The 56,703-nt window shown below is 61.3% G+C and carries 57 protein-coding genes and 1 other RNA gene (2 of these 58 only partly in view); 25 read left to right on the top strand and 33 right to left on the bottom strand.

The genetic code is table 11. The features are described from left to right. The 3 genes from M1D78_RS04680 to M1D78_RS04670 all read left to right on the top strand — a co-directional run. Positions 1-533 carry the 3' portion of a class I SAM-dependent methyltransferase gene (locus tag M1D78_RS04680; RefSeq protein ID WP_437422988.1) on the top strand. The gene continues 229 nt to the left of window position 1, outside the view, so the window shows 533 of its 762 coding nt (coding positions 230-762); its start codon lies beyond the left edge, outside the window; the stop codon is at positions 531-533. Next, positions 533-805 carry a TfoX/Sxy family protein gene (locus M1D78_RS04675; protein WP_437422987.1) on the top strand — a complete coding sequence of 91 codons (273 nt, stop codon included), beginning with the start codon at positions 533-535 and terminating at the stop codon, positions 803-805. The genes M1D78_RS04680 and M1D78_RS04675 overlap by 1 nt, the downstream gene beginning before the upstream one ends. Positions 806-912: 107 nt before the next feature. After that, entirely contained in the window at positions 913-1,710 is a 798-nt protein-coding gene (locus M1D78_RS04670) for a Crp/Fnr family transcriptional regulator (RefSeq protein WP_437422986.1), read from the top strand. Between the two features lie 219 nt (positions 1,711-1,929). Here M1D78_RS04670 and M1D78_RS04665 read toward each other — a convergent pair whose 3' ends face one another. Next, entirely contained in the window at positions 1,930-2,811 is an 882-nt protein-coding gene (locus tag M1D78_RS04665; protein WP_437422985.1) for a ChaN family lipoprotein, read from the bottom strand. A gap of 140 nt (positions 2,812-2,951) precedes the next feature. Between M1D78_RS04665 and M1D78_RS04660 the strand changes: the two genes are divergently transcribed. From M1D78_RS04660 to M1D78_RS04595, 14 genes are all read left to right on the top strand, one after another. Continuing rightward, complete coding sequence (locus M1D78_RS04660) at positions 2,952-3,275, top strand: Rieske (2Fe-2S) protein (protein ID WP_437422984.1); 324 nt, start codon at positions 2,952-2,954, stop codon at positions 3,273-3,275. Positions 3,276-3,347: 72 nt separating this feature from the next. Next, positions 3,348-5,111 (top strand): protein-disulfide reductase DsbD, encoded by a 1,764-nt coding sequence (locus M1D78_RS04655; RefSeq protein WP_437422983.1) that lies wholly within the window; start codon positions 3,348-3,350, stop codon positions 5,109-5,111. A 151-nt stretch (positions 5,112-5,262) separates the two neighbouring features. Further along, a complete protein-coding gene (aroQ, locus tag M1D78_RS04650; protein WP_437422982.1) occupies positions 5,263-5,706 on the top strand; it encodes a type II 3-dehydroquinate dehydratase in 444 nt (147 codons plus the stop codon). A 79-nt stretch (positions 5,707-5,785) separates the two neighbouring features. Next, positions 5,786-6,244, top strand: a complete 459-nt coding sequence (accB, locus tag M1D78_RS04645) for an acetyl-CoA carboxylase biotin carboxyl carrier protein (protein WP_437422981.1) — start codon at positions 5,786-5,788, stop codon at positions 6,242-6,244. 17 nt (positions 6,245-6,261) lie between these two features. Then, positions 6,262-7,611: an acetyl-CoA carboxylase biotin carboxylase subunit gene (gene accC / locus M1D78_RS04640; protein WP_437422980.1), complete on the top strand. Its 1,350-nt coding sequence runs from the start codon at positions 6,262-6,264 to the stop codon at positions 7,609-7,611. Between the two features lie 125 nt (positions 7,612-7,736). After that, the gene (gene prmA / locus M1D78_RS04635; protein WP_437422979.1) at positions 7,737-8,618 is read left to right on the top strand and encodes a 50S ribosomal protein L11 methyltransferase; all 882 of its coding nucleotides are present in this window, start codon (positions 7,737-7,739) and stop codon (positions 8,616-8,618) included. A gap of 88 nt (positions 8,619-8,706) precedes the next feature. Continuing rightward, on the top strand, positions 8,707-9,975 hold the full coding sequence (locus M1D78_RS04630) for a DUF3426 domain-containing protein (RefSeq protein ID WP_437422978.1): 1,269 nt from the start codon (positions 8,707-8,709) through the stop codon (positions 9,973-9,975). Between the two features lie 191 nt (positions 9,976-10,166). Further along, positions 10,167-11,180: a tRNA dihydrouridine synthase DusB gene (gene dusB, locus M1D78_RS04625; protein ID WP_437422977.1), complete on the top strand. Its 1,014-nt coding sequence runs from the start codon at positions 10,167-10,169 to the stop codon at positions 11,178-11,180. Further along, positions 11,177-11,497: a DNA-binding transcriptional regulator Fis gene (gene fis / locus M1D78_RS04620; RefSeq protein ID WP_181082025.1), complete on the top strand. Its 321-nt coding sequence runs from the start codon at positions 11,177-11,179 to the stop codon at positions 11,495-11,497. The genes dusB and fis overlap by 4 nt, the downstream gene beginning before the upstream one ends. Before the next feature lie 88 nt (positions 11,498-11,585). Further along, positions 11,586-13,190 carry a bifunctional phosphoribosylaminoimidazolecarboxamide formyltransferase/IMP cyclohydrolase gene (purH, locus tag M1D78_RS04615; protein WP_437422976.1) on the top strand — a complete coding sequence of 535 codons (1,605 nt, stop codon included), beginning with the start codon at positions 11,586-11,588 and terminating at the stop codon, positions 13,188-13,190. A gap of 229 nt (positions 13,191-13,419) precedes the next feature. After that, positions 13,420-14,709, top strand: a complete 1,290-nt coding sequence (purD, locus tag M1D78_RS04610) for a phosphoribosylamine--glycine ligase (RefSeq protein ID WP_437422975.1) — start codon at positions 13,420-13,422, stop codon at positions 14,707-14,709. Positions 14,710-14,819: 110 nt separating this feature from the next. Beyond that, complete coding sequence (locus tag M1D78_RS04605; protein WP_437422974.1) at positions 14,820-17,624, top strand: hybrid sensor histidine kinase/response regulator; 2,805 nt, start codon at positions 14,820-14,822, stop codon at positions 17,622-17,624. Positions 17,625-18,245: 621 nt separating this feature from the next. Then, complete coding sequence (locus tag M1D78_RS04600) at positions 18,246-19,199, top strand: lysylphosphatidylglycerol synthase transmembrane domain-containing protein (RefSeq protein WP_437422973.1); 954 nt, start codon at positions 18,246-18,248, stop codon at positions 19,197-19,199. Between the two features lie 71 nt (positions 19,200-19,270). Next, entirely contained in the window at positions 19,271-20,023 is a 753-nt protein-coding gene (locus tag M1D78_RS04595) for a VC0807 family protein (protein ID WP_437422972.1), read from the top strand. 7 nt (positions 20,024-20,030) lie between these two features. Here the strand turns inward: M1D78_RS04595 and M1D78_RS04590 are convergent, their stop codons facing one another. Further along, positions 20,031-20,930, bottom strand: coding sequence for an AEC family transporter (locus tag M1D78_RS04590; RefSeq protein WP_437422971.1), 900 nt, complete (start codon positions 20,928-20,930; stop codon positions 20,031-20,033). A 119-nt stretch (positions 20,931-21,049) separates the two neighbouring features. After that, positions 21,050-21,973 (bottom strand): dTDP-4-dehydrorhamnose reductase, encoded by a 924-nt coding sequence (gene rfbD, locus M1D78_RS04585; protein WP_437422970.1) that lies wholly within the window; start codon positions 21,971-21,973, stop codon positions 21,050-21,052. A gap of 348 nt (positions 21,974-22,321) precedes the next feature. Here rfbD and M1D78_RS04580 point away from each other — a divergent pair, with 348 nt between their 5' ends. Further along, entirely contained in the window at positions 22,322-22,720 is a 399-nt protein-coding gene (locus M1D78_RS04580) for a Rho termination factor N-terminal domain-containing protein (protein WP_437422969.1), read from the top strand. Positions 22,721-22,956: 236 nt separating this feature from the next. Next, complete coding sequence (locus tag M1D78_RS04575) at positions 22,957-23,490, top strand: ferritin-like domain-containing protein (RefSeq protein ID WP_437422968.1); 534 nt, start codon at positions 22,957-22,959, stop codon at positions 23,488-23,490. Between the two features lie 79 nt (positions 23,491-23,569). Here M1D78_RS04575 and lpxC read toward each other — a convergent pair whose 3' ends face one another. The 18 genes from lpxC to rsmI form a co-directional block, all read right to left on the bottom strand. After that, a complete protein-coding gene (lpxC, locus tag M1D78_RS04570; RefSeq protein WP_437422967.1) occupies positions 23,570-24,481 on the bottom strand; it encodes a UDP-3-O-acyl-N-acetylglucosamine deacetylase in 912 nt (303 codons plus the stop codon). Between the two features lie 111 nt (positions 24,482-24,592). Further along, complete coding sequence (gene ftsZ, locus M1D78_RS04565) at positions 24,593-25,780, bottom strand: cell division protein FtsZ (RefSeq protein WP_437422966.1); 1,188 nt, start codon at positions 25,778-25,780, stop codon at positions 24,593-24,595. 45 nt (positions 25,781-25,825) lie between these two features. Beyond that, positions 25,826-27,073, bottom strand: coding sequence for a cell division protein FtsA (ftsA, locus tag M1D78_RS04560; RefSeq protein WP_437422965.1), 1,248 nt, complete (start codon positions 27,071-27,073; stop codon positions 25,826-25,828). Positions 27,074-27,085: 12 nt separating this feature from the next. Continuing rightward, a complete protein-coding gene (locus tag M1D78_RS04555) occupies positions 27,086-27,943 on the bottom strand; it encodes a cell division protein FtsQ/DivIB (protein ID WP_437422964.1) in 858 nt (285 codons plus the stop codon). 3 nt (positions 27,944-27,946) lie between these two features. After that, the gene (locus M1D78_RS04550) at positions 27,947-28,888 is read right to left on the bottom strand and encodes a D-alanine--D-alanine ligase (protein WP_437422963.1); all 942 of its coding nucleotides are present in this window, start codon (positions 28,886-28,888) and stop codon (positions 27,947-27,949) included. Then, positions 28,885-30,345 (bottom strand): UDP-N-acetylmuramate--L-alanine ligase, encoded by a 1,461-nt coding sequence (gene murC / locus M1D78_RS04545; RefSeq protein WP_437422962.1) that lies wholly within the window; start codon positions 30,343-30,345, stop codon positions 28,885-28,887. The genes M1D78_RS04550 and murC overlap by 4 nt, the downstream gene beginning before the upstream one ends. Then, positions 30,338-31,408 (bottom strand): undecaprenyldiphospho-muramoylpentapeptide beta-N-acetylglucosaminyltransferase, encoded by a 1,071-nt coding sequence (gene murG / locus M1D78_RS04540; protein ID WP_437422961.1) that lies wholly within the window; start codon positions 31,406-31,408, stop codon positions 30,338-30,340. The genes murC and murG overlap by 8 nt, the downstream gene beginning before the upstream one ends. After that, positions 31,398-32,630, bottom strand: a complete 1,233-nt coding sequence (ftsW, locus tag M1D78_RS04535; protein WP_437422960.1) for a putative lipid II flippase FtsW — start codon at positions 32,628-32,630, stop codon at positions 31,398-31,400. Before ftsW ends, murG begins: the two co-directional genes overlap by 11 nt. Next, complete coding sequence (gene murD / locus M1D78_RS04530; RefSeq protein WP_437422959.1) at positions 32,630-33,973, bottom strand: UDP-N-acetylmuramoyl-L-alanine--D-glutamate ligase; 1,344 nt, start codon at positions 33,971-33,973, stop codon at positions 32,630-32,632. The genes ftsW and murD overlap by 1 nt, the downstream gene beginning before the upstream one ends. Positions 33,974-33,979: 6 nt before the next feature. Continuing rightward, positions 33,980-35,062 (bottom strand): phospho-N-acetylmuramoyl-pentapeptide-transferase, encoded by a 1,083-nt coding sequence (mraY, locus tag M1D78_RS04525; protein ID WP_437422958.1) that lies wholly within the window; start codon positions 35,060-35,062, stop codon positions 33,980-33,982. Beyond that, positions 35,062-36,438, bottom strand: a complete 1,377-nt coding sequence (locus M1D78_RS04520; RefSeq protein ID WP_437422957.1) for a UDP-N-acetylmuramoyl-tripeptide--D-alanyl-D-alanine ligase — start codon at positions 36,436-36,438, stop codon at positions 35,062-35,064. The genes mraY and M1D78_RS04520 overlap by 1 nt, the downstream gene beginning before the upstream one ends. Next, positions 36,431-37,894, bottom strand: a complete 1,464-nt coding sequence (locus M1D78_RS04515) for a UDP-N-acetylmuramoyl-L-alanyl-D-glutamate--2,6-diaminopimelate ligase (protein WP_437422956.1) — start codon at positions 37,892-37,894, stop codon at positions 36,431-36,433. Before M1D78_RS04515 ends, M1D78_RS04520 begins: the two co-directional genes overlap by 8 nt. Further along, positions 37,894-39,621, bottom strand: a complete 1,728-nt coding sequence (locus M1D78_RS04510) for a peptidoglycan D,D-transpeptidase FtsI family protein (RefSeq protein ID WP_437422955.1) — start codon at positions 39,619-39,621, stop codon at positions 37,894-37,896. Before M1D78_RS04510 ends, M1D78_RS04515 begins: the two co-directional genes overlap by 1 nt. Next, on the bottom strand, positions 39,618-39,905 hold the full coding sequence (gene ftsL, locus M1D78_RS04505; protein WP_437422954.1) for a cell division protein FtsL: 288 nt from the start codon (positions 39,903-39,905) through the stop codon (positions 39,618-39,620). Before ftsL ends, M1D78_RS04510 begins: the two co-directional genes overlap by 4 nt. Beyond that, the gene (rsmH, locus tag M1D78_RS04500; protein ID WP_437422953.1) at positions 39,902-40,849 is read right to left on the bottom strand and encodes a 16S rRNA (cytosine(1402)-N(4))-methyltransferase RsmH; all 948 of its coding nucleotides are present in this window, start codon (positions 40,847-40,849) and stop codon (positions 39,902-39,904) included. The genes ftsL and rsmH overlap by 4 nt, the downstream gene beginning before the upstream one ends. Continuing rightward, complete coding sequence (gene mraZ / locus M1D78_RS04495; RefSeq protein WP_437422952.1) at positions 40,846-41,301, bottom strand: division/cell wall cluster transcriptional repressor MraZ; 456 nt, start codon at positions 41,299-41,301, stop codon at positions 40,846-40,848. Before mraZ ends, rsmH begins: the two co-directional genes overlap by 4 nt. 288 nt (positions 41,302-41,589) lie before the next feature. Further along, positions 41,590-41,948, bottom strand: an RNA gene (gene rnpB, locus M1D78_RS04490) — RNase P RNA component class A. A 104-nt stretch (positions 41,949-42,052) separates the two neighbouring features. Further along, on the bottom strand, positions 42,053-42,901 hold the full coding sequence (gene rsmI / locus M1D78_RS04485; RefSeq protein WP_457933576.1) for a 16S rRNA (cytidine(1402)-2'-O)-methyltransferase: 849 nt from the start codon (positions 42,899-42,901) through the stop codon (positions 42,053-42,055). Between the two features lie 138 nt (positions 42,902-43,039). Here rsmI and M1D78_RS04480 point away from each other — a divergent pair, with 138 nt between their 5' ends. The 4 genes from M1D78_RS04480 to M1D78_RS04465 all read left to right on the top strand — a co-directional run bounded on the left by M1D78_RS04480 (position 43,040) and on the right by M1D78_RS04465 (position 46,421). Continuing rightward, positions 43,040-44,815: a penicillin-binding protein activator gene (locus M1D78_RS04480; RefSeq protein ID WP_437422950.1), complete on the top strand. Its 1,776-nt coding sequence runs from the start codon at positions 43,040-43,042 to the stop codon at positions 44,813-44,815. Then, positions 44,761-45,180: a YraN family protein gene (locus M1D78_RS04475; RefSeq protein ID WP_437422949.1), complete on the top strand. Its 420-nt coding sequence runs from the start codon at positions 44,761-44,763 to the stop codon at positions 45,178-45,180. The genes M1D78_RS04480 and M1D78_RS04475 overlap by 55 nt, the downstream gene beginning before the upstream one ends. A 72-nt stretch (positions 45,181-45,252) precedes the next feature. Then, a complete protein-coding gene (locus M1D78_RS04470; protein ID WP_437422999.1) occupies positions 45,253-45,846 on the top strand; it encodes a phosphoheptose isomerase in 594 nt (197 codons plus the stop codon). Then, entirely contained in the window at positions 45,843-46,421 is a 579-nt protein-coding gene (locus tag M1D78_RS04465; protein WP_437422948.1) for a BON domain-containing protein, read from the top strand. Before M1D78_RS04470 ends, M1D78_RS04465 begins: the two co-directional genes overlap by 4 nt. Positions 46,422-46,467: 46 nt before the next feature. Here the strand turns inward: M1D78_RS04465 and M1D78_RS04460 are convergent, their stop codons facing one another. The 7 genes from M1D78_RS04460 to rplM form a co-directional block, all read right to left on the bottom strand. Beyond that, positions 46,468-46,869 carry a ClpXP protease specificity-enhancing factor gene (locus M1D78_RS04460; protein WP_437422947.1) on the bottom strand — a complete coding sequence of 134 codons (402 nt, stop codon included), beginning with the start codon at positions 46,867-46,869 and terminating at the stop codon, positions 46,468-46,470. Positions 46,870-46,885: 16 nt separating this feature from the next. After that, the gene (locus tag M1D78_RS04455; RefSeq protein ID WP_437422946.1) at positions 46,886-47,503 is read right to left on the bottom strand and encodes a glutathione S-transferase N-terminal domain-containing protein; all 618 of its coding nucleotides are present in this window, start codon (positions 47,501-47,503) and stop codon (positions 46,886-46,888) included. A gap of 88 nt (positions 47,504-47,591) precedes the next feature. Then, positions 47,592-48,401 carry a cytochrome c1 gene (locus M1D78_RS04450; RefSeq protein ID WP_437422945.1) on the bottom strand — a complete coding sequence of 270 codons (810 nt, stop codon included), beginning with the start codon at positions 48,399-48,401 and terminating at the stop codon, positions 47,592-47,594. After that, positions 48,401-49,612 (bottom strand): cytochrome b, encoded by a 1,212-nt coding sequence (locus M1D78_RS04445; protein WP_437422944.1) that lies wholly within the window; start codon positions 49,610-49,612, stop codon positions 48,401-48,403. The genes M1D78_RS04450 and M1D78_RS04445 overlap by 1 nt, the downstream gene beginning before the upstream one ends. Beyond that, a complete protein-coding gene (gene petA, locus M1D78_RS04440; RefSeq protein WP_437422943.1) occupies positions 49,612-50,205 on the bottom strand; it encodes a ubiquinol-cytochrome c reductase iron-sulfur subunit in 594 nt (197 codons plus the stop codon). The genes M1D78_RS04445 and petA overlap by 1 nt, the downstream gene beginning before the upstream one ends. Positions 50,206-50,456: 251 nt before the next feature. Beyond that, complete coding sequence (gene rpsI, locus M1D78_RS04435) at positions 50,457-50,849, bottom strand: 30S ribosomal protein S9 (RefSeq protein ID WP_437422942.1); 393 nt, start codon at positions 50,847-50,849, stop codon at positions 50,457-50,459. Between the two features lie 14 nt (positions 50,850-50,863). Next, positions 50,864-51,292: a 50S ribosomal protein L13 gene (gene rplM, locus M1D78_RS04430; protein WP_168425219.1), complete on the bottom strand. Its 429-nt coding sequence runs from the start codon at positions 51,290-51,292 to the stop codon at positions 50,864-50,866. A gap of 339 nt (positions 51,293-51,631) precedes the next feature. Between rplM and M1D78_RS04425 the strand changes: the two genes are divergently transcribed. Both M1D78_RS04425 and M1D78_RS04420 read left to right on the top strand, forming a co-directional pair. Beyond that, complete coding sequence (locus tag M1D78_RS04425) at positions 51,632-52,669, top strand: NADP(H)-dependent aldo-keto reductase (RefSeq protein ID WP_437422941.1); 1,038 nt, start codon at positions 51,632-51,634, stop codon at positions 52,667-52,669. A gap of 97 nt (positions 52,670-52,766) precedes the next feature. Further along, positions 52,767-53,459, top strand: coding sequence for an energy-coupling factor ABC transporter permease (locus tag M1D78_RS04420; RefSeq protein ID WP_437422940.1), 693 nt, complete (start codon positions 52,767-52,769; stop codon positions 53,457-53,459). 25 nt (positions 53,460-53,484) lie between these two features. Here the strand turns inward: M1D78_RS04420 and yacG are convergent, their stop codons facing one another. The 5 genes from yacG to pilB form a co-directional block, all read right to left on the bottom strand. Beyond that, positions 53,485-53,679, bottom strand: coding sequence for a DNA gyrase inhibitor YacG (yacG, locus tag M1D78_RS04415; RefSeq protein WP_437422939.1), 195 nt, complete (start codon positions 53,677-53,679; stop codon positions 53,485-53,487). After that, entirely contained in the window at positions 53,676-54,284 is a 609-nt protein-coding gene (gene coaE / locus M1D78_RS04410) for a dephospho-CoA kinase (RefSeq protein ID WP_437422938.1), read from the bottom strand. Before coaE ends, yacG begins: the two co-directional genes overlap by 4 nt. Positions 54,285-54,407: 123 nt before the next feature. Beyond that, complete coding sequence (locus M1D78_RS04405; protein ID WP_437422937.1) at positions 54,408-55,277, bottom strand: prepilin peptidase; 870 nt, start codon at positions 55,275-55,277, stop codon at positions 54,408-54,410. Beyond that, positions 55,278-56,495 (bottom strand): type II secretion system F family protein, encoded by a 1,218-nt coding sequence (locus M1D78_RS04400; RefSeq protein ID WP_437422936.1) that lies wholly within the window; start codon positions 56,493-56,495, stop codon positions 55,278-55,280. Between the two features lies 1 nt (position 56,496). Next, positions 56,497-56,703: the 3' end of a type IV-A pilus assembly ATPase PilB gene (gene pilB, locus M1D78_RS04395; protein WP_437422935.1), read on the bottom strand. It continues 1,497 nt past the right edge of the window; the window shows 207 of its 1,704 coding nt (coding positions 1,498-1,704); its start codon lies beyond the right edge, outside the window; it ends in the stop codon at positions 56,497-56,499.

The following is a 56,703-nucleotide window of genomic DNA, read 5'->3' as shown; positions in this document are numbered from 1 at the left end:
GGGGACCAGCGAAGCGCTTTGCCGCAGACGCCGAACGGCTACCTTTAGTCAGCGGGTCGATCGACCTGATGGTCGTCGCGCAAGCCTTGCATTGGTTCGCCACGCCGGCCTTTTTCGCCGAAGCCAGGCGCGTCCTGACTCACGACGGGCTTTTTTGTGCGTGGTGTTACGGCCTGCTCAACCTTGGTCCGGATCTCGACGACATGATCAGCCAGCTTCATGGCGAGACGCTGGCTGGCTTCTGGCCGGAAGGGCGGGCCAGCGTAGACGCCGGCTATCGCGACATCCGCCCGCCCTTCCCCTTGATCAAGACCCCTGCATTCTGCATCGAAGCCCAATGGCGCCTTGAGCAGTTGCTGGGCTATCTACGCACTTGGTCCGCTGCTCGCCAGTGGCAACAGACTTACGGTGCCGATCCGATCGCGGCGATCACGCCAGCCTTGCAAGCGCGCTGGGGCGATCCCGAGCAGGCACGTCAGGTGCGCTGGCCCTTGCATTTCATCTCGGGGTATCCAGGCAAACAGGAGGCTTAATGCACGACGAACTTCTTACCCTGAAGAACCTCGGCAAGACCTCTGCCCAGTGGTTGCACGCGTCGGGCATCCACACGGCCGATGACCTGCGCCGAATCGGCTCGGTCAACGCATACCAAGCGGTGAAATCCCGTGGATTCGGTGCATCAAGGGTTCTGCTCTATGCCATCGAAGGCGCACTGCGCGACGTCAGCTGGAAGGATCTGCCGGAGGGGTTGAAGCACGAACTCAACGCGCATCTGGACGGCTGCAGCCGCAGCAACAAGAGCTAGCTCACAACCTCCACGCCCGCCAATTTACTTGCCCATGGCGACCGCTTTATTGTCGGCGCGCGCACTGCTCTCTCATTGCAGGCTTGCTCGCTCAAAGGACCGTCGTCATGTATCTACTCGGGGAACAACCGGCCTATGCCGATCGACTCATCAACAGGCTGCAGGGGATCCCCGCCCAGCTATTGGAGGGCCTTGCGCCGTCCGGCGAGCCAATCGAAATCAAAGGTTCGGACGACTTGGGCAATGAGCTGCCTGATCAACAATTGTTCATCATTGAGAGCGGCCTGCTCCATGCACTGGTCGATGAGCGCCCGCTGTTTTACCTGCAGGAAGGCGACCTGCTTGGCTTGAGGCAGGGCATCGAGCTGCCCCAATGTCGCTACCGCAGCGACGAATCCGTCCGCCTCGTGCCGTATGTACGCAACGAGGTCTTCAACCACATCCATACGGATCAGCAGCGTCAGGAGCTGTTCACCGAATACCTGATCGGCCAAACCGCCCTGCTATCCGACGCACTGGCCCGCCTCAAGCAGCCGGAGATTCACCCAACGACTGGCTTCCAGCACTTCGCCGTGGGCGAGGAGCTCATCCGCCAGGGCGACGAAGCCGACAACGTCTTCGTGATCATCGAGGGTCACGCCGAAGCGGTCGTTGATGGACAAAAGGTTGGAGACGTCCAACGTGACGAAATATTCGGCGCCATGGCCGTATTCACGCGCGAAAAACGCAGTGCCTCGGTCATCGCAACCGAACCCTGCACCGTCATGATGATTCCGAAAGACCAATTTCTGAGCCTGATGCAGAGCAATCCGAAAATCGCGCATAGCCTCATCGAAAGCATGGCCCGCCGCATCGATTTGTTGAACAAGGAGGTCACTCAACTGCGCCTGCCACTCTCGGCATGATCCGCAGCGGCCAAGGCGATGAGCGGTAGCGTAGAAAATACACTTAGCCTGTTGACTGTGAAATGAGAATTGTTATTATTATCGCAACTGGTCGCGAGATCAGTCGATAAGCTGGAAGGCCAGGCAGTCGGACTTTCAGGTTATCTCCTCATCAGGCTAATCACGGTTTTGACCCGGCTCTTGCCGGGTCTTTTTTTGCCTGCGAAAAGCTCAACCTCGCTAACCGGCGTCCTGCCGGAAGCGTGCACAGTAGTCCCGCTGTGGCATCGCGGGCGTGAACCAGACGATGTCCGCCTCTTGGGCGGCTGTCGAATCGCCTACCTCAGCGAGCAACAGCACTAGCACGTCACCGGCAGGCTCATCGACAAGATATAGCGGCACACCGAGATCACGCCGCACATGAAATCCCCCAGCGAGAAGCGCGGCGGGCGCTGGAGCTTGGGTCAATTGTTCTGCCATGCGCCGGTCACGTTGCTGTTGCACCGCGAGCATGGCGGGCAACTGGCTGGCCGGCAACATGTCGCAATGGGATACGCGAATCTGCTCCAGCAACGTGGCCCTTACCTTAGGATCGGCAGCACGCCCGTTGACTTCGGGTTGGCTTCGGTAAATCTCTTTGATCTCCCCTCGATCGAGATTCGCCTGCAGCAGGGGGTAGGCTTGCGCCAACGCGTAGCGGACCAACGGACCATATTGCGTCCAGTCCCACCCGTCCTGCCACGCCAAGGCGCCCGCCACGTCCTTCGGCGGCTGGCCTTGGGCGATAAGAGTCTGAGCCTGCCGCACCCGTTCCTGTTGGTCCGGATTGATCATCTCCATCAACAGGCTGCCCTGCTCCCGACGCTGAGCCAAAGCTTGAAGCAACCAAAGTTGCAAGGCGTGATGGTCAGGGTTGTCGTGCCGCTCGCCGATCAATAACCGGTCCGCTTTCGCCAGCCGCTCGACGAGCTGATCAACGTCGAGCGTCGTACCGTCTCTCAAATCCACGATCCGTCCGGCGTCAGGGTGATCTACCCCGTTGGGGCTCTGCCAGGCAGGAAGCGGTGGCATCATCGGGCAGCCGCTCAGCACTGCCGCTACAAAAAGGATAAGAAGACGCATCAGGACTCCGTCTAACGGGGTTAGGTATATCGATGCTAACCAAACACAGCTATGCCGAAACACACGTTACGGTGCTGCCTCATTGCCCCTGACACACCGTGTGGGCTGGTCGACAATCCATATTTCGCTCCGGAGGGACCATGATTCGCTTGTGCGCTATAGATGAGTTGCCTGAAGGCCGTAGCAAGGGCTTCGTTGCGGCCGGCCATCGCCTGTTCGCCGTACGCAAGGCCGGGGAAGTCTACCTGTACCAAAACAGGTGCCCCCATCGAGGCATTCCCCTCGAATGGCTCCCAGACCAATTTCTCGACAGTAGCGCAAGCCTCATCCAGTGCGCCACGCATGGTGCCCTGTTCCTGATCGATAGCGGCGAATGCGTTGCCGGCCCCTGCGAGGGCCAGCGTCTGAGCCCCCTGCCATGCATCGAGCAGGACGGCAGCATCTGGTTGCAAAGCGCCCCGTAGTGCGACGTCGCGCCCAAGCGGCAGGCCATTGGCTCCGGTATCATGACCGCCGTCGCTACTAGTGAGATGACCATGCGCCGTTTGCTGAGTCTGTTGTTAATCTTCGTTGCACTACCCGCCTTCGCCGGGCTGTTCGACAGTCGACCCAACCCTACCCTGGGCGGCCTCAACAACAGTGCCGACTTTCTACCGGTGCGCGAAGCGTTCCGCCTGAGCCTAGTCGATACGTCTCCCGAACGGATCACGCTTCGCTTCACGGCCGCCGAGGGCTACTACCTCTACCGCCACCGCTTCCAGTTCAACAGCCCAACAAGCGGTGTCGAAATTGGTGAACCTGCTTTACCCGCCGGCGAAGCCAAGACCGACGACTATTTCGGAGAGGTCGAGGTGTACTACGGCATCCTCGATATCCAACTACCGGTCCGTAATCCGAACGACCGACCTTTCACCCTGAATGTGACCTATCAGGGCTGTGCGGACAAAGGCTTGTGCTACCCGCCAGAGACTGAATCCCTCCAGATTGGCCAAGACGCGCCAACCGCCACGAGCACGAGCGACACCGAGAGGCAAACCGACGACACCCTGTCCTGGCGTGCGGTCGCACTGTTCTTCCTGGCCGGCATTGGGCTGACCTTCACCCCATGCGTGCTCCCAATGCTGCCGATTCTCTCCGGCGTGGTCCTGCGTGGCCAACCAGGCGGCACCCGAAGCTTCCTGCTGGCATTGGCTTATGTCCTTCCAATGGCTGGGGGGTTCGCGCTGCTGGGGGCCCTGATGGGGCTTTTCGGGGCCGAGCTCAACCTGCAGGCTCGCCTGCAGTCACCTTGGATATTGGTGCCTTTCGCCCTGTTCTTTGTCGCTTTCGCACTGGCCATGTTTGGCGTATTCGAGCTGCGCCTCCCACAGCGAATGACTGCCAGCCTCGACCGGATCGCAGGGCGCGCCAAGGGTGGTTCGTTCTTGGGCGCGGCCTTGCTTGGCACCGTATCCAGCTTGCTCGTCTCACCCTGTGTATCCGCACCGCTAGCCGGCGCGCTGCTCTATATCAGCACCAGCGGGGATGCCCTTGGCGGAGGCCTACAACTGTTCGCGCTCGGCCTTGGCATGGGGGTGCCGCTGATTCTCTTCGCTACAGGCGGGGGCGCCCTCCTGCCTCGAAGCGGGCCCTGGATGGTGATCGTGCGCAACACGTTCGGTGTGATGCTGCTCGCGGTTGCGGCATGGATGCTCGAACGAGTGCTGCCCGGCCCTCTTTCCTTGGCACTCTGGGGTCTGCTAGCGGCGGGCACTGCGCTCTTTCTCGGCACGCTAGAGCTGACCAGCAAGACGCCACGACAGAAACTGGCCCAACTGCTTGGCCTCGCGCTGTTGGTTTATGCACTGGCTGCCTGGGTGGGTGCGCTACAGGGCGGCTCGGACCCTCTCCGCCCGGCCGTCGGCCGAACCGGCGCCCTGCCCAATAGCGCGGAAGCCTGGCAGACCGTCTCCACCCCAGCGCAACTCGATGCCCAGCTTGCCGCCGCGCGAGACGCGGGGAGACCGGCCATGCTCGACTGGTACGCCGACTGGTGCATCAGTTGCAAGGTCATCGAGCGTGAGGTCTTCGCCGATGAGCAAGTGGCGCCGCGCCTGGCTGGCTACCATCTGATCCGTTTCGACATCACCGAGAGCAATCCTGAGCAGCGGGCGCTACTCGACCGTTACAAGCTGTTCGGCCCTCCGGCGATCCTGTTTTTCGACCGCCGCGGCGAAGAAGTGCAGCCGGTGCGCGTGGTCGGCGAGATAGACGCTGACGGCTTCTCCGAGCGGCTTGATCGAGCGGACGCGCTGCTCTAGACACTCTGCCGCAAACTCCAGTCATAATGTCGGCATTTACGCCGATCGCGACATGACTGGACAGTCAGTCCAACCTTCGTGCATAGTTTTTCCTTCACCCGCGGCGGCACTCCGTATTGCCCCTGTCCGGCTAGAACAACAAGGAATACCCATGGCGACGTTTCTGGTCCTCAACGGCCCGAACCTTAATCTGCTCGGCACCCGAGAGCCTGGCGTTTACGGTGCCGTCACGCTGGCTCAAATCAACCAGGACCTGGAGCAACGCGCGCGCGACGCCGGCCACCATCTGCTCTCCCTGCAATCGAACGCGGAATACGAACTGATCGAGCGAATCCACGCTGCGCGCAGCGAGGGCGTGGATTTCATTCTCATCAACCCGGCCGCTTTCACGCACACCAGCGTCGCATTACGTGACGCGTTGCTGGCCGTGAGCATCCCATTCATCGAAGTGCACCTGTCGAACGTGCATAAACGTGAACCTTTCCGCCATCACTCCTATTTCTCGGACGTAGCGGTAGGCGTGATCTGCGGCCTCGGCGCCAGCGGATACCGGCTGGCACTGGAAGCCGCCATGGAACAAGTCACTGCTGCCTGACGGGCCGGCACCGCAAAGTGCCAGCGACAAGACAGCAAGCATCAATGCCCCTTTGAACCTACTTGGGAGTTACCGCTTCATGGATATTCGCAAAGTCAAGAAACTGATCGAACTGCTGGAAGAGTCCGGCATCGACGAACTGGAAATCCACGAGGGCGAAGAGTCCGTCCGCATCAGCCGCCACAGCAAGCAAGGTCCGGTTCAGCAGCCTTACTACGCGCAGGCACCGGCCGCTGCGCCGGCACCCGCCCCGGTCGCCGCAGCTCCGTCCGCAGACGCGGCACCCGCCCAGCCGAAACTCAACGGTACGGTCGTCCGCTCGCCGATGGTAGGCACGTTCTACCGCGCGTCATCGCCCGAGTCAGCACCTTTTGTGGATGTAGGCAAGACGGTCAAAAAGGGCGACATCCTCTGCATCGTCGAAGCCATGAAAATGATGAATCACATCGAGGCTGAAACCAGTGGCACGATCGAATCCATCCTGGTGGAGAATGGTCAGCCGGTCGAGTACGACCAGCCGCTGTTCACCATCGTTTGAATCGCGGAGAGCCAACGATGTTGGAAAAAGTACTGATCGCAAACCGCGGTGAAATTGCCCTGCGGATCTTGCGAGCCTGCAAGGAAATGGGGATCAAGACGGTCGCGGTGCACTCCACTGCCGACCGGGAGTTGATGCACCTGGCGCTGGCTGACGAGTCCGTCTGCATCGGCCCGGCCCTTGCCACCAACTCCTACCTGCATATCCCATCGATCATCGCCGCCGCCGAAGTCACAGGAGCCACGGCTATCCACCCAGGCTATGGTTTCCTCGCTGAGAATGCGGATTTTGCCGAGCAGGTCGAAAATTCCGGGTTCGCCTTCGTTGGCCCGAAGGCTGACACCATCCGCCTGATGGGCGACAAGGTATCGGCGAAAGACGCCATGAAAAAAGCTGGCGTTCCGACCGTGCCTGGCTCCGATGGCCCGCTGCCTGAAGACGAGCAGACTGCGCTGGCCATCGCCCGCGAAGTCGGCTATCCGGTAATCATCAAGGCGGCTGGCGGCGGTGGCGGCCGCGGCATGCGGGTGGTTCACAAGGAAGAGGACCTGATCAAGTCCGCCAAGCTGACCCGCACTGAAGCCGGTGCGGCGTTTGGCAATCCGATGGTCTATCTGGAAAAATTTCTTGGCAACCCGCGCCATGTCGAAGTCCAGGTCCTGTCGGACGGCCAAGGCAATGCCGTCCACCTTGGCGACCGCGACTGCTCGCTGCAGCGCCGGCACCAAAAGGTGCTTGAAGAAGCCCCAGCGCCCTACATCGATGAGAAGGCGCGCGCCGAAGTATTGCAACGGTGCGTCGACGCCTGCATCGAGATCGGCTACCGCGGCGCCGGCACGTTCGAATTCCTTTACGAAGACGGACGTTTTTACTTCATCGAGATGAATACCCGCGTCCAGGTCGAGCACCCGGTCACCGAGATGGTCACCGGCATCGACATCGTCAAGGAAATGCTGAGCATCGCAGCGGGCAATAAGCTGTCCATCAAGCAGAAGGATGTGGTGATCCGCGGGCATTCTCTGGAATGTCGAATCAATGCGGAGGACCCCGAGAAGTTCCTGCCGAGTCCGGGCAAGGTCAAGCACTTCCATGCCCCAGGCGGCAATGGCGTGCGGGTAGATTCGCATCTGTACAGCGGCTATTCGGTTCCGCCGAACTATGACTCGCTTATCGGCAAGCTGATCACCTATGGCGCGACCCGCGAAGAGGCCATGGCACGCATGCGCAATGCTCTGGATGAGATCGTCGTCGACGGCATCAAGACCAACATCCCTCTCCACCGGGATCTGGTACGCGACGCCGGCTTTTGCAAGGGTGGTGTGAACATCCATTACCTGGAAAAGAAGCTGGGAATGGACAAGCACTGACGCTGCAAGCTGCAAGCTGCAAGCGATATGATGCGCACCTGAAGGGAGCGGCCCCGGCCGCTCCCTTTCTTTTTTCCAAGCGCTAGAGCGCACCGCTTGATGCGGCATCTGGAGGTCGTTTTCGCATGTCCTGGTTACAACTTCGCCTCGCCATCTCACCCGAACAGGCGGCCTCGCTCGAGGATGCCCTGATGGGCGTCGGCGCCGTTTCCGTCACCTTCATGGATGCCGAGGATCAGCCCATCTTCGAGCCGGACCTCAACACCACCCCGCTCTGGTCCAATACCCATTTGTTGGCGCTGTTCGAAGGCGACGTCGACGAAACCGACCTGATCGCGCACCTGCGTCTTCTGCTTGGCGACGAGCTACCCGAGCACCAACTGGAGCGCATCGAAGACCAGGACTGGGAGCGCAGCTGGATGGACAACTTTCACCCAATGCGCTTTGGCCGCAGACTCTGGATCGTTCCGAGCTGGCACGCCGCACCACAGCCCAATGACGTAAACCTGCTGCTGGACCCTGGCCTTGCGTTCGGTACCGGAACCCACCCCACCACCGCCTTGTGCCTGGAATGGCTGGATGCTCAGGCGCTCGCTGGTCAGCAAGTATTGGACTTCGGCTGCGGCTCCGGCATCCTCGCGATTGCCGCGCTCTTGCTTGGTGCAGAACGCGCAGTCGGTACGGATATCGACGTACAGGCGATCGAAGCCTCCCGCGAAAATGCCAAGCGCAACGCCATCGCTGACACACGCCTCGCGCTATATCTGCCAGAGCAGCTGCCGGACGAGCAATTCGACACCGTGGTCGCGAATATCCTCGCCGGCCCTCTCGTAACGCTGGCGCCACAGATCAGCCAGCGGGTAAAACCGGGCGGGCTGCTGGCACTGTCCGGCATCCTAGCCGAGCAGGCCGAAGAGGTCCGCGCGGCGTATGCCGAGCACTTCCGGCTCGACCCCACCGCAGAAAAGGACGGCTGGGTCAGGATCAGCGGCACTCGTCACACTTGAGCGCCAGGAGCGGCTGCGGCATAAAACGCAGCTGCCGTTGATCGGCAGGCATGCGCTAGACTAGCCAAGTTTCCCGTTGGACCAGCGCATGACCAGCTTTGTCACTCAGTGCCCCCATTGCCAGACCAGTTTTCGCGTGACCAGCGCCCAGCTGTCGGCCGCGCACGGCGTGGTTCGCTGCGGGGCTTGCATGGCCGTTTTCAATGCGGCGCGTTACCTGCATGCTACCGATCCGACCAAGCTACCGCTGCCGAGCGCCTCACCCTCGCTTCCTGAATCACCTCAGCACCTATTGCAACCGGCACCCGTCAAGCCGCCAAAGGCAGACGAGAGTACGCTCTGGATTCACGACGACCTTGATCTGGACAGCCTCGATCTGGACGAGGAGCTGGCCAAGCTTGAACGCCAAGAGCGCGAGCTATCTCGCGAATTTCAGGCACTACAGAGCAACTCAACCAGCACCTCGGCGCCACGCCACGCGCCGGCGGTACCGCATGACGAGAGCTGGGCCGAGCGCTTGTTGACCGCTGAAACGACCCGCCCGGCGCCACCACCACGGGTACCACAGGAAAACGTTGTAGCCTCCCCAACGGGTCTGCACTTCACAGCCGTCAACGACGACCGCCCAGCAGCAACGTCCTCGTTCGCTACCAGTGACGCCCCGCTGACCGATCATCTTGATCCGACGCCTGAGCCGGCACGTATCGAGCCGGCGATCGACAGCAGCGAACCGCAGGATGAGCCGAGTCCACCCATCATGGTGCATGCCCCTGAGGCTGATCAGCCCGACTCCGAACGCCAGCGGGGCGACCATGGACTGTTCGAGCTTGACGACGAGCCGCTGCAGCTGGATTGGCAGCAGGCTCAACGCCGCCCCTGGGGCCGCTGGCTGGGCTGGGGCCTGCTGAGCCTGCTCGCGCTGCTCACGCTTGCCGGCCAGTATGTCCACTTCAACTTCGATGAACTTTCCCGTCAGGACGAATATCGACCTTGGCTCGCCCGGGCGTGCCCGTCTCTAGGATGCACGCTGCCGCCCAAAGTCGATATCAGCCAGATCCGTAGCAGCAACCTGGTCGTACGCAGCCACCCTGAATTCACCGGCGCGCTGGTCGTCGACGCAATCATTTATAACCGCGCATCCTTCGCACAGCCTTTCCCGTTGCTGGAAATCCGCTTCGATGACATCAACGGCCAGACCCTTGCGCGCCGCACCTTCAAGCCGGGCGAATACCTGTCCGGAGAGCTTGCCGGACAACAGGAGATGCCGTCGCAGATACCCATTCACATCGCGCTGGACATACTTGACCCAGGTGCCAAGGCTGTGAACTACAGCCTGGCTTTCCTCTCGCCCGAATAGCCCGCCCAATCCTCGCCGACCCGCACCGCCCGTCGAATGGCCGTGCCAACCCAACCGCCCGATATAAGCTTCAGGCTGTTCAGAATTTGTTCAGGACAGCCTTTAACCGGTCATGCGGAGCGGGTATCATGCACACCCTTTTTTGCTGTCCCCGATCGACCTAACAAGCAGGCTCCAAGCAGGGAATCTTCATGTCCGCGGTACGCATCGGCCCCTACACTCTTCCGAATCGCCTGATTCTCGCGCCGATGGCCGGCGTGACCGATCGGCCGTTTCGCCAGCTGTGTCGTCGGTTGGGTGCCGGGATGGTCGTGTCAGAGATGGTCACCAGTGACACGCGCCTGTGGAACAGCCGCAAATCGCGCCTGCGCCTTCTTCACGAAGGAGATCCGGAGCCTCGCTCGGTGCAGATAGCCGGTGGCGATCCGCAGATGCTGGCCGATGCAGCCGCACGCAATGTTGAGTTGGGCGCGCAGATCATTGATATCAACATGGGCTGTCCGGCTAAGAAGGTCTGCAACAAGGCTGCCGGTTCGGCGCTGATGAAAGACGAACAACTGGTTGCGCAGATTCTCGAAGCGGTTGTGGCCGCGGTCGACGTGCCGGTCACCCTGAAGATCCGCACCGGTTGGGACCGAGAACACCGCAACGGCCTTCGTATCGCCAGAATTGCCGAGCAGTCCGGCATCGCCGCGTTGGCTGTGCATGGTCGCACCCGTGCTGACCTTTATACCGGCGAAGCCGAATACGAGACGATCGCCAGCATCAAGCAGGCCCTTTCGATCCCGGTGTTTGCCAACGGCGATATCGATTCGCCGCATAAGGCCCGCGAGGTTCTGCGATTTACAGGAGCCGATGCGTTGCTCATCGGGCGCGCAGCGCAGGGCCGCCCCTGGATTTTCCGTGAAATCGAGCATTTTCTCAGCACGGGTGAGCAGCTGTCGCCGCCCGGTCTGGATGAGGTCGAGCAGGTGTTGCTCGATCATCTGAAGGCTTTGCATGCCTTCTATGGCGATGTGATGGGCGTACGCATCGCGCGCAAGCACGTTAGCTGGTACCTCGCGACACAACCGGGGGCACGGGAATACCGGAGCCGATTCAATTGTTTGGAAGACAGGGATGCGCAATGCGCCAGCGTTCGGGCCTTTTTCACCGAACGCCGTACAAGCCCTGGCTCAGGGGATGGAACAGGGGTGGCCGCATGACGCTACTGAATGAAACACTGGCTATTGGAACAACTTCCGTGAGCGACAACGTAAACCTAAAGCAGCACCTGAACACGCCCAGCGAAGCCGGCCAGACCCTGCGCGGCAGTGTTGAGAAGGCGCTGCACAATTACTTCGCCCACCTCGAAGGCGCCGACGTCACGGACGTCTATAACCTGGTGCTTTCCGAGGTCGAGGCCCCCCTGCTTGAAACGGTGATGAATTACGTCAAGGGCAACCAGACCAAGGCTTCCGAGCTCCTGGGCCTGAACCGCGGCACCCTTCGCAAGAAACTCAAGCAATACGACCTTCTCTGATGCGGCAGCGGGCTTCGGCCGGCGCGGCTGCAGCACGGCCCGCCTGCCGAGCCCTCCGCCAGCAGCCCGTAGCTCCTAGGAAACCTCTATGACCGACCAAAGCACCCGCCTTCCCGTCCGCCGTGCGCTGATCAGCGTGTCCGACAAGACTGGCGTTGTCGATTTCGCCCGTGAACTGTCCACATTGGGCGTCGAGATTCTCTCTACTGGCGGGACCTTCAAGCTGCTGCGCGAGAATGCCATCGAGGCGGTCGAAGTCGCTGACTACACCGGCTTCCCTGAGATGATGGACGGGCGCGTCAAAACTCTGCACCCCAAGATCCACGGCGGCATCCTTGGCCGTCGTGACCTCGACGGAGCGGTGATGGCCGAGCACGGCATCGAGCCTATCGATCTGGTTGCAGTGAACCTCTACCCCTTCGCCGCGACCGTTGCCAAGGCTGGCTGTACGCTGCCGGATGCCATCGAGAACATCGATATCGGCGGGCCGACTATGGTGCGGAGCGCTGCCAAGAATCACAAAGACGTCGCCATCGTGGTCAACGCCATCGACTACGCCGGAGTCATTGACGATCTGCGCAACGGCGGCCTGACCTATGCCCAGCGCTTCGACCTGGCGCTCAAGGCGTTCGAGCACACTGCCGCCTATGACGGCATGATCGCCAATTACCTGGGCACCGTGGACCAGCGCGCCGAAACCCTGTCTACAGAAGGCCGCAGCCCGTTGCCGCGCACCTTCACAACCCAGTTCATCAAAGCGCAGGACATGCGTTACGGGGAGAACCCGCACCAGATCGCGGCCTTTTACGTCGAAACCCCGGACGAAGCCTGCGTCGCCACCGCACGCCAGCTGCAAGGCAAGGAACTGTCTTTCAACAATGTCGCCGACACCGATGCGGCGCTGGAATGCGTCAAGAGCTTCGTCAAACCAGCGTGCGTGATCGTCAAGCATGCCAACCCCTGCGGCGTCGCCGTGGTGCCGGACGAGCAAGGCGGCATTCGCCAAGCCTACGAACTGGCCTACGCCACAGACAGCGAGTCGGCGTTCGGCGGCATCATTGCCTTTAACCGCGAACTGGACGGCGAGACAGCCCGCGCCATCGTCGAGCGGCAGTTCGTCGAAGTCATCATCGCCCCGAGCATCTCGGCCGAGGCCCGCGCAGCAGTGGCAGCCAAGGCGAACGTGCGCTTGCTCGAATGCGGCCAGTGGCCGGCCGAGCGCGCCCCGGGTTGGGATTTCAAACGCGTCAACGGCGGCCTGCTGGTGCAAAGCCGCGACATCGGCATGATCAGCCAGGCGGACCTGAAGGTGGTCACCCAGCGCGCACCGACCGAGCAGGAAATCCATGACTTGATCTTCGCTTGGAAGGTCGCCAAGTTCGTCAAGTCAAACGCCATCGTCTATGCGAAGAACCGTCAGACAGTGGGCGTTGGCGCAGGGCAGATGAGCCGCGTCAACTCCGCACGCATCGCCGCGATCAAGGCCGAGCATGCTGGCCTACAGGTTGCCGGTGCGGTGATGGCCAGCGACGCGTTCTTCCCTTTCCGTGACGGTATCGACAACGCCGCCAAGGCCGGCATCAGTGCGGTAATCCAGCCGGGCGGCTCGATGCGTGATGCCGAGGTGATCGCAGCGGCCGACGAGGCGGGGATCGCGATGGTCTTTACCGGCATGCGTCACTTCAGGCACTGACGGTGGCAGGGCCGCGGTGAATCGCCGCTGTGAGATGCTGGCCGCGGACTCGCCGATGCCAATTGCCATAAAGGCAAATGCGCACTTCGAGTCCGCCTGGCACTCGGCAGTTCATCGCGGCCCAATAGATTCGCTTCCCAGGGCCTGGCCCGACAATCGCTTACACAGGGTGAGCAGCTGACGCTGGTCCCCAACTGGGCCTACAGCCTGGCTCTCCAAGGAGAACACAATGAACGTACTGATCATCGGCAGCGGCGGCCGCGAGCACGCGCTGGCCTGGAAGGTCGCGCAGGATCCGCGCGTACAGAAGGTATTCGTTGCCCCGGGTAATGCCGGCACCGCTACCGAGCCGAAGTGCGAAAACGTGGCGATCGACGTCCTGGCCATCGAGCAACTGGCCGATTTCGCCGAGCGCAACGTGCAACTCACCATCGTGGGGCCGGAAGCCCCGTTGGTTAAGGGTGTCGTCGACCTATTCCGCCAGCGCGGCCTCGACTGTTTCGGCCCGACCGCTGCTGCGGCTCAGCTCGAAGGCTCTAAGGCGTTCACCAAAGACTTCCTTGCCCGTCACCGCATCCCGACCGCCGATTACCAGAACTTCACCGGCGTCGAGGCCGCCCTGGCGTACCTGCGTGAAAAAGGCGCCCCCATCGTCATCAAGGCGGACGGCCTCGCCGCCGGCAAGGGCGTGATCGTCGCCATGACCCTCGAGGAAGCTGAGGAAGCAGTGCGCGACATGTTGTCAGGTAATGCGTTTGGCGATGCCGGTGCGCGGGTGGTGATCGAAGAATTTCTCGATGGCGAGGAAGCCAGCTTCATCGTCATGGTCGACGGTCGGAACGTACTGCCGATGGCCACGAGCCAGGATCACAAGCGCGTCGGCGACGGCGACACCGGGCCCAATACTGGCGGCATGGGGGCCTATTCGCCCGCACCGGTCGTCACCCCTGACGTGCACCAGCGGGTAATGGACGAGGTGATCTGGCCGACCGTCCGCGGCATGGAAGCCGAAGGGAACCTTTACACCGGCTTCCTCTATGCCGGCCTGATGATCGACCGCAGCGGCGCGCCCAAGGTCATCGAGTTCAACTGCCGCTTTGGCGATCCAGAGACGCAGCCGATCATGCTGCGCCTCCAGTCGAGCCTGGTGCTGCTGATCGAAGCCGCACTGGCCAAAGCGCTGGACAAGGTCGAAGCTCAGTGGGACCCCCGGCCCAGCCTCGGTGTCGTGCTCGCTGCCGGTGGTTATCCCGGCGACTACGCCAAGGGCGCTGTCATTCACGGCTTGGAGGCAGCAGCCCAGCTCGGCGGAAAAGTTTTTCACGCCGGCACTGCGCTTCAGGATGACCAAGTGACTACCGCAGGCGGGCGCGTCCTCTGCGCCACGGCCCTTGGCGAAACGGTGTCAGACGCACAGCAGAACGCCTATGCCTTGGCTGCGCGCATCGAGTGGAGCGGGCACTTCTACCGACACGACATTGGCTATCGCGCGATTGCCCGCGAACAAGGGCTTAGCTGACAGGCAAAATCCCGCATATGTGCGCCCGGTCAGATACACCGCGGCGCGCATTCCAGCGGCTTGCGCGCATGGCTATAATTCGCCGTCACACAGATGAAGGGATTTCAATCGTGCGTCGACTCGGTGTCGCCATTGCGTTCGCCTTCGGTCTGTTTCTGCTGACGCTGTCATCCGCGTCGGCACTCGCGGCTTCCCCCGCACCCGGCGAAACTCCTGAACTGACGGAACCCGATCAGCCCACCCAGCCGAATTGGCGAATGCTGATCGATCAGTCTGGCCAGCTTACGCTCGATGAGGTAGTGGCGCAGCGCGCGCTGTTCCAACGCATCGAAAAGCACTCCTACAGCGCGCCGGCTAGCAACCACGCGGTGTGGATTCAGGTCAGCCTGCCGGCTTATTCGGCACCGCACTGGCTGTGGTTCTTTGCACCACGCGTTCAGTATCTGGATTTCTATCTGCTACGCGACGGCGAACTCGAACAAACCGTGGAAACCGGTGAGCTGCGCCCGCTCGAGTCGCGCCCGTTGCCGGCACGCGCTTACCTGTTCAACCTGCCGAATGACAACGTGCCGCGCGAAGCCTACGTGCGGCTCCACTCCTCCCATCCGATGATGGCGTGGTTCTTCACCGTCGACGAACGCGAGCTGGTGGAGCATGCCCGTCCGGCCTACCTCTTCGGCGCCCTCTTTGGCGCACTTGCGCTGTTGATGGTCTACAACCTGCTGCGCTTCGCCTACACCTTCACCTACAGCCATATCTGGCTCGCCCTGCTGCACGGCGCCCTGCTCACGTGTGCAATCGCCAATCTCGGGCTGCTGGCGGTTTGGTCGCCCAAACTCATCTACAGCCAGCCGATGGTCGCGGACATGTCCTCCATGCTCGCCTGCATCTCGATCCTGGTCTTTACCCTGGGTTTCTTTCAGCCGCGACGCAAACCTTGGGTCAATTGGCTACTCGGCCTGCAAATCGCCACAGTGGTCGTGCTGGCCGTCGTGATTCTGACCACCGGTCAGTTCTGGTACAGCTGGCTGATCTACACGCTCGTACTGGTTGCAGCACTCAGCGTAACCGCCGTCGCGATTCACTATTGGCGCCAGGGCTACGACCCGGCTAGGTTGCTGGTCGCCGGCATGCTGCTGTTCGATGCTGGTTTCATCTCGGTGTTTCCCATCCTGCTTGGCTTCAGCCAGGTCGACCCCGACTGGCTGACCGGCGTGGTGTTTAGCGTGGCGACCTGCTCCGGACTGATCCTCAGTTTCGCGCTGCTCGAACGGCAACGGCAGATTCAGGCCGACACCCGCTCCCAGCACACCGCGGCCGCAGTATCCAGCGCCGAGCTGCGGACCAAGGCCGACTTCCTGGCCAAGATCAGCCACGAAATCCGCACCCCCATGAATGGCGTACTGGGGATGAGCGAGTTGCTGCTCGACACCTCGCTGTCAGCGAAACAACGCGATTACGTACAGACGATTCACAGTTCCGGCAACGAACTGCTGAACCTGATCAACGAGATCCTCGACATCTCGAAGCTGGAATCAGGCCAGATCGAGCTGGACGATGTGCAGTTCGACCTGAACGCGCTAATCGAGGATTGCCTCGGCATCTTCCGCGCCAAGGCCGAGCAGCAGAAAGTGGAGCTGATCAGCTTCGTGCAGCCACACATTCCTCACGTGGTTTCCGGCGACCCGACGCGCCTTCGCCAGGCGCTGCTCAATCTGCTGGAGAACGCGTTCAAACAGACCGAGGAAGGCGAAGTCCTGCTGATCGCTGCGATTGACGACTCCGACCCTCAGAAGCCGCGGTTGCGCATCACCGTGCAGGACAGCGGTCGACCCTTGGAGAGCACCGAACGGGACGCCCTGCTCAACGCTGAGGTCGACAGTCGCGACTTTCTGGCCGCCACCTTCCACGGGGGCAGACTCGGCCTCATCGTCGCGCGTCAGCTGGTGCATCTGATGGACGGCGAGTTCGGTATCCAGACCGGCGGCCTGACCGGCAACACGCTGTGGATCAGCCTCCCTCTGGCCCCCGAAAGCCTGATACAACCCGCCAGTGATTTGGAAAGCCCGCTACAGGGCGCGCGTCTGCTGGTGGTGGATGACAACGACACCTGCCGCAAGGTGCTGAGCCAGCAGTGCAGCAGCTGGGGGCTGGATGTCAGCGCAGTGGCGTCGGGCAAGGAAGCGCTGGCACTGCTGCGGACCAAGGCTCACCTCAACGAATATTTCGACGTCGTGCTGCTCGACCAGGACATGCCAGGCATGACCGGCATGCAACTGGCGAGCAAGATCAAGGAAGACTTCAGCCTCAACCACGACATCCTGCTGATCATGCTCACGGGCATGAGCAGCGCGCCGAGCAAGATCATCGCGCGCAATGCCGGCATCAAGCGCATTCTCGCCAAACCGGTGGCCGGCTATACCCTCAAAACTACCCTCGCGGACGAGTTGGCGCGGCGTAGCACTGCCAACGTTGCCTGGCCCACCACCACTCTGTCCAGCACGCCGCTAATGGTCCCGGAAGATTTCAAGATTCTGGTCGCCGAAGACAACACTATCTCGACCAAGGTGATCCGCGGCATGCTGAACAAGCTCAACCTCAAGCCGGACACGGCCAGCAACGGTGAGGAAGCGCTTTCAGCGATCAAAATCCAGCCCTATGACCTCGTACTCATGGATTGCGAGATGCCGATTATGGATGGCTTTCAGGCCACCGCACTGCTGCGCGCCTGGGAAGCTGACACCGGCCGGCCGCGCACGCCAGTGGTGGCGCTCACAGCGCACATTCTCAGCGAACATCGCGAACGAGCGCGTGAGGCCGGCATGGACGGGCACATGGCCAAGCCGGTGGAAATGTCGCAGCTACGCGAACTCATCGAGCACTGGGTCGCGGCGCGAAGCGCACGGCAGGCGTGAGGTTCACCGGTGCTGAGTGACCGTTGGACGTCGGCAATGACGAAACGACTTTCCGGCTGCGCGGGCATCCTCCAACATTCATCTGCAAGTCCTGCGCCGGTACGCCCCCGCGTCAGCATGGCAACCGCACTCTTGAGCAAGCCAATCGCCAGCGGCTCGCCAGGGCATCGATGACCGCTGTGCACATCTCCGCCGCCTGTGTGATGAAGTTGGACGCCCCGCCATTCCAGTCGATGAACCGCTCCGGCATGAACTGCTCCGGCTCGTCCACAATCGCGCGTCTCGATTGGTGCCGGTGTTCTGCATCAACAGCCGTACCTGGAAGATATCCGTATTCAACCGCCGGCATCGCTCAGGAATGAACCGGTAGCCCTCGCCAAGCAGTGCCAGTCAACTCTCGACGTGCTTGTCTTGCAGAATGTCAGACATCATCACCTCCAGCGTCATTGACCTAGGGTGGACCACACCCAGCCAGCCAGGTGCAGCCGGAACGCTTCGGGATGAGTGAACAAATCGCGCGCTGCGCTGCCGATAATCAGAACGGCCCATCAGTCAGTGAGGCGCAACCACATAGGCCGGCTCATCAAGGCCAGACGCGCCGTCACCAAGGAGCCCACCCGAATGATGAAAAGGAGCGATGCCGCCTGGACAGTCATCGGCATCTCTGCAGTGTTGTTTTCCGGTTACCTGCTCTACCACGAGATCCGCAACATTTCGTTGAACGAACTGACCGACAGTCTGGCAGCCATTCGTTATCGAAACTGGATCTTCGCGGGCCTGGCGACGCTTGGGGCCTACTTCGCCCTGGCGTGGTACGACCGAATTGCCGTCGCTCACCTGGGGCGGCGGATCTCATGGTGGTTCATTACGCTGTGCTCGTTCACCACCTATGCATTGGCGCATAACGTTGGTGCCTCGGTCTTTTCCGGCGCGGTCGTACGTTACCGCGCCTACAGAAGCAAGGGGCTCACGCCGAACGAAATCGGCGTACTGATCGTGTTCTGCTCGCTCACCTTCCTGCTTGGCACGCTGTTGGCTGGCGGCACCGTGCTCGTGCTTCGACCGGATCTGCTCAACCGTGTGGTCGAGGCCGATCCCTGGTGGTCGATCGCGATCGGCAGCGGCCTGCTCTGCGTGGTCGCACTGTATGTGTTCGGCGCCTGGCGACACCTGCCGCCACTGCACCTGGGCAAATGGCGCGTCGAGTACCCGCGGCTGCCGATCGTGGCCCGTCAGCTGATCGCCGCTCCGCTGGAGCTGCTGTGCGCCGCCGCGATCATTTATTTCGCGCTGCCGGCCACCCACAATCCGGGATATCTGGTCGTGCTTGGCGTCTTTCTCGCGTCCTTCTCGCTCGCCTTGCTGTCCCATGCGCCGGGTGGCCTAGGGGTGCTGGAAGTGACGTTCCTCGCCGCAATGCCTGAGCTGCCGACAGCCGACGTGCTGGCCGCGCTAATCGTATTCCGTGCGCTGTACCTGCTGCTCCCGTTCGCTCTGGCCATTCTCGTAGTCGCCGCGTTCGAATCGAGCCAATGGCTAGGAAGGCGGAAACGGGAGCCCGACGCAAAGCCCTGACACAACGCCGTCTGGCCAAGGCGTCATGCTCGGGCGATCATGCGCGCTCCAACCGCACGAAATCGAACGACATGAGTGAACGTCGCGACAAGCAATCGCCACCTGCGCCCCACGATGCCAAGCAGCGGCCACGCCCGCTGGTCGATCTACTCATCAGCATCGTCATCCCGTCGCTGGTCCTAATGAAGCTGAGCGGCGAGGACCGCCTGGGGGCAGACGGTGCCCTGCTGCTGGCATTGGCCTTCCCGCTGGGCTGGGGCCTGTTCGAATTGGTCCGCCACCGCAAGTTCAACTGGATTGCCTTGCTCGGCCTGGTCAGTGTCTTGCTCACGGGGGGCATCGGCCTGCTGCAGCTCGATCCCGAATGGTTAGCGATCAAGGAAGCCGCCATTCCGGGCATCATCGGCCTCGCCGTACTGGCCTCGACCCGCACCCGCTTTCCCTTGATCCGAACCCTGCTCTACAACCCAAACGTACTCAATGTCGACAAGGTCCACGACCAGCTGGTCCATCGGGGGCAGGTCGAGCATTTCGAAAGTCGCTTGTTGCGCGCGACCTATCTGCTCAGCGGGACCTTCTTCTTCTCATCATTCATGAACTATGTCTTGGCGAAGTGGATCGTGCAGAGCCCGGCGGGCAGCGAAGCCTTCAACGCCGAGCTCGGGCGAATGACATTGCTCAGCTACCCGATGATCGCCATTCCGAGCATGCTCATGATGATGGCGATCTTCTATTATGTCTGGCGCACCATCCATGGCCTCACCGGGCTTCGCCTGGAGGACATCCTCGCGAACGGGCCCGGCCAACGCGACGACCGTCGCTGAGGCAGCGTCAGGTCGACACCAGCAACATCCAGAGCGGCAGCGTAATGGCCGCGAGGACGGTCGAGAGAAACACTGTGGAGCTGACCGGACGTGTATCGGCCGGATTGATCGCGAACGCCAACACGTTCACTCCGGTTGGGCACGCGGCCAGCAGGACCAACACGCTACGTGCCTCGCTGCCGATGCCAGGTAGCAGACCGCTGAACATCCAGACCATAAAAGGAAAGATCCCCAGCTTGATCACAGTCAGCATGACGGCGGCACCACTGGGGCGTAGGCGGAAACGCGACAGGCTGGTCCCCAGCACGATCAGGGCACAAGGCAGGGCCGCCTGGGCCAGCCAGTCGGCAATACGCCACAATGGCTGAGGGAGATCCAGCCCTGACAGATTCAGCAGAGCGCCAAGCAGCAGGCCGATGATCAGCGGGTTGGCCAAATTTCTGAACAACACCCCGGCGCCTACCTTCTGTCCGGAACCGAAGGCGTTGTAGAAGCTCTGCAGTGAAAACAAGATCAAGCTGTGGAAGACGAGGATCGAGAACACATAGACGAGGCTGTGCGCACCAAGCAAGGTCGTCACCAAAGGAATGCCGACCAGCACGTTGTTCGAATAAGCCGCCGTCAGCCCAAGCGGCGACGCTCGCCCTTGCAACCGGTGCGCGACCAGGGCAACGCCAAAAAACACGGCCAGTACCGGCCCGAAGTAGCCCAGCAGCAGCATGGGCGACATGCCATCGCCCAAGTCCGCCCGGGCAATGCCTGCGAACAATACCGCAGGCATGAATAGCTTGAAGGTAATGCTGGCCAGGCCACTGGCCGCCTCCCCGGCGAGCCATGCGCGCCGACCGAGGAAGAAGCCCAGCATGATCAAGCCGAAAATGGGAAGGATTGCCTGAAACACGACCACTGCGGAAACTCCAGCGAGCGACGCGACCCAATGCCGCGCTACAAAAAGCCGCCAGAATAACCTCTGCGCCTCAGCGGTACATCAGCGAATACGTCTGCCACCACCGTTCTAGACGGCGGTCAGGCCTGAGTATGCTGGGCCGCGCTCGCCTGCCGGGCTTCGCTGCGCTGCAAAACGTCAAGCACGCCGGACAGTTCGGCTTTCCAGTCACGGGTATCGACCCCAAAGGTGGACTCGAATTTAGAGCAATCGAGCACCGACCACGCCGGCCGCCGCGCTGGCGTTGGATACTGGGCAGTCGATATCGACGATACCTTGGGCTGCTTCGCCAGCAGCCCTTTAGCCGCGGCCTGGCGGAAAATCTCTACAGCGAAGTCATACCAGGTGCAAGGCGACCGACCACTGTAGTGATAGGTGCCCCAGGCCAGATCATTGCCCTGCAGATAACGCTGCGCCAGGGTCAATAGCACTTCGGCAATGCTACCGGCGGCCGTTGGGCAACCGTGCTGGTCCGCCACAACCGAAAGCGCATCGCGCTGCCGGCCAAGACGCAGCATGGTCTTGACGAAGTTATGGCCATGCACCCCGTATACCCAACTGGTACGCAAGATCACATGGCGCTCCAGAGCGGCCTCGATGGCACGCTCCCCGGCGAGCTTGCTTTCGCCATAAACACCGGTTGGAGCGACAGCGTCGGTTTCCTTATAGGGTTCGCGAGCCTCGCCTGAGAACACGTAGTCAGTGGAAATATGCAACAGGGGGATCGACACGCGCCGGCACGCCTCGGCGAGGCTCGCGGCACCGTCACGATTGACGGCATATGCCTGCGCTGAATTGGCTTCGGCGTTGTCCACGTGGGTATAGGCCGCTGCGTTGATCACCAGGTCCGGGCCGAGGTTGCGCACGACACTGCACACCGCTTCGGTCTGGGTGATATCGAGCTGCTCGCGCGTCATGCCGAGCGCCTCGAGGCCATAAGTCCGAGCACGGTCTACCAACTCATGGCCAACCTGGCCATTGGCACCGCAAACAAGGATTCGCATGGTATCGCCTCGTCGTAGGCCCACTTCAAAAAAGCGGGAATGAAGAATCAGGTGGTGCGCCGTTGCGCTACAACCGGCCAGCTAGCGCGTGGCGTGCTTGGTTCAGGCCAGGATAATTGCCTTTTGTTCCCCGGATGACGGGCTCGCCAGCAATTAAATTTTAGGCCGCCTTGAAAGCTGGCAAGTCGCCATTCCTCACGGCTTCTGATGCCACTTGCCAGAGGGGCGGAGCGGCATGCTAGCACAGGTGAAACTCACGCCCCGCCCCGAGGCCAAAAAGGTAACGAGCGAGCGGACACCGTGTCGTATCGGTCGTGTTTGCTGATAACCCATTCACGAGGAACGGTCATGCCTAGAGGCGATAAATCCAAGTATTCGGAAAAGCAGCAACGTAAGGCAGAGCACATCGAGGAAGGTTACGAGAAGCGCGGCGTTTCTGAACAAGAAGCCGAAGCGCGTGCGTGGGCGACGGTGAACAAGCAGTCCGGCGGCGGCGAGCGTAAGGGCGGTTCTGGACATGACAAGAGCGAAACAGCCAAGCGAGCGGATCGAAAGGACTCGTCGCATCGCGCCGCAGAGGCTCGTAACGGAGCGTCACCCAACAAAGGTTCCGCCCGCAGCAAGGGAAGCAGGAGCTCGTCGCTATCGGACATGACGCGCGATGAACTGATGCAGAAAGCGCGTGAACGGGACGTGAAGGGCCGGTCGAGCATGCGCAAGGCCGAGCTATTGAACGCACTTTCGTGAGGGCTTGTAGCGATGAAAGACCCGGATCCGCGTGACGACGGCACACCCGGCCCAATTCCAACGCCGGAGCGGGAAGAGCCTGGCGAACCCGTACCCATTGAGGAGCCCAGGGAGGGCGCGGACTAAACTTTCCGCGCCCTCGCCTATCACAACTAACGGCCCAGCGAGACGCCCAAGGCGCAATGGCCACCGTACGGATCATCAATCCGCAGGACGAACATGTTCAGGAGACCGTGATGAGTTATGTGCAACTGAGTGACAAACAAACCCTACGCGAACGTGCGCGACAGCACGTTGAAAATGGCGCAGTAACCGAAAGCTACACTGCCGACCGCGAAGTCATCATCAACCTGCTCAACGAAGCACTGGCGACAGAGCTGGTGTGCTACCTCCGCTACAAGCGCCACTACTACATGGCGACCGGCCTGAAATCGAGCGTCGCGGCGGACGAGTTTCTCGAACATGCCAACGAAGAGCAAGAACATGCCGACCGGCTAGCAGAGCGCATCGTGCAACTGGGCGGCGAACCCGACTTCAACCCCGACAGCCTGACCGAACGTGCCCACGCGCAATATGCTGAGGGCAACGGCCTTCGCGACATGGTGTTCGAGAACCTCGTGGCCGAGCGTATTGCCATCGATAGCTACCGAGAAATCGTTCAATACATCGGTGACAAGGACCCTACTACTCGCCGCATTTTTGAGGACATACTCGCCCAGGAAGAAGAGCACGCAGACGATATGGCCGGCCTCCTTGACGGCATGAACTGAGCCATCCCAGGGCACAACACTGGCGCGCAAAAAAAAAGGCCACCCGAAGGTGGCCTCATAAAAGGAAGGAGAGTGTTGCTCAGCCGGCGGCTGCCGGGCGCATGTAGGAGATCGGTGCGGTCTGGGAATCATCGAATGTCACCATTTCCCACGCGTCTTTCTGGTCCATCAGAGTGCGCAGCAAGCGGTTGTTCAATGCATGTCCGGATTTAAAGCCGCGGAATTCGCCGATCAGACTAGTCCCCAATAGATAGAGATCACCAATCGCATCGAGAATCTTGTGTTTGACGAATTCGTCCTCGTAACGCAGGCCGTCTTCGTTAAGCACATGATCTTCATCGACCACAATTGCGTTTTCCACGCTGCCGCCCAGTGCCAGATTGTGCGAGCGGAGGAACTCGATGTCGCGCATGAACCCGAAGGTCCGGGCCCGGCTCACTTCCTTGACGAAAGAAGTGCTCGAGAAGTCCACGCTGGCGGTCTGGGTACGACCGCGGAAAACCGGGTGGTCGAAGTCGATCTCAAAACTCACCTTGAAGCCTTCAAACGGGAGGAACGTGGCGCGCTTGTCGCCGTCTTCCACCGTGACTTCGCGGATGATGCGAATGAATTTCTTAGGGGCGTCCTGCTCCTGCAGTCCAGCTGATTGAATCAAGAACACAAAGGGGCCAGCGCTACCGTCCATGATGGGCACTTCCGAGGCGGAAAGCTCAACATAGGCGTTATCGATCCCAAGCCCGGCCATGGCCGAAAGCAGATGCTCCACCGTGTCGACCTTGACGTCTCCGCTGACGAGCGTCGTCGACATGGTGGTCTCGCCGACATTTTCGGCCCGGGCAGCGATCTCCACAGGCGGATTGAGGTCGGTGCGACAGAACACGATACCCGTGTCCACCGGTGCCGGCTTTAGAGTGAGGTAAACCTTCTCCCCCGAATGCAGGCCGACGCCAGTGGCGCGAATGATGTTCTTCAGTGTGCGTTGTCTGATCATGGCTTGATTTCGCTATTGCGCTGTTGCGAATGGTTTCCAACAAATGCGGCGATCATAGCAGAACCCCTCTTTGCTGAATACCAATCGATCCGATTGACCTGATAAACAGTATCAATCGGCCTGGCGGCGCAAGAACGCTGGAATGTCCAGGTAATCCAGATCCTCTTGAGGGTTCATTTTCGCTGCAGTGGCTGCAGCATGGGCTTGATTGCGCATGACCGTCGGGCGATCCAGGTCGCGGTAGTTGACTGCTGACTGCTCCTGCCGAGCTACGGGAGCGGCCTGCGGTGCCACAGCTGCGGTTTGCAGCGTGTTGTCTACGACTTTGACAGGCTTTTCGCTACGCGGCCCAAGGCCGGTTGCGACGACGGTAACGTGCAGTTCGTCGAGCATATCTGGATCGATCACAGCGCCAACCTTGACGGTCGCTTCATCAGAAGCAAACGCCTCGATGATTTCGCCCACCGCAGCGTATTCGCCCAGCGACAGATCCAGACCCGCGGTGATGTTGACCAGGATGCCACGAGCGCCCTGCAGGTTGACGTCTTCGAGCAGCGGGTTGCGGATCGCTGCCTCGGTGGCTTCCCGCGCACGGTTCGGGCCGGTGGAACAACCGGTACCCATCATTGCCATGCCCATCTCGCCCATCACGGTCTTGACGTCAGCGAAGTCGACGTTCATCAGGCCGGGACGCTGCATGATGTCGGAGATGCCGCGCACGGCGCCGGTCAGGACGTCGTCGGCCTTGGCGAACGCAGCCAGCAGGCTGGCATCCTTGCCGAGAATGGTCAGCAGCTTCTCGTTGGGGATGGTAATTAGCGAATCGACGCACTCGGACAGCTGACGAATGCCCTCTTCAGCGACCTGCATACGACGACGACCTTCGAACGGGAACGGACGTGTCACCACTGCTACGGTCAGGATGCCCATTTCCTTCGCTACGGATGCGATGACTGGGGCGGCGCCCGTACCGGTGCCGCCGCCCATGCCAGTGGTGATGAACACCATGTCAGCACCCTGCAGGACCTCGGCGATGCGCTCGCGGTCGTCCATTGCGGCCTGGCGACCGATGTCCGGGTTGGTACCAGCACCAAGTCCTTTGGTGATGGTCGAGCCCAGTTGCAATACGGTGCGCGCTTCGATTTTCTTCAGTGCCTGAGCGTCGGTGTTGGCGCAGATGAATTCCACACCTTCGACGTTGTTACGCACCATGTGGTTGACGGCATTGCCGCCTCCGCCGCCAACGCCGATGACCTTGATCACTGCATTTTGCGGGGTATGGTCTACGAGTTCGAACATTTCCCTCTCTCCTCCAGCTTTCTAGTTTTGGTACTGCCGCTTTGCTCAGAAATTGCCCTGGATCCAGCTTTTCAAGCGGTCCACGACAGATGTTTTGGGTTCATCGGCGAACGGGCCGTGACCGGACATGGGGATGCCATCGGCCTGCTTGCGCAGCCCGTAGAGCAACAGGCCCACGCCTGTTGAATAAATAGGATTGCGGACGACGTCGGTCAGTCCTTCGAAACTGTGGGGGATGCCCAGGCGTACCGGCATGTGGAAGATTTCCTCTGCCAGCTCCACCGCACCCTCCATCTTGGCGGTTCCGCCCGTTAGCACGATGCCGGCCGGGACCAGATCCTCGTATCCGCTGCGCCGGAGTTCGGCCTGGATCAGCGTGAACAGCTCGTCATAGCGCGGTTCCACGACTTCGGCCAGGGCCTGTCTCGAGAGTTCCCGCGGCGGGCGGTCGCCGACACTCGGTACCTTGATCGTTTCGCCAGGGCCGGCCAACTTGGCCAGCGCGCAGGCATAGCGAATCTTTATTTCCTCGGCGTACTGGGTCGGCGTGCGCAGCGCCATGGCGATGTCATTGGTGACCTGATCGCCGGCAATTGGGATCACTGCCGTGTGGCGAATGGCACCTTCGGTAAAGATACAGATATCGGTCGTGCCACCCCCGATGTCGACCAGACAGACGCCCAACTCCTTCTCATCATCGGTCAGCACGGCGTGGGCGGATGCGAGTTGCTCGAGGATGATGTCGTCTACCTCAAGGCCGCAACGGCGTACGCATTTTTCGATGTTTTGCGCAGCGTTCACTGCACAGGTGACTACGTGCACCTTGGCTTCCAGGCGCACACCCGACATACCCAGAGGTTCGCGAACGCCCTCCTGGTTATCGATTACATAATCCTGGGGCAGCGTGTGCAGCACGCGCTGGTCCGCTGGAATCGCAACAGCTTGCGCGGCGTCGAGCACGCGCTCGAGATCGGCATTGCTGACTTCCCGGTCGCGGATGGCGACGATGCCGTGAGAGTTCAGGCTGCGTATGTGGTTGCCGGCGAGGCCGACGAAGGCCGAGTGGATACGGCATCCGGCCATCAGCTGCGCCTCTTCCACGGCGCGCTGAATCGATTGCACGGTCGACTCGATATTCACCACTACGCCTTTCTTCAAGCCGCGCGACGGATGAGTGCCGATTCCGACGATCTCCAGTTCGCCATTCGCCGTGACCTCGCCGACCAGCGCTACCACTTTGGAGGTGCCGATATCCAGACCGACGATCATCTTGCCGCTTTGCACGCTAGACATGTGTTTCATTCCTCAATTCTTCGCAACGACGGCTTCGTCCGCCGTGGTCGGGCTCGCCTCGTGCCATGCCACGGCCAGGCCGTTGGCGTAGCGGAGATCGATCCGCGCAATTTTGTCGTTCTGCTGGGCCAGCTCCTGCTGGTAGATCGCGATGAAGCGACGCATCTTTTCGATGACCTGATCCCTGCCGAGCAGCAGTTCAATGCCCTGCTTGGTGGTCAGAAACCAGCTGCCTCGCGCTCGCAATTCGAGGCGTGCAATGGAGAAGCCGAGCGGTCGCAGCATCTGGCTGAGCATCTGGTATTGCTGCATGACCCGCTGCTGGGCCCGCTTCGGACCATACAATTGCGGCAGGTGTTCATATTTAGTCGGGTCATTCGGCGCAAAAGCCTGCCCGTTGTTGTTCAGCAGCGCCTCGTCGCCCCAGCGAGCGATGGGCAACTGCTCTTCAAGGCGTACGGTCACTTGATCCGGCCAGACCCGACGGACCTCGACGCTGGCGATCCATGGCATCTGCTCAAGGTCGTGACGCAGGCCATCGAGGTCAACCTCGAAGAAGCTGGCCTCGACGAACGGAGCCATACGCGCCTGAACGGCCTGTTGATCGACGTAGGTCAAGTCGCCTCGCACGCTGACCTTGCTGATCGGGCGATCCGCATAGGGCGCCAAATGCTGTGTTAGCTCATAAAGCCCAACCGCCAATGCGACCAGCATCACCGGCCACAGGACTCGCTTGAATGCACTCAGGCTCGGCCGGGGCAAACGCGCCGACAGCGGCTCGCGAGCTACCAGCCGGCTGGCACCACGAGGTGCTGGCTTGCGGGTACCCCGGCCAGAAGCAGGCTGTGAATGGCGCAGCGTGGCGATCATCGTTTACTCCCCCACCATGCCGGCGTCGAGAATAGCCAGTACCAGCTGCTGGAAATCCAGCCCCGCAGCGCGCGCAGCCATCGGTACCAGGCTGTGGTCGGTCATGCCGGGTACGGTGTTGACTTCCAGTAGCCAAAAGGCGCCTTCACTGTCCTGCATCACGTCCACACGGGCCCATCCCTGCACGCCAACCGCCTCGCAGGCACGCGCAGACAGGTCCTTCAGCTCCTGTTCCTTGGCTGCATCCAGCCCGCAGGGAATGCGGTACTGGGTATCATTGGCCACGTACTTGGCGTCGTAGTCGTAGAAAGTGTGCGGTGTACCGAGGCCTATAGGAGGCAGCACGCTTCCGCGCAACGTGGCGATGGTGTACTCCGGCCCCTGGATCCATTGCTCGACCAGCACCTGTGAGTCGTAGGCGCTGGCGGCCCGCCAGGCGGCGATCAGATCGGCGATGCCGCCAACCTTCGCCATGCCGATGCTCGAACCTTCATGGGCGGGCTTGACGATCAATGGGAAACCCAGCGCCTGAGCCGCCGCGTGACAATCTGCCTCGCTAGCCAGTACAGCGTGACGCGGCGTCGGCAGCCCCAGGCTTTGCCAGACCTGCTTTGTCCGCAGCTTGTCCATGGCCAGCGCTGACGCGAGAATGCCGCTGCCGGTATACGGGATCCCGGCGCACTCGAGCAGCCCCTGCATGCTTCCGTCTTCGCCGCCACGCCCATGCAGCACGATAAAGGCCCGATCGATGTGCTCGCTGTTCAACCGCTGCAGCAAGTCGTCACCGACGTCGATGCCAAAGGCGTCCACACCGGCGGCCTGCAACGCCGTCAACACCGCCGCGCCGGACTTGAGCGACACCTCGCGCTCGGCACTCTTGCCGCCGTAGAGAACTGCAACCCGGCCAAAGGCCCCGGGTTTACGCGTCGATTGCAGGGTTGTCATTGGCTTTTCCTCGCGGCGCTCAGCTGCGCCGCAAACACAGGACTCTTGATCAGCTGCGGGGCCAGGCCGCCGATGTCGCCAGCGCCCTGACACAGGAGGATGTCGCCCGCGCGCAGCAACGGCTTGACCAATGGCGCGAGGTCGCCCCCACGCTCGATGTAGATGGGGTCCAACTGCCCGCGCTGGCGGATGCTGTGGCACAGGTGACGGCTATCGGCGCCCGGAATGGGCTCTTCGCCGGCCGGGTATACCTCCATCAACAGCAGCACGTTGGCGTCGGCAAGGACCTGAACGAAATCGTCGTATAGGTCGCGGGTGCGGCTGAAGCGGTGGGGCTGGTAGACCATCACCAGGCGCCGCTCCGGCCAGCCGCCACGTACGGCCTGGATCACCGCGGCGACTTCGCGAGGATGATGGCCGTAATCGTCTACGAGCATCACGCTACCGCCATCCACCGGCAGCTCACCGTAAACCTGGAATCGGCGCCCGACACCGGCGAACCCGGAAAGACCCTGGACGATCGCTTCGTCATCAATGCCTTCATCGGTGGCGATGGCGATGGTCGCCAAAGCGTTGAGCACGTTGTGGTTACCCGGCATGTTCACCGAGACGTCGAGCGGATCGAAGCCGTCGCGCAGCACGGTGAAATACGTCCGCATCCCTTCCTGACGCACATTGATGGCGCGCACGTCGGCGTCATCGCTGACGCCGTAGGTGGTGATCGGCCGGCCGACCTGCGGGATGATCTCCCGCACGACCGGGTCGTCGACGCAAAGCACCGCCAGGCCATAGAACGGCAAATTGTGAAGAAACTCGACGAAGGTCTTTTTCAGCTTGCCGAAGTCGCCGCCATAGGTGCTCATGTGGTCGGCGTCAATATTGGTCACCACGGCGACCATCGGCTGCAGATGGAGGAAACTGGCGTCGCTCTCGTCGGCCTCGGCGATCAGGTAGCGGCTGGTACCCAGCTGCGCATTGGTGCCGGCTGCGGTCAAGCGGCCACCGATGACGAAGGTCGGGTCCAGGCCGCCGGCGGCGAAGACCGACGCCAGCAGGCTGGTCGTCGTGGTCTTGCCGTGGGTACCGGCGACAGCGATTCCGTGACGGTAGCGCATCAGTTCGGCCAGCATTTCGGCACGCGGCACGACTGGGATGCGCTGCTCCAGCGCAAACGCGACCTCTGGGTTGGCCTGGTTGATCGCGCTGGAAACGACCAGGACATCAGCGCCGGCCACGTTACCGGCCTCGTGACCGATGAAAATATGGGCGCCGAAATTCTGCAGGCGCTCCGTGCTCGCCGAGCTCTTCAAATCCGAACCGGAGACGTCATAGCCGAGGTTCAGCAGCACTTCGGCAATACCGCACATGCCAACGCCGCCGACCCCGACGAAATGAATGCGGCGAATCCGGCGCATGCGCCGCACTTCAGCCTTGACCGCCGCTGGCGATTTAGCCATGAGCCACCTCCAGGCAAATATCGACGACGCTACGGGTGGCGTCGGGGCGGGCCAGCCGACGCGCCGTGGCGCCCATGGCCTTGAGTTTTTCCGGCTGCATCATTACCTCGGTCAGCTGAGCCGCCATGGCAGTGGCGTCAGTCGTAGCTTGTGGCAGAAGAACGGCAGCGCCCTCCTTCGCCAGGTATTCGGCGTTGCGGGTCTGGTGGTCGTCGATTGCGTGCGGCAGCGGCACCAGGAACGAGGGCAGCCCAGCGGCGGCCAGTTCGCACACGGTCAGCGCGCCTGCACGACAAACGACCAGGTCGGCCCAGGCGTAGGCTTGCGCCATGTCCTTGATGAAGGGCGCCACCTCGGCCTCGACGCCTGCTTCTGCGTAGCGTTCACGAGTCAGGTCAGCGTGCTGCTTGCCGGCTTGGTGGAAAACCTCGGGGCGTACATCGGAGCTCACCCGACCCAAGGCTTCGGGGAGTAGTTTGTTCAGAGGCTCGGCGCCCAGGCTGCCGCCCAGGACGAGCAACCGCGGCCGGCGGCCGACCAGCGTTTGGCGCGGGGTCTCGAGAAACAGCTCGCGCCGAACCGGATTGCCCGTGGTACGGCGCTTGCTGCCTGCCGTGAAGGTGTCTGGGAAGGCTTCGCAGATACGCTGCGCGAAGGGGACCAAGCTGCGGTTCGCGGTCCCGGCCACGGCGTTCTGCTCATGGATGACCAGCGGCACACCGGCGAGCTTCGCAGCCAGCCCGCCAGGGCCGGTCACGTAGCCACCCAGTCCTAGCACGCAAACCGGATTGAGCTCACGCATCACGCGGCGTGCCTGCCACAGCGAACGCAGTAGTTGAAAAGGTGCCTTCAGCAATGAGCTGAGACCTTTGCCGCGCAGTCCGCTTACCTGGATCAAGTGCAGTGGCAATCCAGCAGCCGGCACGACCTCATTTTCAATGCCCCGAGGCGTACCGAGCCAGTGCACATGATATCCGCGGCTTTGAAACTCGTAGGCGCAGGCAAGAGCCGGGAACACGTGGCCACCGGTGCCGCCTGCCATGATCAGGACATTACCGGCCATGAGCGACCTCCTTGCCCTTGGCCTTCGGCGCCTCGTCGAAGTCGTCTTCGCTGAACTCGACGTCTTCGCTGCCCAGCACGGTGCGGCTCTCCCATTCGATCCGCAGCAGCAGCGCCATACTGGCGCACGTGACGACCAGCGAACTGCCGCCGTAGCTGAGGAACGGCAGCGTCAGTCCCTTGGTCGGCAGCAAGCCGACGTTAACCCCGACATTGATCAAGAACTGGCCAAGCCAGAGGAACGCCAGGCCCCATGCGACATAAGCTGCGAAGAATTGGCGCGCCCGCTCCGCTGCCAGGCCGATATATAAGGCCCGAACGCCAACGAAGGCGAACAGCAGGATAGTCAGCAGGGCGCCGGCCATGCCCAGTTCTTCGGCCAGGACCGAGAACACGAAGTCGGTATGCGCCTCAGGCAGGTAGAACTGTTTCTGTACGCTGTTGCCGAGGCCCAGACCCAACCACTCGCCGCGGCCGAAGGCGATCAGCGCCTGGGTCAGCTGGTAACCCGCACCGTATTGATCGGCCCAAGGGTCGGTAAAGGTGATCAGCCGTTGTAGGCGGTATTCCTGCGTTTGCACCAGCACGAACACCGCGCCGACGGCAAGGACGACCAGCAGACTGAAGCGAATCAACCCGACGCCGCCCAGAAAGAGCATCGCAACCGCCGAACCCATCATTACCACCGTGGCGCCGAAGTCGGGCTCAAGCAGCAACAACAGCGCCATCGGCAGCAGTACGAGAAACGGCTTGAGGAAGCCCCAGAAACTTTCCCGCACTTCGTGTTGGCGGCGCACCAGATAGCCGGCGAGGTACACCACGACGAACAGCTTAGCCAGTTCCGACGGTTGTACGTTAAAGACGCCGAAGCCGATCCAGCGCATGGACCCGTTGACCTCGCGGCCGATGCCCGGCACCAGTACAAGGATCAACAAGGCGAACGCGGCCAGCAGAAGCATCCAGTCCAGCCGCTGCCACGCCGACACCGGCACCAGCAGAACGCCCGCGGCCGCCACCAGCCCCAACAGGACATATATAAGGTGGCGAATGGTGTAGTACATCGAGCTGCCTGCGTTCACCGCAGCCACTTCCGATGATGCGGAGGTGATCATCACCAGCCCGAGCCCCAGCAGGGCCAGACAACCAGCCAGCATCGGGAAATCGAGGTCGATGCCACGACGACTGAGCAGGGGCGACGGTGCACCACGCAGGAAAGCGAGCATCAGCTGAGCGCCCCCACCGCAGCGGCGAACTGGCGTCCGCGATCTTCGAAGTTGGCGAACATGTCGAGGCTGGCGCACGCCGGCGAAAGCAATACCGAATCTCCATACTGGGCCAGCTTCGCAGCCATCTGCACTGCCTGCTGCATGGTTTCGGCGCGATGAATCGGCGCCGCCCCATCCAGAGCAGCCGCGAGGAGCTCGGCGTCACGCCCGAGCAATACGACGTCTCGGCAATAGCGAGCGACGGGGCTGTGCAGCGCACTGAAGTCGGCGCCCTTACCGTCACCACCGGCGATCAGAACCAGACGACCTTCAATATCGCTGCCCAATCCATCGATGGCAGCCAACGCAGCACCGACGTTGGTCGCCTTCGAGTCATCGTAGAAACTCACGCCCTTGCGCTCACTAACCCACTGGCAGCGATGCGGCAGGCCGGTGAACTGGCGCAACACATCAAGCATCGGAGCGAACGGCAACCCAACGGCATGCCCGATGGCCAGCGCGGCCAAGGCGTTGGACTGGTTATGCGCGCCCCGCATACGCAACTGGCTGGCCGGCATCAATGGGTCGAACTGGAACGCCAAAAACTTTTCGCCATTTTCCTCGAAAAGCCCGAAGCCCTTGAAATCCGGCTTGCCCAGGCCGAATGACCAAGCGGGCAAGTCTTCGGCAACCAGTGGCCGGCTGAGCCGATCGTCGCGATTGATCACGACCTGGCGCGCGCCACGGAAGATCCTGTGCTTGGCCTGGTGGTAGGCAGGCAAACCGTCGTAGCGATCCATGTGGTCTTCGCTGATATTGAGGCAGGTCGCGACCTCGGCATTCAGCTGGTCGGTAGTTTCCAACTGGAAGCTGGAGAGCTCTAGCACATAGAGCTCGACCTCATCGTCGAGCAGGTCGAGCGCCGGCATGCCGAGATTGCCTCCCACCGCCACCTTGCGCCCGGCAGCAATAGCCATCTCGCCAACCAGCGTGGTCACGGTGCTCTTGGCGTTGGAACCGGTGATCGCCACGATTGGCGCCTTCGCCTCCCGCGCGAACAGCTCAATGTCCCCGACCAGCTTCACGCCTTGCGCGGCCGCGGCCTGTAGCGCCGGCGTGCTGACCGGCAGGCCTGGGCTGACGATCAACTCACTGGCCCGGCAGAGAAAATCGGAATCCAGCGCGCCGCAGCGCACCTCAACGTTCGGGTACTGCGAGGTCAGGGTAGCCAGCTCAGGCGGATTTTCCCGCGTATCGACCACGGCGAACGGCAACCCGCGGCGCGCCAGGTGGCGAACCACGGACATGCCGCTCTTGCCGAGGCCGACAACGATGCGGAATTGATCGGAGGCGATGAGCACTCTCGGTTACCTCAACTTCAACGTGGCAAGGCCGACCAGCACCAGAATCACGGTGATGATCCAGAAGCGCACAATCACGCGCGGCTCGGGCCAGCCTTTGAGTTCGAAATGGTGATGGATCGGCGCCATGCGAAACACGCGCTTGCCGGTCAACTTGAACGATGCGACCTGCACGATCACCGACAGCGTTTCCATGACGAACACGCCGCCCATGATGAACAGCACCACTTCCTGGCGGACGATGACCGCGATGGTGCCCAGAGCTGCGCCGAGCGCCAGCGCACCGACGTCACCCATGAAGACCTGAGCGGGGTAGGTGTTGAACCAAAGAAAGCCGAGGCCAGCGCCGATCAGTGCGCCGCAGAATACGATCAACTCTCCGGAGCCCGGCACGCTTGGAATCAACAGGTACTCTGCAAAATTTACGTTGCCGGACAGGTAACAGAAGATGCCCAGCCCGCCGCCAACCATTACCGTTGGCATGATCGCCAGGCCATCGAGACCATCGGTAAGGTTCACCGCGTTGCTCGAGCCAACGATCACAAAGTAGGTCAGCACGACGAAGCCGATCCCCAACGGGACTTCGATGTCTTTGATCAGAGGAAGGATCAGGGTGGTTTCGACCGGCGATTGGGCAGTCGCGTAGAGGAAGATTGCCGCGCCCAGGCCAAACACCGACTGCCAAAAATACTTCCAGCGGCTCGGCAGGCCACGCGAATTCTTCTCGATCACCTTGCGGTAGTCGTCCACCCAGCCGATCGCACCAAACAGCAGCGTTACGATCAATACCACCCACACATAGCGGTTGGTCAGATCGGCCCAAAGCAGTGTGCTGATGGCGATGGCGCTGAGAATAAGCGCGCCCCCCATAGTGGGGGTCCCCGACTTGGAGAGGTGCGATTGCGGCCCGTCGTTCCGCACGGCTTGGCCGATTTGCCGCAACTGCAGCGTGCGAATGAGCCAAGGCCCCATCCACAGCGAAAGCACCAGCGCACTGAGCACGCCCAGAATGCCGCGCAGGGTCAAGTACTGAAAGACCGAGAAGCCCTTATGGAACTGTTGCAAGTACTCGGCGAGCAGCAGCAGCATCAATGTTTCTCCATGGCGGGGAGCGACAGCGCGGCGACGACCTTGTCCATCGCGGCGCTCCGTGATCCCTTGATCAAAAGGGTCGTGCCGTTGCCCTGCTCGAGCCTCAACACATCGATCAGGCTCTGCTGATCCTGGAAATGACGGGCACCCGAGCCGAACGCGTCGACGGCATGCTGCATCAACGGCCCGACCGCCAGTAACGCATCGACCTTGCCGACGGCGTATTGACCGACCTCGGCGTGCCCCTGCTCGGCCCATTCGCCCAGCTCGCCCATGTCGCCGAGCACCAGCACCTTGCGACCGGCGAATCCGTTCAAGACGTCGATTGCAGCGCAGATGGACGCCGGATTAGCGTTATAGGTGTCATCGATCAGGCGCACGCCATTACCGAGCATCTGCGCGACGCCACGCCCCTTGACCGGCTGGAGACGTTCCAGCCCGGCGACAATGTGATCCGAAGACACACCCAGCGCATGCGCTGCAGCCGCCGCGGCCAGGGCATTGGCCACGTTGTGCCGCCCGAGCAGGTTGAGCTGCACCCGTGCGGACCCGCCCAGGCCGTTGAGCACGAAATTGGGGCAGCCGCGTTGGTCGTAGGCAATCGAGGCGGGATGGAAGTCGGCGATTGGACTCTGCATCGCAAAGCTGACGATGCGCCTGTTGCCAGCCCGGGCCTGCCAAGTGGGATACGCCTTGTCGTCGCGATTGAGTACGGCAACGCCGGTATCCGACAGTCCATCAAGGATTTCGCCCTTGGCTTCGACGATTTTCTCCGGCCCGCCAAATTCACCGACGTGCGCGGTACCGGCGTTGGTAATCAGGCTGACGTCCGGCCGGGTCAGGTTCACGGTGTAAGCGATTTCACCGACGCGTGAGGCGCCCAGCTCGATAACGGCAGCACGGTGCCCGGGACCCAGTTCCAGCAGCGTGAGTGGAGCACCCAAGTCATTATTCAAGTTGCCGCGGGTGGCTAGCACGGCCTCGTCGCCATAGGCGGCCCGCAGAATGCTGGCAAGCAACTCCTTGACGCTGGTCTTGCCGCTGGAGCCGGTAATGGCTGCGACCGGCCCCTGGAAAGCGCTGCGGTTCAACGCGCCCAACTGACCGAGCGCGATTCGGCTGTCCGGGACCACCAGTTGCGGCAGGTCTACCTCAGCAACATGGCGCTCGACCACGGCAGCGACTGCTCCCCTGGCGGCGACATCGGCCAGATACGCATGGCCGTCGAACCGCGGCCCGACCAACGCGATGAAGAGTTGGCCTGGGCCAATCGAACGGCTATCAGTCGCCACCGCATCGAACGAAACGTCTGTTCCAATAAGGCTGCCGGAGAGCGTGCTGGCAATAGCGTTCAGATGGATAGGTTCAAGCATTGGCGTCCCTCCAGGCGGCCAACGCAACGTTGGCCTGCTCGAGATCCGAGAACGGCAGGCGCTCTCCCTTGATTTCCTGATAATCCTCATGCCCCTTGCCGGCCAGCAGGACGACGTCATCGCGAGTGCTGGCACCGATGCATTCGGCAATCGCGTGTGCCCGCCCGGCGATAAAGCGGGTTTTTCCGGGCTCGGCAAAGCCCGCACGGATGTCGTCGAATATCCGCAGCGGCTCCTCGCCGCGAGGGTTGTCATCCGTCACAATCACATGGTCGGCCAACCGCTCGGCCACACTTGCCATCAACGCACGCTTGCCGCGGTCGCGGTCACCGCCACAGCCGAACAGGCACAACAGGCGGCCACGCGCATGTGGGCGCAATGCATCTAGGACCTTTTCCAACGCGTCGGGCGTGTGGGCATAGTCCACGACGACCAATGGCAGGTCGCCACCGCCCATGCGTTGCATCCGGCCTTCTGGACCGGCGAGCTGGGGCATCACCGCAAGGATTTCATCGAGGGGGTAATCCATACCCAGTAGCGCGCCGATCGCAGCCAGCACATTGCTGACGTTGAAGCGGCCAAGCAGGGTGCTGCGCAGCGAGCGCTCGCCTTGCGGCGTCACAAGACGGGCATGCAGACCATCGTCATCGAGCCGGGCATCCGCGCAGTAAAGGTAGGCGGAAGGATCCTCAAGGCTGTAGGTGATCAGGCGCGATTCAGCTTCTCTCGCCGCCAAGGCGCGACCGAAGGCATCGTCCAGATTGAGCACGCGGCAACGAAGCCCTGGCATCTCGAACAGCCGCGCCTTGGCCTGACCGTACGCCTCCATGGAGCCGTGATAGTCGAGATGGTCGCGCGACAGGTTCGTGAACACCGCGACGTCGAAAGCCAGAGCCGCCACCCGACCTTGCGACAAGCCGTGCGACGACACTTCCATCGCCGCCGCACGTGCGCCTTGTTTACGCAAGTTGGCCAAGGTGGCTTGCACGCCAATGGCGTCCGGCGTGGTATGCCGGCCAAGCGACAACTCGCCATGAAAGCCGGTCCCCAGCGTGCCGATGATGCCGCACCGTTCGCCGAGACGGTCGAGCGCCTGGGCAATCAGGAAAGACACCGTCGTTTTGCCGTTCGTCCCGGTCACGCCAGCCAAGTGCAGGCTGCGACTCGGCTCGCCATAGAAGCGCCCGGCGATCGCGGAAAGCTGCTCCGCCAGATGGTGTACCGGCACCAGCGTAGCGCCAACGGCACTCAGTTCACCGGCACCTTCAGCTTCGTAAGCGACGGCTGCTGCGCCCCGCTCGATAGCATCCCCGATATGCGCGCGACCGTCGTGCTGCAGGCCTGGCACGGCGAGGAAAAGATCGCCCGGCCGAACCTTGCGGCTATCGAGCGTCAACTCACGAATCAGCTCGGCGCCCTCGGCCTGCGGTAACAGTTGATTCAATGGCATCGGCATCAGCTACGCCCTCCCTTGCTCTTGAGGGCCTCGGCGGTTTGCACTTCCACGGGCGGCGCCAGGTTGTCAGGCGCGATATTCATCAAGCGCAGCGCGCGAGCCGCCACCTTGCCAAACACAGGGGCAGACACCAGGCCCCCGTAATAGCCGCCCTCGCTGGGCTCGTCGACCACGACCACGACGGCAATCCGCGGGTCGGTAACGGGCGCGACCCCGGCGAAGAACGCACGATAAGCATCCTTCGTATAGCCACCCGTGCCAGAAATCTTCTTCGCCGTCCCGCTCTTTCCGCCAACGTGGTAACTCGGCACCTTCGCACGCGCGCCGCCACCGCCATCTTCTTCGACGACCGCCTGCAGCATGCGCAGCACGGTCTTGGAGATTTCCTTGTCGATCACCTGCACGCCGTCCTGCGGCTGGTCGAGGCGCAACAGAGACAGCGGCACGTTCTTACCTTCATTACCCAGCATGGCGTAGGCATGGGCAAGCTGAACGGCCGTTACCGACAGGCCGTAGCCATAAGCGAGCGATGCCGTCTCGGCGTCCCGCCACTTGCGGTGGTTCGGCAGATTGCCGACACGTTCGCCAGGAAAGCCAAGGCCCGTGGACTGGCCGAAACCAGCCTGCTGCATGATGGCGTGAACGGGCTCGGGGCCGATGTCCAAAGCAATCTTGCTGATGCCGACGTTGCTCGACTTCATCAGGATGCCGGTCAGGTTCAGCATGCCGCCTCGCGACACGTCGCGGATGGTGTAGCGACCGATGCGCATCCAGCCCGGCAGCGTATTCACCACCGACTCGGGGTGGTACTTGCCCGTGCCCAAGGCAGCGGCAATGCTGAACGGCTTGACCGTCGAACCCGGTTCGAACACATCGATCAGCGCTCGGTTACGCATCGCGGCCGGCTGAAGATTGCGACGGTTGTTGGGGTTGTACGTCGGCTGGTTGGCCATGGCGAGGATTTCGCCAGTTTTAACGTCGACCATGACGAGGCTGGCCGCCTTCGCACCATGTTCCTGCATGACCTTGCGCAGCTCGCTGTGCGCCAGGTACTGCATGCGCAGGTCGATAGACAGCGCGAGTGCCTTGCCGGCCTTGGCGTTCTTCACTACTTGGACATCTTTGATCAGACGCCCGCGACGGTCCTTGAGGACCTGGCGCTTGCCCGGTACGCCAGCCAACCACTCGTCATAGGCCAGTTCCATCCCCTCGCGACCGTGATCGTCGATATCAGTGAAGCCCACCACGTGCGCGGCCACCTCGCCGGCTGGGTAAAACCGCCGAAATTCTTCCTGGGCATAGACACCCGGGATGTTCAAGTCGAGTACACGCTGGCCCTGTTCGGGCGTCAGGCCACGCACCAGGTAGGTGAACTCGCGCTCGGCCTGCTCAGTTAAGCGCTTGCGGAATGCGGCGGGGTCTTGCCCCAGAATCTTTGCCAGCTCGTCCCAGCGCGCTTGCGAAGCCTGAAGTTCGCGCGGATTGCCCCACAGCGTCGTGACCGGCGTGCTCACTGCCAGGGGTTCCCCGTGGCGATCCGTGATCAATCCACGATGCGCTGGTATTGGGATGTGGCGTACGCTGCGCGCATCACCCTGGCCCTGGAGGAAAGGCTGGTCGAATACCTGCAGATCCACGATTCGCCAGGCGAGCGCTCCCACCATCGCTACCAGCAGGCCGAGGACGATGCGAAAACGCCAGGGATAGAGCGCGCCGTCGAGCTTCATTGGCTCACCAGCCTGACGTCGGCCGCCTCGGGGATATGCATGTCCAGGCGTTCAGTTGCCAGCGTCTCGATACGGCTGTGCGCCGTCCAGGTGCTCTGCTCGAGAATCAGACGTCCCCACTCGGCCTGCGCTTTGTCACGGACACTAAGTTCACCGTAAAGCTCGTTGAGCAGCTGACGATTCCAGTGTGCGCTGTAGGCGACGGCGATCGCCGACAACAGGACGGCGATGAAGAGCACCAACATCAGCAGGCTGCCCTTGGGCATCGAACGCAACCGGCTCATCTGAGCTTCTCCGCGATGCGCATGACCGCGCTGCGAGCGCGCGGGTTGGCCTTGACCTCTTCGGTCGACGCATATTGCGGCTTGCCCAGCAACTTGAGGCGAGGCACGAACTTTTCGGGAATGATGGGAAGGTCGCGCGGCAGCGTATCGGCCTCGCCTTTGGCATGACGCCGCATGAACTGTTTGACGATGCGATCTTCCAGCGAATGGAAGCTGATCACCACCAGGCGACCGCCGACCTCAAGCGATTCCAGCGCAGCGCTCAGCCCGGCCTCGAGATCGCCCAGCTCGTTGTTGATGAAAATACGTAAGCCCTGGAACGCCCGAGTCGCCGGGTTCTTACCCTTCTCCCACGCCGGATTGGCGTCGGTCAGAACCTGGGCCAAATCGGCAGTGCGCTCGAAGGGTCGTTCAGTGCGCCGCAGGATGACCGCGCGAGCCATACGCTTGGCGAAACGCTCTTCGCCGTAGTCCTTGAATACGCGGGCTAGATCCTCTTCGGCTGCCGTGGCGATCCACTCGGCGGCACTGATGCCATGCGCCGGATCCATGCGCATGTCCAGCGGACCATCATTGAGGAAACTGAAACCGCGCTCGGGATCGTCCAATTGCGGAGAGGACACGCCCAGATCCAGCAACACCCCACTCAGCGTCCCAGCCCACCCGCGCTGTGCGAGTTCATCGCCCAGCTCAGCGAAACTTCTCTGCACAACGACAAAGCGGCCGTCTTCGGCCGCCAGTGCTTGCCCCGTCGAAATGGCCAACGGGTCCTTGTCGAAACCTAGCACCTGGCCATCAGGCCCGAGCTGCCGCAGCAGCAGCCGGCTATGCCCACCGCGCCCGAAGGTACCGTCCACGTAGCGCCCGTCGGCCCGCACGACGAGCGCCGCAATGGCTTCGTCGAGCAGCACGGTGACATGTTTATAGGCGCTGTTCTGGCTCACAGGATTAAATCACGCAGTTCTTCCGGCAATGCGCCGGGTTGTTTGATGGCCGCCAGGTCCGCATCGGCTTGTGCGTTCCAGTCGTCCTCGTTCCACAAGCTGAATTTGTTCAGCTGCCCCACCAACATGGCTCGCTTGTCCAGCGCTGCGTATTCACGCAGGCGAGGCGGCACGAGCACCCGGCCCGCCCCGTCCATCTCCAGATCCACGGCATTGCCGATCAACAGGCGCTGCAGCCGGCGGGTTTCTTCGCGCAACGACGGCAGCTCGCGCAGCTTGGCTTCGATCTGCTCCCACTCCGGCAACGGATAGATACAGAGGCAGCGATCGACTGCATCGATCGTGATGATGAGCTGGCCCTGGCAACGCGAAACGAGCTCGTCACGATACCGGCTGGGCATCGCTAGCCTGCCTTTGGCATCGAGACTGATTGCGTTAGCTCCGCGAAACACGGCTGCGCTTCCCCTGAAATTAGCTATCCATGCCCATAATTACCCACTTCATTCCACTTTCCACCACTCGTGCGCACTATAGAAACGCCTCAGCCCCACCGTCAAGGTGAGCCCGACGGGAAAAACCCTTATGTGGCGGGAATTTAGCTAGCGAAACGGCGATTAATGACGAAGTGGGAAGCGAATCCCAAGAGGAAGCTGCGCGGACGCAGGAAGATGCGTCACAAACTTAAAGTGGTTTGTGAAGTGCAAGAATTTTTCGGACTAAAAAGCCGGGGAAGAAGAAGGTCGGAGAGTCGATCTGTAAGCCGGGTTCTGTCGAGGACAGCCATTCCTCTACGGCAGCCATCACTGACTGCCTCTAGCAACCTACCCGGATCCAGCGCGGGCCACGCCAATGGATCCCTATTTGGTCTTGCTCCAGGCGGGGTTTACCTAGCCACGGACTGTTACCAGCCGTGCGGTGCGCTCTTACCGCACCTTTTCACCCTTACCGGCACCGAAGTGCTTAGGCGGTTATTTTCTGTGGCACTTTCCGTGGGCTCACGCCCCCCAGGCGTTACCTGGCGCCTTGCCCTATGGAGCCCGGACTTTCCTCCCTCCCTTCTTGCGGAACAAAAAGAGACAGCGACTGTCCGATCGACTCTCCGACGGGCAGGTTACTTGGCGAAAGCCCTAGCTGCAAGCGCAGATACGCCCGCGCGACCCAAGCACCAACCGGTTTGCATCAGGCGGCTTGGCGCGATTGCCGCTAGGGTCGCTCTTGCAATGCGAGCTGATACAGCAGGTTCTTACGGGCACCGGTGATCTCCGCTGCGACGGCGGCTGCGCGCTTGACAGGCAACTCCGCCAATAACAGCCGCAGGATGCGCCGAGCATTTTCATCCACCGCCTCCTCCCCCTGAGGTGCCTGCCAGCCCGCCACGACGACGACACACTCACCACGCTGCTGATTGGTATCGGCCTCGACCCAGGCGCGCAGTGCTTCGAGCGGCGCACCCTTGAGGGTCTCGAAGGTTTTTGTCAGTTCGCGCCCGAGCACGGCGGCTCTATCACCACCAAATACAGTTTCCATGTCTTTCAGGCTATCCAGAATCCGGTGCGGCGCCTCATAAAAGATCAGGGTACGCGGCTCCTCACGCAACAGTTCGAGCCGCGAACGCCGCCCCGCCTGCTTGGAGGGCAAGAACCCCTCGAAGATGAAGCGATCCGAAGGCAACCCCGCCGCACAAAGCGCAGCGACCAACGCGCAAGGGCCCGGCACCGGCACGACAGGAACACCCGCAGCTCGGGCCTGCTTGACCAAGTGATAGCCAGGGTCCGATATGAGTGGCGTACCGGCGTCCGATATCAGTGCAACGCTGTCGCCCGCCAACAGACGCTGAATAAAGCGCCCCCCCTCGTCACGCTCGTTGTGCTCATGACAAGCAGCCAGCGGCGTGCTGATACCGAAGTGCTGGATGAGCCTGGACGAATGCCGCGTATCCTCTGCCGCGATGAGCGCCACCTCGCTTAATACACGCAGCGCCCGCGCGCTGATGTCCTCCAGGTTGCCAATCGGCGTGGCGACCACGTAGAGCGTGCCGCAGGTGGAATTCACAGCATCTGTCGCAGTCACAGGGCTACCTCGATCTTACAAAATGCGCATTGTAGCCCGTTTGAGGGACGCGACATCGCCGCCCCGACAGGGCTTGGGTACAATTCCGCCACACACTGCCAGCGCTTCAGGATTCTCTACATGACGGCTCGCCTTCGCCCGCTTCTGTTCCTTTGCCTCGCTGCCCTGCTTTCAGCATGTGCCAGCTCCCCCTCATCGACATTGGGTGAGCTGCCACGCACACCACAGGCATCTACCCAGGAATTGCTGAAACAGGCTGACGCGAGCGATACCGCCGACGCAGCGCTGCTTCGTCTATCAGCAGCCGACAAGAGCATGCAGCAAGGTAACCTGACCCAGGCCAGGCAAATTCTCGAGCAGGTTCAGCTCGACCAACTCAAACCGGCGCAACAAGTCTTCGCCCTCACTTTAAGGTCAGAACTTGCATTGGATGCAAAAGAGCCGACCCAAGCGCTCGAAGCCTTCCAGCACCCTGCCTTCGAGCGACTGGCTGAATTACCGGTAGAGCAGCAGATTCGCACCCAGCTGGCACGCGCAGTTGCATTAGAAGCGAATGAACGGCCGCTCGACGCCGCCCGGGAGCGCACTTTCATTGCTCCCTTATTGAGCGGTGAACAGGCCAAACAGAACCATGAAGCAACTTGGTCGCTGGTCTCGAGCCTGCCTGCAGAAACGCTGCAGCCGAGCGCCGACCGAGACCTCGCTGGATGGCTGTCATTGGCTATGGCAGTCAAGCAAGCCGGCACGCTCGGCCAGCAGCAACGCGCCATAGACGCCTGGATCGCGCAACATCCCGAACATCCAGCCGCACGAGAACTGCCCGAGCCACTCGTAAAGCTACGTGAGCTGGCTGACAAACCACTGTCCCATGTCGCACTGCTGCTCCCGATGGACGGCTCGCTTGCAAACGTCGCCCGTGCATTACGCGACGGCTTTCTAGCCGCCCACCTCGACGCCGGGGATGACCTTCGCATCGAGCTGTTCGACAGCACGCGCATTGGTTCTCTAGACGAGTTCTACCGGCAGGCCAGCGCGGCAGGCGTAGAGCTGGTCGTCGGCCCGCTCGAAAAAGAAATGGTTCGCCAACTGGCTTCACGAGACACGCTGCCCATTACTACGCTGGCCCTCAACTACAGCGACGCCGATCAGAAAGCCCCGCCTCAGTTGTTCCAGTTCGGCCTCGCTGCCGAAGACGAAGCCCGTGAAGTAGCACGCCGCGCCTGGCAGGATGGGCATCGCCGAGCCGTGGCGCTCACGCCGCGCGGCGACTGGGGCAACCGTGTGCTCGATGCCTTCCGTGTGCAGTGGCTGGAACTGGGCGGCACCCTGGTTGCCGCCGAGCCGCTCGCCGAGCCGGTCGAACTGGCCAACCAGATTGCCGACCTGCTTCAGGTACGCAGCGCCAGTCGCACCCAGAACACCGGCGAAGCCACGCCGACGCGGCGGCAGGATGTCGACTTTCTTTTCCTTGCCGCTACGCCGCAGCAGGCTCAGCAGGTGAAACCCACGCTGATCTTCCAGTACGCGGGCGACCTGCCGGTATACGCGACCTCCCACCTCCACGCGGCGACGAACAACCGCAGCCAGTATCTCGACCTCGAAGGCATACGCTTCGCCGAAACGCCCTGGCTGCTTGATCCGCAACTCCCGCTGCGCCAGGACATCGAGCGCAAATGGCCGCAAGCGCAGGGCAGCCTTGGGCGCCTTTACGCAATGGGCGCAGACGCCTACCTGCTCGCGCCTCGCCTGAACCAGCTGCTGGCACTACCCGATACCGAGCTGGACGGGCTTTCCGGCAAACTGTCGCTCACCCAGGAACAACGCATCGAGCGCCACCTTCCATGGGCCGAGTTCCGTGGCGGCGAAGTTCAGCGCCTTCAGGACGACCGCTATTGACCACGACGGACAAGCAGCAACAAGGGCAGCAGGCCGAGGACGCCGCCAAACGCTACCTGGAACGACACGGCCTGCGCCTCGTGCAACGCAACTGGTCGTGCCGCAGCGGCGAGCTTGATCTGGTCATGCTCGATGGCGATACAGTAGTATTCGTCGAGGTTCGCTACAGACGCCACACTGCCTGGGGCGGCGCGCTGGAAAGCGTCGACTACCGCAAGCAGCAGAAGCTGGTCAAGGCAGCCCAACTTTTCCTGCAAAAGGAATCGCGGTGGGCCCGGCATCCCTGCCGCTTCGATGTGATTGCCATCGAAGCCGGCAGCAGCGCAGCATCACCCAACTGGATCCGCAACGCGTTCGATGGCTGAGCGCTGAACGCGGCATGCGGTCCCTTTTACGGCAAGGCCCGCGCCATGCCCGATACCGAAGGTGTGACATCGATGGACATGCAAACCCGTATACGCCAACTTTTCCAGGCGAGCATTGAAACCAAGCAGCAGGCCGCCGAGGTGCTGGCACCCAGCATCGAGCAAGCTGGTCAGGTGATGGTCAATACGTTGCTTAGCGAAGGCAAGATCCTGACATGCGGCAATGGTGGCTCCGCGGGCGACGCGCAGCACTTTTCTTCGGAGCTTTTGAACCGCTTCGAGCGTGAGCGCCCCAGCCTGCCGGCAATAGCGCTGACTACCGACACCTCAACGCTGACCTCCATCGCCAACGACTACAGCTACAACGAGGTGTTCTCCAAACAGATTCGCGCACTCGGCCAGCCGGGCGATGTACTGCTTGCGATTTCCACCAGCGGCAACTCCGCCAATGTTATCCAGGCAATCCAGGCCGCTCATGACCGAGAGATGATCGTCGTCGCACTGACCGGTCGCGATGGTGGTGGTATGGCGTCGCTGCTGCTACCGGAGGATGTTGAAATCCGAGTCTCGTCGAAGGTCACCGCCCGGATTCAGGAAGTTCATCTGCTCACCATCCACTGTCTGTGCGACTTGATCGACAATCAACTGTTTGGGAGTGAAGAATGAAAGCGACTCGACTGCATGCACTTACCCTGACGCTATGCCTGGTCGCTACAGGCTGCAGCTCGGTGTTGACAGCCGCCCGCGATGAGCCGATCAACGACGACCGTGGCACGCGGACCATTGGCAGCAAGATCGACGATTCCCTGATCGAGACCAAAGCGGCGGTTAATATCGCCAAGGCTCACCCAGACCTGGATAACGCCTCGCATATCGTCGTTGCGAGCTATAACGGGGTGGTGCTGCTTGCAGGACAAACGCCACGCGAAGAGCTCAAACAGACAGCCGAGCAGGCCGCGAGCTCCGTTCAGCGCGTCAAGCGCGTCCATAACGAACTCCAGGTCCTGAAGCCCTCATCGGCACTGGCACGCAGCAACGACTCTTGGCTGACGACGAAGATCAAGACGCAAATGCTTGCCGATGAAAGCGTGCCGGGTTCTCGTATCAAGGTAATTACCGAGAACGGCATCGTTTACTTGCTAGGCCTGGTTACTCGTCAGGAAGGCAACCGCGCAACAAGCCTCGTCCAGGGCGTGTCCGGCGTGCAGCGCATCGTCAAGCTGTTCGAATACATCGACTAACCACCACCGAAGGCTACGCGCTGCGTAGCCTTGCACCTTTATCGCCTTACTTCACGACCTTCAGGCTCGGACGGCTCGCCGCTGGCGCTGACTTCGATTTCGAGGAGTCATCTGGCGGCGTATCGTCATCCGGCGGCGTAGGCTCCGTTTCAAAAACCATGCCCTGGCCATTTTCGCGCGCGTAGATTGCCATGATCGCCGGAGACGGCACATATAGCTCATGTGCCACACCACCGAAGCGGCCTTCGAAGCTGACCGCCTCGTTGCTCATATCCAAGCGACGAACCGCGCCTGGCGAAACGTTCAAGACGATTTGCCCGTCGCTGGCATACCCAGGCGGAACCTTCACACCGGGATGCTCCGCGTGTACCAGGATATGTGGCGTGCAGTCGTTATCCACGATCCATTCATACAACGCACGGACCAGATAAGGGCGACTGGAAGTCATGAAAAAGCCTCTCTTTTTAACGCATGCCGCGTTCAACGGCGGATAAGCTGGCCTGGAAGGCCTCGCGAGCGAAGTTGAGCTCCATGTAATCGATCAGGGGCTTTGCGGCCCGTGGCAACTCGATCTCCAGTGTGGGCAAACGCCAGAGGATAGGCAACAGACAACAGTCGACGACGCTGATCTCGTCGCTTAGAAAATACGGCTTTTCCGCAAAAATTGGCGAGACGCCAGTCAGGCTTTCGCGCAGCTCCTTACGGGCCAGCTCCTTGGCCTGACCAGCTGAACGCCTGTCTTGAATCCTGTCCACCAGCGCACACCAGTCTCGCTGCACTCGGTGCACCAGCAAGCGGGTATTGGCGCGCGCTACAGGATAAACCGGCATTAACGGCGGGTGTGGATACCGCTCCTCGAGGTATTCGGTAATCACGCCAGGCTCGTAGAGGGCCAGGTCACGCTCGACGAGGGTAGGTACCGTTGCGTAGGGGTTCACTTCGGCCAGTCGCGGTGGGCACTGCCCTAGAAGGACATCGACTACCTCAACCGACACTCCTTTCTCGGCAAGCACATACCGCACGCGATGCGAATAATGATCAGCAGGATCGGAATAGCAGAGCAACCGGTTGGCGACCGCCACGGGACCTTCCTCGCTTAATTTTTTATAGTCCTGAAAAAACGCGCGCGCCCAAGGGGCGCGCGCAATGTACAACGTTGCAGCAGGCGTATCAGTGGACGTCTTTCCAATACTCACGCTTGAGCAGATAGGCGAAGACGAAGAAGAACGCGAGGAACAGCAACACGTAGGTTCCGATCCGCTGACTCTCCAGCTTGACCGGATTGGCCGAGTAAGCCAGGAAGGTCACGAGGTTATGAACCAGCTCGTCGTATTCCGCTTCGGACAACGCACCCGTGCCGGCCTCGACCGTCAGGTGACTGCAGTCCTCATGGGTGACGGGAGTGCCAGTCAAAGGATCGAACTGCTTGCGGCCATCCTCAACCACCTGGACCTGCTTGCAGGCAACCGACTCGCCTTCCGGCAGCTTGCTCGGCATGACCTGACGCCCCTGCAGCGGCGCCAGCACGTGCGGCATGCCCACGTTCGGGAATACCGTGTTGTTCACACCATAGGGGCGAGACGGGTCTTCGTAGAAGCTGCGCAGGTAGGTGTACAACCAGTCGTTTCCGCGTACACGTGCAACCAAGGTGAGGTCCGGCGGCGCAGCGCCAAACCAAGCCTTCGCGTCTTCTGGCTTCATGCCAATCTTCATGTGGTCGCCGATCTTGGCATCCGAAAACACAATGTTGTCCATCATGATTTCTTCAGGAATGCCCAGGTCATTAGCTACGCGCTCGTAACGCTGGTACTGGGCGCCATGGCAACCCATGCAATAGTTGGCGAATGTCTTCAGGCCATCCTGCAGCGCCGCCTTGTCGGTCAGATCGATATCGATCTCGTCCAGATGAGCACCACCACCAGCGGCGAATCCGAAGGCCGGCACCAGTGCGAGAATCAATGCAGCAATTTGCTTTTTCATCAGCCAGCCACCCTTTGCGGAACTACTTTGGTCTTCTCAAGCTTGGTGTAGAACGGCATCAGGATGAAGTAACCGAAATAGATGGCAGTACAGATCCGAGATACCAGTGTCCGCTCCGGAGTAGGAGACAGCACGCCAAGCACGCCGAGGATGACGAACGAAATGCAGAACAGCACCAGGGCGATCTTGCTCAGCCAGCCCTTGTAGCGCATCGATTTGACCGGGCTGCGATCCAGCCACGGGAGCACGAACAGCACCGCAATGGCTGCGCCCATGGCGATTACACCGAGCAACTTGTCAGGCACCGCTCGCAGAATCGCGTAGTACGGAGTGAAGTACCACACCGGCGCGATGTGCTCAGGCGTCTTGAACGCATTCGCCACTTCGAAGTTCGGCTTCTCGAGGAAATAGCCGCCCATCTCAGGGAAGAAGAACACGACGGCGCAGAATACGAACAGGAACACCACGACACCGACGATATCCTTCACCGTGTAGTACGGGTGGAAAGGAATACCGTCGAGTGGACGCCCTGCTTCGTCCTTGGTCTTCTTGATATCGACACCCATGGGGTTGTTCGAACCGACTTCGTGAAGCGCCAGGATGTGCAGCACGACCAGGCCAAGGATAACGATCGGCAATGCGATGACGTGTAGCGCGAAGAAGCGGTTCAGGGTGATGCCGGAGATCAGGTAATCGCCGCGGATCCACTGCGTCAGGTCATCCCCGATCACCGGAATGGCGCCAAACAGCGAAATGATCACCTGGGCGCCCCAGTAAGACATCTGCCCCCAAGGCAGCAGGTACCCCATGAAAGCCTCAGCCATGAGCGCAAGGTAGATCATCATGCCGAAGATCCACACTAGCTCACGCGGCTTTTGGTACGAGCCGTAGAGGATTCCGCGGAACATGTGCAAGTACACGACGATGAAGAACGCCGACGCACCGGTCGAGTGCAGGTAACGGATGATCCATCCGTACTCGACGTCGCGCATGATGTATTCGACGGACGCGAACGCACCCTCAGCCGAGGGCTCGAAGCTCATCGTCAGCCAGATACCAGTGAGTATTTGGTTGACCAGCACCAACAGTGCGAGTGAACCGAAGAAATACAAGACGTTGAAGTTCTTCGGCGCGTAGTACTTGCTTAGATGGTCTTCCCACATCTTGGTCGCAGGAAAGCGCGCATCGACCCATTCCATGAACTTGCTCATCATGCGTTCTCCTGATCGACGCCGATGACGATCGTGGTGTCCGTCTCGTACGTATGAGGGGGAACCGGCAGGTTCAAGGGGGCGGGCTGCCCCTTGTAGACGCGGCCAGCCATGTCATATTTCGAGCCATGGCACGGGCAGAAATACCCACCGAGCCACTCGGCGCCCAAATCCGCCGCAGCGACTTCAGGCCGGAACGATGGGGAACAACCGAGGTGAGTGCACAGTCCGACAACGACAAGCACTTCAGGCTTGATCGAGCGCACTGACGGGTCGACATAGGTCGGCTGCACCGACTCCTTCGACTCGGGGTCGGCGACGGTATCGGTCAGCTTGCTGAGGTTAGCAAGCGTCTCCTCCGTACGACGCACAATAAACACCGGCTGACCACGCCACTCAGCAACCATCTGCTGGCCGGGCTCGATCTTGCCGATATTCACCTTAACCGGTGCGCCGGCTGCCTTGGCCTTGGCACTCGGGAACCACGATCCCACGAACGGGACCGCTGCCCCCACCGCTCCTGCAGCACCTACTACCGAAGTAGCGGCTACCAGGAAGCGACGCCGGCCAGCATTCACGCCGTCATTGCTCATTCAGTCGTCTCCCATCAGTTTCTTATGGCCCACCGAGGCAGGCGTCTACTACGTAAAACAGGCCGCGAAAAAATTCGCCAAATGGTAAAGAAAACCCCCTCGCCTGACAAGGTAATAACCAGACACAACAAACCGGGAAGGCCCGTAAATCGGGACTCGCAGCACGTGACACGCTGTCGCAGCAGTAAAAAACCAAGCCATAAAAAAACGCCCAGTTCCGAAGAAACTGGGCGCTTTTCGTAGAAGCGAAATTAACGCTTCGAGTACTGCGGACGCTTGCGCGCTTTGCGCAGACCGACCTTCTTACGCTCGACTTCGCGGGCATCGCGGGTGACGAAGCCAGCCTTGCGCAGCGCAGGACGCAGACCTTCGTCATAGTCCATCAGCGCACGGGTGATACCGTGACGGATCGCACCGGCCTGACCGCTGACACCACCACCAAGGACAGTGACGTACACATCGAACTTCTCGACGGTCTCGGTCAGCTCGAGCGGCTGACGAACGACCATCCGAGCGGTTTCGCGGCCGAAGAAGTTATCCAGCTCGCGATTGTTGATGGAGATCTTGCCAGTACCCGGGCGCAGGAAGACGCGCGCGGTTGCAGTCTTGCGACGGCCAGTGCCGTAGTTTTGAGTCGCCGACATAGTGAACTATTCCGTTAAATCTTCAGTTCTTGGGGCTGCTGAGCGGTGTGCGGGTGGCTGGCACCCTTGTAGACCTTCAGCTTACGGTACATGTCGCGACCCAGTGGGTTCTTCGGGAGCATTCCCTTGACCGCGGTCTCGATCACACGCTCTGGCGCCTTGGCGATCAGCTTCTCGAAGTTGATCGACTTGATGCCACCCGGGAAACCGGAGTGGGAGTAGTACATCTTGTCGGTGGTCTTGGCACCGGTAACACGCACTTGCTCGGCATTGATAACGACGATGTAGTCACCGGTATCGACGTGAGGAGTGTATTCCGCCTTGTGCTTGCCACGCAGGCGGCTAGCGATTTCGGTTGCCAGACGACCCAGGGTCTGGCCGGCAGCGTCGACGACAAACCAGTCGCGCTTGACGGTTTCCGGTTTAGCAGTAAAAGTCTTCATTCGTTATAGCCTCAGGGGCCGCCCTGAAAATAAGACGGCGAATCTTACTGAATGGTGCTCGCCCTGGCAAGGCCAGGACAGCCGGAAACAGACGCTATCGGGGGCTCGGGTCAGCGCGTCCGCTACGGCAATGGTTCGGCGGGCTAGGCATCCCCCACCTTGGTCTCGTGTCGACAGGCTAGGCATCCCCGGCGACAGGCTGCGGAATTATCCTGATTGCAGCCGAAATAGCAAGCAGCTTCGACAACCAGCACGCCGGAACTCCGGGACGGTGTATGGTCATACGCTGGACTGCCGGACAGGCACCCCCATCACGCATCAAACCGACAAGGACACCTTATGCAACTGCGCCAACTGGGCCGCACGGATCTGAACGTCAGCGCACTCTGCCTGGGCACCATGACCTGGGGCGAACAGAACGACCAGCAGGAGGCCTTTGCGCAACTCGACCGCGCCAGGGCTGCCGGAATCAACTTCGTCGACACGGCCGAGATGTACCCGGTCCCGCCTCGCGCGGAAACCTATGCCACGACCGAGCGCTACATCGGGGAATACTTCAAGGCGCGCGGCAACCGGAACGACTGGATACTCGCCAGCAAGGTCGCAGGACCCGGCAACGGCATCACGCACATCCGCGACGGCCAGCTGAAGATGAACCGCCAGCACATCGTCGCCGCACTGGACGCCAGTCTGCAGCGCCTGCAGACCGACCGCATCGACCTTTACCAGCTGCATTGGCCCGAGCGCAGCACCAACTTCTTCGGCCAGCTCGGCTACCGCCATCAGCAGGCCGGCTTCACGCCGCTCGAAGAAACCCTCGAAGTCCTCGACGAGCAGGTGCGAGCGGGCAAGATTCGCCATATCGGGCTGTCCAACGAGACGCCCTGGGGCACGATGAAGTTTCTCCAGCTGGCCGAAGAGCGCGGCTGGCCGCGAGCGGTTTCCATCCAGAACCCCTACAACCTGCTGAACCGCAGCTTCGAGGTGGGGCTCGCCGAGATCGCCATTCGCGAGCAGTGTGGCCTGCTGGCCTATTCGCCCCTGGCCTTCGGCATGCTGAGCGGCAAGTACGAGAACGGCGCCCGCCCCGAAGGGGCGCGCATCACCCGCTTCAGCCGGTTCGCACGCTATACCAACCCGCAAACGCAAGACGCCTGCTCCCGCTACGTCGCCCTGGCCCGCGAGCACGGCCTGGACCCGGCGCAGATGGCGCTGGCCTTCGTGACGAGCCAGCCCTTCGTCACCAGCAACATCATCGGCGCCACGTCACTGGCGCAACTGGAAAGCAATCTCGGCAGCATCGACGTGACGCTTTCGGCCGAGGTGCTCGAAGCGATCGAGGCAATCCATGTCGCGCAGCCCAACCCGGCACCCTGACCGCTCAGGCTCGACGGCTTGCCGCGATAGAATCGCACCCGGCGCACATACAACGCGCCCCGGTGTCGATAGATGACCAGCGAGTCGAGGAGTACCGATGATTGCTGCTGACCTGCTCGCCCCTTCCAGCCTGATCCTGGGCTGGCTGCTCTACCTGGCCGCGCTCGCCTGGGCCGGGGTTCGAGCGCCCTGGGTCGAGCTGTTCAGCGATACACGCCGCCAACACCTGCTGTTCGGCGCCGTGCTGGCGATCTTCCTGCTCTGGCTGGTACGGCGGGACTTCGACTCCGGCCTGTCTTTCCACTTCATCGGACTGACGGCCGTCACGCTGCTGCTGGACTGGCCGCTGGCCATACTTGCGGCATTCACAGCGCAGCTGGGCCTGACCGTGACCGGCCACCAGCACCTGTTGTCGCTCGGCCTCAACGGCGTGCTGCTGGTACTGATTCCTGTGGCCGTGACCGAGTGCTGCGCGCAACTGGTCGAGCGCACGCAGCCGCGCAACCTGTTCGTCTATATCTTCTTTTCCGGCTTCTTCGCAGCGGGGCTAGCCGCGCTGTTCTGCATACTGGCCGGCCTCGGCGTACTGCTTTTCGACGGCCGCTACCCGATGCCACCCTGGCTGGCGGACTTTGCCGGCTATATCTGGCTGGTGATGTTTCCGGAGGCGTTCATCAACGGCACGGTGATCAGCGCGCTGGTCGTGTTCTATCCGGACTGGATGGAAACCTTCAACCGAACGCGCTACCTGCAAGCCCCACGGGAAGACGACGGCGACAAGCCCATGTGAGGCCCGCCCGAGCCGCACATTCAGCTCAATGCTGGCGAGGCACGTCGTCGGAGAACAGGTCATCCTCCAGCTCATTTCCCGGGATGGCATGCTCCTCGGCGGCCCACGCACCCAAATCGATCAGCTTGCAACGTTCGGAACAGAACGGCCGGCTCTGACTCTGCGGCCCCCATTCGACCGGCGCACCACAGGTGGGGCACTCTACAACGGTGACACTCATGCCTTACCTCCTCGCAGGCTCAGATAGAAACGGTGCAGGCGCTCGACCTCGGCGGCAAGCCAGGCCATGTCCCGGTCGTTGACCAACACATCATCGGCATGGCGCAAGCGCTCATCACGTCCGACTTGGGCCGCGAGAATCGATCGGATCTGCTCTTCCGCGGCACCATCGCGCCGCGCCGCACGCACGACCTGCAGCGCTTCGGGAGCGTCCACGACCAACACACGCGCCGCCTGGCGATACTGCCCGGACTCGATGAGCAACGGGGACACCATGATGGCGTACGGCGATTGCGCCTGCGCGAGCTTGTCAGCCACTTCCTGGCGGATCAGCGGGTGCAACAACTGCTCGAGCCACTGCCGCTGCCCCGGGTCGGCAAATACCAACTGCCTTAGCACGGCGCGGTCCAGGCTACCGTCACCGGCCAACACCTGATCGCCGAAATGCTTGGCAATAGCCGCCAGCGCCGGGCGCCCGGGCTCGACAACCCAGCGGGCCGCGTGATCGGCATCGACCCAATGTACGCCCAGCCGCCCGAAGTGCTCGACCACGGCACTCTTGCCACTGCCGATGCCGCCGGTAAGGCCGAGAATCCAGGGTTTCATGCTGCACCTATCGCTTGAAAACGACGCGCAGTAGTAACCGCTAGCCAATTGAGATGCAAGCGCGGAAAACCCAACTAACCAAAGCCAGGAAGGCGACCGAATCCGGCCGCCCCTACAACCCAATCAGAAATGTGCGAATCGTAGGTAACTGGCAGTGATCTGCTCACCCCACAGCAGGGCGATCCATCCAGCAATGGCCAGATAAGGCCCGAACGGAATCGGCGTGCCGTTGTCCGCGTTCTGCATGCGTAATGCGATGCTGCCTAGCACCGCACCGACAACTGAAGACAGGAGAATGGTCAGCGGCAGCACCTGCCAGCCACCCCATGCGCCCAGCATCGCCAGCAACTTGAAGTCCCCATAGCCCATGCCCTCCTTGCCCGTGACAAGCTTGAACAGCCAGTACACCGACCACAGGCTGAGATAACCGAATACGGCACCCCACAGCGCATCGGGCAGGGTTGCAAACAATCCCTGGGTATTGCAGATCAAGCCCAGCCAGAGCAGTGGCAGGACAATCGAATCCGGCAGCAATTGATGGTCGACGTCGATCATGCTGGAGGCGAGCAGCGCCCACGTCAGCAACAGCACCGCGCCCGCCTGCAAGGTGAAGCCGAAATGCCAAGCCACATAGCCGGACAGCACGCCACACGCCAGCTCAACCAGAGGATAGCGGTGGCTGATCCGCGCCTTGCAGCAACTGCACTTGCCTCGCAACGCCAGCCAACTGACAACCGGGATATTCTCCCAAGCGCGAATTCGATGATTGCAATGTGGGCAGCGCGACTGCGGCCACATCAGATTGAAACGCTCACTCGCCACTTCAGCGGGCAGCTCAAGATACTCACGAGCCTGCGTGCGCCATTCACGCTGCATCATCAGCGGCAACCGATAGATCACCACATTAAGGAAGCTGCCGACCAGCAACCCCAACACCAGTGCACAGAAAACAAAGGCCAGCGCGTGGCTGGCCAGAAATGAAAAGACGCTCATCTAGACCACGGAGCCCAACTGGAAGATCGGCAGGTACATGGCGATGATCAAGCCACCCACCAGCACACCCAGTACCGCCATGATCATCGGCTCCATCAACGCGGTCAGGCCGTCGACCATGTTGTCGACCTCATCCTCATAAAAGGTCGCGACCTTCGCCAACATTTCGTCCAGCGAACCAGACTCTTCACCAATGGCCGTCATCTGGATCGCCATGCTCGGAAAGGTGTTAGTGGTACGCATAGAGAAATTAAGCTGCATGCCGCTGGAGACGTCCGACTTCACCTTGGCCGTTGCATTACGGAAGACCACGTTACCGGTCGCGCCGGCGACTGAGTCCAGCGCATCAACCAATGGCACGCCCGCGGCAAACGTAGTGGACAGCGTACGAGCAAAGCGAGCAACAGCCGACTTGTAGAGAATGTCACCAACAACTGGGATTTTGAGAACAAGCCGATCGAACCAATTGCGGAACTTCTCGGAACGCGTATGCGCCTGTTTGAATGCAACCCCTGCCGCAATCATTGCGAACAGAACGACGTACCACCACTCTTGCAACAGCTCTGACAAATTTATCACCATTACCGTGAAAGCTGGCAGCTCAGCGCCAAAGTTAGCAAATACCTCTTGAAACTGCGGCACCACCTTGATCAGCAGAATGGCAGACACGATGATCGCGACCAGCACCACCGCGATCGGGTAGTTCATCGCCTTCTTGATTTTGGCCTTCAGCGCTTCGGTCTTCTCTTTGTAAGTCGCTACCCGGTCCAACAGCGTTTCCAGCGCACCGGACTGCTCACCCGAATCAACCAGGTTGCAATAGAGGTCATCAAAGTATTGCGGCTTTTTGCGCAGCGCAGCGGCAAAGCTGTTACCGGCCGCCACCTCTTGCTTGAGGTCATCTACCAGCTTGCGCATGTTGGGGTTATCGAAACCCTCGCCGATGATGTCGAAAGACTGCAACAGCGGCACGCCCGCCTTCATCATGGTCGCCATCTGCCGGGTGAACAGGGCGATGTCCATCGGCTTGATCTTCTTGCCGGCACTGAACAGCGAGACGGACTTCTTGCGCACCTTCAGCGGGTTGACGCCCTGCTTGCGCAACTGTGCCTTGACCAGCGCGGGGCTTGCACCGCTCAGCTCACCCTTGATCCGGGCGCCCTTGCGATCCGTGCCTTCCCAGGTGAATACGCTGGTCTTGATTGCTTTCTGAGCCATGTTAGTCCTTGGTCACCCGGTTGACTTCTTCCAGGCTGGTCACGCCCTGCATGGCCTTCAGCAGGGCTGAAGTCCGCAAGTCATTGAAGCCGTCTCTGCGCATCTGGGTGGAGATATCGATTGAGTTGCCGTCCTCCATGATAATGCGCTGCAGAGAGGGCGTGTTTTTAACCACTTCATAAATACCGACACGCCCTTTGTACCCGCC

The sequence above is a fragment of the Pseudomonas sp. SA195 genome, assembly GCF_054131565.1.
The sequence above is the reverse complement of the archived record's forward strand: the minus strand, read 5'-3'. Positions and strand labels throughout refer to the sequence as shown.

Excerpts from the sequence above, each read along its gene's own strand:
- M1D78_RS04670 (WP_437422986.1), top strand. The coding sequence starts at position 913 with ATGTATCTACTCGGGGAACAACCGGCCTATGCCGATCGACTCATCAAC.
- dusB (WP_437422977.1), top strand. The coding sequence starts at position 10,167 with ATGTCCGCGGTACGCATCGGCCCCTACACTCTTCCGAATCGCCTGATT.
- M1D78_RS04470 (WP_437422999.1), top strand. The coding sequence starts at position 45,253 with ATGGACATGCAAACCCGTATACGCCAACTTTTCCAGGCGAGCATTGAA.
- ftsA (WP_437422965.1), bottom strand. The coding sequence starts at position 27,073 with ATGTCTAGCGTGCAAAGCGGCAAGATGATCGTCGGTCTGGATATCGGC.
- M1D78_RS04475 (WP_437422949.1), top strand. The coding sequence starts at position 44,761 with ATGGGCCGAGTTCCGTGGCGGCGAAGTTCAGCGCCTTCAGGACGACCG.
- ftsW (WP_437422960.1), bottom strand. The coding sequence starts at position 32,630 with ATGCTCGCTTTCCTGCGTGGTGCACCGTCGCCCCTGCTCAGTCGTCGT.
- M1D78_RS04575 (WP_437422968.1), top strand. The coding sequence starts at position 22,957 with ATGAGTTATGTGCAACTGAGTGACAAACAAACCCTACGCGAACGTGCG.
- M1D78_RS04580 (WP_437422969.1), top strand. The coding sequence starts at position 22,322 with ATGCCTAGAGGCGATAAATCCAAGTATTCGGAAAAGCAGCAACGTAAG.
- M1D78_RS04460 (WP_437422947.1), bottom strand. The coding sequence starts at position 46,869 with ATGACTTCCAGTCGCCCTTATCTGGTCCGTGCGTTGTATGAATGGATC.
- M1D78_RS04600 (WP_437422973.1), top strand. The coding sequence starts at position 18,246 with ATGATGAAAAGGAGCGATGCCGCCTGGACAGTCATCGGCATCTCTGCA.
- M1D78_RS04550 (WP_437422963.1), bottom strand. The coding sequence starts at position 28,888 with ATGACAACCCTGCAATCGACGCGTAAACCCGGGGCCTTTGGCCGGGTT.
- accC (WP_437422980.1), top strand. The coding sequence starts at position 6,262 with ATGTTGGAAAAAGTACTGATCGCAAACCGCGGTGAAATTGCCCTGCGG.
- M1D78_RS04445 (WP_437422944.1), bottom strand. The coding sequence starts at position 49,612 with ATGAGCAAGTTCATGGAATGGGTCGATGCGCGCTTTCCTGCGACCAAG.
- murG (WP_437422961.1), bottom strand. The coding sequence starts at position 31,408 with ATGGCCGGTAATGTCCTGATCATGGCAGGCGGCACCGGTGGCCACGTG.
- coaE (WP_437422938.1), bottom strand. The coding sequence starts at position 54,284 with ATGAAACCCTGGATTCTCGGCCTTACCGGCGGCATCGGCAGTGGCAAG.
- M1D78_RS04660 (WP_437422984.1), top strand. The coding sequence starts at position 2,952 with ATGATTCGCTTGTGCGCTATAGATGAGTTGCCTGAAGGCCGTAGCAAG.
- M1D78_RS04450 (WP_437422945.1), bottom strand. The coding sequence starts at position 48,401 with ATGAAAAAGCAAATTGCTGCATTGATTCTCGCACTGGTGCCGGCCTTC.
- M1D78_RS04555 (WP_437422964.1), bottom strand. The coding sequence starts at position 27,943 with ATGATCGCCACGCTGCGCCATTCACAGCCTGCTTCTGGCCGGGGTACC.
- M1D78_RS04630 (WP_437422978.1), top strand. The coding sequence starts at position 8,707 with ATGACCAGCTTTGTCACTCAGTGCCCCCATTGCCAGACCAGTTTTCGC.
- purH (WP_437422976.1), top strand. The coding sequence starts at position 11,586 with ATGACCGACCAAAGCACCCGCCTTCCCGTCCGCCGTGCGCTGATCAGC.
- petA (WP_437422943.1), bottom strand. The coding sequence starts at position 50,205 with ATGAGCAATGACGGCGTGAATGCTGGCCGGCGTCGCTTCCTGGTAGCC.
- M1D78_RS04425 (WP_437422941.1), top strand. The coding sequence starts at position 51,632 with ATGCAACTGCGCCAACTGGGCCGCACGGATCTGAACGTCAGCGCACTC.
- rpsI (WP_437422942.1), bottom strand. The coding sequence starts at position 50,849 with ATGTCGGCGACTCAAAACTACGGCACTGGCCGTCGCAAGACTGCAACC.
- prmA (WP_437422979.1), top strand. The coding sequence starts at position 7,737 with ATGTCCTGGTTACAACTTCGCCTCGCCATCTCACCCGAACAGGCGGCC.
- mraY (WP_437422958.1), bottom strand. The coding sequence starts at position 35,062 with ATGCTGCTGCTGCTCGCCGAGTACTTGCAACAGTTCCATAAGGGCTTC.
- M1D78_RS04515 (WP_437422956.1), bottom strand. The coding sequence starts at position 37,894 with ATGCCGATGCCATTGAATCAACTGTTACCGCAGGCCGAGGGCGCCGAG.
- ftsZ (WP_437422966.1), bottom strand. The coding sequence starts at position 25,780 with ATGTTCGAACTCGTAGACCATACCCCGCAAAATGCAGTGATCAAGGTC.
- M1D78_RS04665 (WP_437422985.1), bottom strand. The coding sequence starts at position 2,811 with ATGCGTCTTCTTATCCTTTTTGTAGCGGCAGTGCTGAGCGGCTGCCCG.
- rfbD (WP_437422970.1), bottom strand. The coding sequence starts at position 21,973 with ATGCGAATCCTTGTTTGCGGTGCCAATGGCCAGGTTGGCCATGAGTTG.
- M1D78_RS04520 (WP_437422957.1), bottom strand. The coding sequence starts at position 36,438 with ATGCTTGAACCTATCCATCTGAACGCTATTGCCAGCACGCTCTCCGGC.
- M1D78_RS04480 (WP_437422950.1), top strand. The coding sequence starts at position 43,040 with ATGACGGCTCGCCTTCGCCCGCTTCTGTTCCTTTGCCTCGCTGCCCTG.
- M1D78_RS04400 (WP_437422936.1), bottom strand. The coding sequence starts at position 56,495 with ATGGCTCAGAAAGCAATCAAGACCAGCGTATTCACCTGGGAAGGCACG.
- fis (WP_181082025.1), top strand. The coding sequence starts at position 11,177 with ATGACGCTACTGAATGAAACACTGGCTATTGGAACAACTTCCGTGAGC.
- rplM (WP_168425219.1), bottom strand. The coding sequence starts at position 51,292 with ATGAAGACTTTTACTGCTAAACCGGAAACCGTCAAGCGCGACTGGTTT.
- M1D78_RS04655 (WP_437422983.1), top strand. The coding sequence starts at position 3,348 with ATGCGCCGTTTGCTGAGTCTGTTGTTAATCTTCGTTGCACTACCCGCC.
- M1D78_RS04675 (WP_437422987.1), top strand. The coding sequence starts at position 533 with ATGCACGACGAACTTCTTACCCTGAAGAACCTCGGCAAGACCTCTGCC.
- M1D78_RS04595 (WP_437422972.1), top strand. The coding sequence starts at position 19,271 with ATGAGTGAACGTCGCGACAAGCAATCGCCACCTGCGCCCCACGATGCC.
- M1D78_RS04510 (WP_437422955.1), bottom strand. The coding sequence starts at position 39,621 with ATGAAGCTCGACGGCGCGCTCTATCCCTGGCGTTTTCGCATCGTCCTC.
- accB (WP_437422981.1), top strand. The coding sequence starts at position 5,786 with ATGGATATTCGCAAAGTCAAGAAACTGATCGAACTGCTGGAAGAGTCC.
- M1D78_RS04465 (WP_437422948.1), top strand. The coding sequence starts at position 45,843 with ATGAAAGCGACTCGACTGCATGCACTTACCCTGACGCTATGCCTGGTC.
- purD (WP_437422975.1), top strand. The coding sequence starts at position 13,420 with ATGAACGTACTGATCATCGGCAGCGGCGGCCGCGAGCACGCGCTGGCC.
- yacG (WP_437422939.1), bottom strand. The coding sequence starts at position 53,679 with ATGAGTGTCACCGTTGTAGAGTGCCCCACCTGTGGTGCGCCGGTCGAA.
- murC (WP_437422962.1), bottom strand. The coding sequence starts at position 30,345 with ATGGCTAAATCGCCAGCGGCGGTCAAGGCTGAAGTGCGGCGCATGCGC.
- aroQ (WP_437422982.1), top strand. The coding sequence starts at position 5,263 with ATGGCGACGTTTCTGGTCCTCAACGGCCCGAACCTTAATCTGCTCGGC.
- ftsL (WP_437422954.1), bottom strand. The coding sequence starts at position 39,905 with ATGAGCCGGTTGCGTTCGATGCCCAAGGGCAGCCTGCTGATGTTGGTG.
- M1D78_RS04420 (WP_437422940.1), top strand. The coding sequence starts at position 52,767 with ATGATTGCTGCTGACCTGCTCGCCCCTTCCAGCCTGATCCTGGGCTGG.
- lpxC (WP_437422967.1), bottom strand. The coding sequence starts at position 24,481 with ATGATCAGACAACGCACACTGAAGAACATCATTCGCGCCACTGGCGTC.
- M1D78_RS04405 (WP_437422937.1), bottom strand. The coding sequence starts at position 55,277 with ATGAGCGTCTTTTCATTTCTGGCCAGCCACGCGCTGGCCTTTGTTTTC.